53 protein-coding genes and 1 pseudogene (2 of these 54 cut by a window edge) are annotated in these 55,483 nt (G+C 74.4%); 17 read left to right on the top strand and 37 right to left on the bottom strand.

Features of this window, described 5'->3' with window-relative positions; genetic code table 11:
• Positions 1–2,900, bottom strand: the 5' portion of a protein-coding gene (locus tag BAW75_RS04060) for a WD40 domain-containing protein (RefSeq protein WP_104112692.1). Its footprint begins 2,866 nt before the window's first position; only the first 2,900 of its 5,766 coding nucleotides appear in the window; its start codon is at positions 2,898–2,900; its stop codon lies beyond the left edge, outside the window.
• Positions 2,901–3,008: 108 nt separating this feature from the next.
• Between BAW75_RS04060 and BAW75_RS04055 the strand changes: the two genes are divergently transcribed.
• Genes BAW75_RS04055 through BAW75_RS04045 form a run of 3 tightly spaced genes read left to right on the top strand, consistent with a single transcriptional unit; the run spans position 3,009 to position 5,531 of the window.
• Entirely contained in the window at positions 3,009–4,241 is a 1,233-nt protein-coding gene (locus tag BAW75_RS04055; RefSeq protein ID WP_043323767.1) for an ArsB/NhaD family transporter, read from the top strand.
• A 10-nt stretch (positions 4,242–4,251) separates the two neighbouring features.
• Positions 4,252–4,575, top strand: a complete 324-nt coding sequence (locus tag BAW75_RS04050) for a nuclear transport factor 2 family protein (RefSeq protein WP_104112684.1) — start codon at positions 4,252–4,254, stop codon at positions 4,573–4,575.
• A gap of 56 nt (positions 4,576–4,631) precedes the next feature.
• On the top strand, positions 4,632–5,531 hold the full coding sequence (locus BAW75_RS04045) for a GNAT family N-acetyltransferase (RefSeq protein WP_104112683.1): 900 nt from the start codon (positions 4,632–4,634) through the stop codon (positions 5,529–5,531).
• Positions 5,532–5,590: 59 nt separating this feature from the next.
• On the opposite strand, the pseudogene sigJ reads toward BAW75_RS04045, so the two are convergent.
• Positions 5,591–6,456, bottom strand: a pseudogene (gene sigJ / locus BAW75_RS04040) (RNA polymerase sigma factor SigJ).
• Positions 6,457–6,594: 138 nt separating this feature from the next.
• Here sigJ and BAW75_RS04035 point away from each other — a divergent pair.
• Entirely contained in the window at positions 6,595–7,371 is a 777-nt protein-coding gene (locus BAW75_RS04035) for an SDR family oxidoreductase (protein ID WP_104112682.1), read from the top strand.
• Between the two features lie 14 nt (positions 7,372–7,385).
• Here BAW75_RS04035 and BAW75_RS04030 read toward each other — a convergent pair whose 3' ends face one another.
• The 6 genes from BAW75_RS04030 to BAW75_RS04005 all read right to left on the bottom strand — a co-directional run bounded on the left by BAW75_RS04030 (position 7,386) and on the right by BAW75_RS04005 (position 12,275).
• On the bottom strand, positions 7,386–7,796 hold the full coding sequence (locus BAW75_RS04030; protein WP_104112681.1) for a VOC family protein: 411 nt from the start codon (positions 7,794–7,796) through the stop codon (positions 7,386–7,388).
• Positions 7,797–7,821: 25 nt separating this feature from the next.
• Complete coding sequence (locus tag BAW75_RS04025; RefSeq protein WP_104112680.1) at positions 7,822–8,724, bottom strand: inositol monophosphatase family protein; 903 nt, start codon at positions 8,722–8,724, stop codon at positions 7,822–7,824.
• A gap of 15 nt (positions 8,725–8,739) precedes the next feature.
• A complete protein-coding gene (locus BAW75_RS04020; RefSeq protein ID WP_104112679.1) occupies positions 8,740–9,393 on the bottom strand; it encodes a sulfurtransferase TusA family protein in 654 nt (217 codons plus the stop codon).
• Complete coding sequence (locus tag BAW75_RS04015; RefSeq protein ID WP_104112678.1) at positions 9,390–10,394, bottom strand: hypothetical protein; 1,005 nt, start codon at positions 10,392–10,394, stop codon at positions 9,390–9,392. The genes BAW75_RS04020 and BAW75_RS04015 overlap by 4 nt, the downstream gene beginning before the upstream one ends.
• 55 nt (positions 10,395–10,449) lie before the next feature.
• Positions 10,450–11,220 (bottom strand): class I SAM-dependent methyltransferase, encoded by a 771-nt coding sequence (locus tag BAW75_RS04010; protein ID WP_104112677.1) that lies wholly within the window; start codon positions 11,218–11,220, stop codon positions 10,450–10,452.
• Positions 11,221–11,327: 107 nt separating this feature from the next.
• The gene (locus tag BAW75_RS04005; protein ID WP_104112676.1) at positions 11,328–12,275 is read right to left on the bottom strand and encodes a TolB family protein; all 948 of its coding nucleotides are present in this window, start codon (positions 12,273–12,275) and stop codon (positions 11,328–11,330) included.
• 139 nt (positions 12,276–12,414) lie between these two features.
• Between BAW75_RS04005 and BAW75_RS04000 the strand changes: the two genes are divergently transcribed.
• From BAW75_RS04000 to BAW75_RS32220, 5 genes are all read left to right on the top strand, one after another.
• The gene (locus BAW75_RS04000) at positions 12,415–13,008 is read left to right on the top strand and encodes an HD domain-containing protein (RefSeq protein ID WP_104112675.1); all 594 of its coding nucleotides are present in this window, start codon (positions 12,415–12,417) and stop codon (positions 13,006–13,008) included.
• 83 nt (positions 13,009–13,091) lie between these two features.
• Entirely contained in the window at positions 13,092–13,733 is a 642-nt protein-coding gene (locus BAW75_RS03995; protein WP_104112674.1) for a dihydrofolate reductase family protein, read from the top strand.
• A 31-nt stretch (positions 13,734–13,764) separates the two neighbouring features.
• A complete protein-coding gene (locus tag BAW75_RS03990; RefSeq protein ID WP_043323747.1) occupies positions 13,765–14,244 on the top strand; it encodes a DUF2975 domain-containing protein in 480 nt (159 codons plus the stop codon).
• The gene (locus tag BAW75_RS03985) at positions 14,244–14,462 is read left to right on the top strand and encodes a helix-turn-helix domain-containing protein (RefSeq protein ID WP_104112673.1); all 219 of its coding nucleotides are present in this window, start codon (positions 14,244–14,246) and stop codon (positions 14,460–14,462) included. The genes BAW75_RS03990 and BAW75_RS03985 overlap by 1 nt, the downstream gene beginning before the upstream one ends.
• Positions 14,459–14,623, top strand: coding sequence for a hypothetical protein (locus tag BAW75_RS32220; protein WP_167435517.1), 165 nt, complete (start codon positions 14,459–14,461; stop codon positions 14,621–14,623). Before BAW75_RS03985 ends, BAW75_RS32220 begins: the two co-directional genes overlap by 4 nt.
• Positions 14,624–14,655: 32 nt before the next feature.
• Here the strand turns inward: BAW75_RS32220 and BAW75_RS03980 are convergent, their stop codons facing one another.
• The 3 genes from BAW75_RS03980 to BAW75_RS03970 form a co-directional block, all read right to left on the bottom strand.
• Positions 14,656–15,855 carry an RtcB family protein gene (locus BAW75_RS03980; RefSeq protein WP_104112672.1) on the bottom strand — a complete coding sequence of 400 codons (1,200 nt, stop codon included), beginning with the start codon at positions 15,853–15,855 and terminating at the stop codon, positions 14,656–14,658.
• Positions 15,856–16,181: 326 nt separating this feature from the next.
• Positions 16,182–16,856 (bottom strand): HAD family hydrolase, encoded by a 675-nt coding sequence (locus tag BAW75_RS03975; RefSeq protein WP_104112671.1) that lies wholly within the window; start codon positions 16,854–16,856, stop codon positions 16,182–16,184.
• 76 nt (positions 16,857–16,932) lie between these two features.
• The gene (locus BAW75_RS03970; protein WP_104112670.1) at positions 16,933–17,325 is read right to left on the bottom strand and encodes a hypothetical protein; all 393 of its coding nucleotides are present in this window, start codon (positions 17,323–17,325) and stop codon (positions 16,933–16,935) included.
• A gap of 147 nt (positions 17,326–17,472) precedes the next feature.
• Here BAW75_RS03970 and BAW75_RS03965 point away from each other — a divergent pair, with 147 nt between their 5' ends.
• Positions 17,473–18,246 (top strand): alpha/beta hydrolase, encoded by a 774-nt coding sequence (locus BAW75_RS03965; protein WP_104112669.1) that lies wholly within the window; start codon positions 17,473–17,475, stop codon positions 18,244–18,246.
• 10 nt (positions 18,247–18,256) lie between these two features.
• Here BAW75_RS03965 and BAW75_RS03960 read toward each other — a convergent pair whose 3' ends face one another.
• Genes BAW75_RS03960 through BAW75_RS03950 form a run of 3 tightly spaced genes read right to left on the bottom strand, consistent with a single transcriptional unit; the run spans position 18,257 to position 20,646 of the window.
• Positions 18,257–18,763, bottom strand: a complete 507-nt coding sequence (locus BAW75_RS03960; RefSeq protein WP_064445820.1) for a DinB family protein — start codon at positions 18,761–18,763, stop codon at positions 18,257–18,259.
• Positions 18,764–18,807: 44 nt separating this feature from the next.
• Entirely contained in the window at positions 18,808–19,620 is an 813-nt protein-coding gene (locus BAW75_RS03955) for a M15 family metallopeptidase (RefSeq protein ID WP_104112691.1), read from the bottom strand.
• A 60-nt stretch (positions 19,621–19,680) separates the two neighbouring features.
• Entirely contained in the window at positions 19,681–20,646 is a 966-nt protein-coding gene (locus BAW75_RS03950; protein WP_104112668.1) for an acetylxylan esterase, read from the bottom strand.
• Between the two features lie 198 nt (positions 20,647–20,844).
• On the opposite strand from BAW75_RS03950, the gene BAW75_RS03945 reads away from it, so the two are divergent.
• On the top strand, positions 20,845–21,870 hold the full coding sequence (locus tag BAW75_RS03945; RefSeq protein ID WP_043323734.1) for a LacI family DNA-binding transcriptional regulator: 1,026 nt from the start codon (positions 20,845–20,847) through the stop codon (positions 21,868–21,870).
• A 15-nt stretch (positions 21,871–21,885) separates the two neighbouring features.
• On the opposite strand, the gene BAW75_RS03940 is transcribed toward BAW75_RS03945, so the two are convergent.
• The 8 genes from BAW75_RS03940 to BAW75_RS03905 all read right to left on the bottom strand — a co-directional run bounded on the left by BAW75_RS03940 (position 21,886) and on the right by BAW75_RS03905 (position 30,868).
• Positions 21,886–23,172 (bottom strand): D-alanyl-D-alanine carboxypeptidase family protein, encoded by a 1,287-nt coding sequence (locus tag BAW75_RS03940; RefSeq protein ID WP_104112667.1) that lies wholly within the window; start codon positions 23,170–23,172, stop codon positions 21,886–21,888.
• 100 nt (positions 23,173–23,272) lie between these two features.
• Positions 23,273–23,995, bottom strand: a complete 723-nt coding sequence (locus BAW75_RS03935) for a polysaccharide deacetylase family protein (protein ID WP_069088599.1) — start codon at positions 23,993–23,995, stop codon at positions 23,273–23,275.
• Positions 23,992–25,155: an MGDG synthase family glycosyltransferase gene (locus BAW75_RS03930; RefSeq protein ID WP_104112666.1), complete on the bottom strand. Its 1,164-nt coding sequence runs from the start codon at positions 25,153–25,155 to the stop codon at positions 23,992–23,994. Before BAW75_RS03930 ends, BAW75_RS03935 begins: the two co-directional genes overlap by 4 nt.
• A gap of 54 nt (positions 25,156–25,209) precedes the next feature.
• Complete coding sequence (locus BAW75_RS03925) at positions 25,210–26,493, bottom strand: D-alanyl-D-alanine carboxypeptidase family protein (protein WP_104112665.1); 1,284 nt, start codon at positions 26,491–26,493, stop codon at positions 25,210–25,212.
• A gap of 100 nt (positions 26,494–26,593) precedes the next feature.
• Complete coding sequence (locus BAW75_RS03920; RefSeq protein ID WP_104112664.1) at positions 26,594–27,010, bottom strand: protein-tyrosine phosphatase family protein; 417 nt, start codon at positions 27,008–27,010, stop codon at positions 26,594–26,596.
• A gap of 98 nt (positions 27,011–27,108) precedes the next feature.
• Entirely contained in the window at positions 27,109–27,729 is a 621-nt protein-coding gene (locus tag BAW75_RS03915) for a hypothetical protein (RefSeq protein WP_043323730.1), read from the bottom strand.
• 13 nt (positions 27,730–27,742) lie between these two features.
• Positions 27,743–29,527, bottom strand: a complete 1,785-nt coding sequence (locus BAW75_RS03910; RefSeq protein WP_104112663.1) for a DUF4012 domain-containing protein — start codon at positions 29,525–29,527, stop codon at positions 27,743–27,745.
• Between the two features lie 78 nt (positions 29,528–29,605).
• Positions 29,606–30,868 (bottom strand): glycosyltransferase family 4 protein, encoded by a 1,263-nt coding sequence (locus BAW75_RS03905; protein WP_104112662.1) that lies wholly within the window; start codon positions 30,866–30,868, stop codon positions 29,606–29,608.
• A 144-nt stretch (positions 30,869–31,012) separates the two neighbouring features.
• Between BAW75_RS03905 and BAW75_RS03900 the strand changes: the two genes are divergently transcribed.
• Positions 31,013–31,567 carry an arsenate reductase/protein-tyrosine-phosphatase family protein gene (locus tag BAW75_RS03900; protein WP_104112690.1) on the top strand — a complete coding sequence of 185 codons (555 nt, stop codon included), beginning with the start codon at positions 31,013–31,015 and terminating at the stop codon, positions 31,565–31,567.
• Here the strand turns inward: BAW75_RS03900 and BAW75_RS03895 are convergent.
• On the bottom strand, positions 31,548–32,999 hold the full coding sequence (locus tag BAW75_RS03895) for a tyrosine-protein kinase domain-containing protein (RefSeq protein WP_104112661.1): 1,452 nt from the start codon (positions 32,997–32,999) through the stop codon (positions 31,548–31,550). The two genes, BAW75_RS03900 and BAW75_RS03895, sit on opposite strands and share 20 nt — an antisense overlap.
• A 185-nt stretch (positions 33,000–33,184) precedes the next feature.
• Here BAW75_RS03895 and BAW75_RS03890 point away from each other — a divergent pair, with 185 nt between their 5' ends.
• Both BAW75_RS03890 and nhaA read left to right on the top strand, forming a co-directional pair.
• Entirely contained in the window at positions 33,185–35,032 is a 1,848-nt protein-coding gene (locus BAW75_RS03890) for a polysaccharide biosynthesis protein (RefSeq protein ID WP_104112660.1), read from the top strand.
• 154 nt (positions 35,033–35,186) lie between these two features.
• Positions 35,187–36,485: a Na+/H+ antiporter NhaA gene (nhaA, locus tag BAW75_RS03885; RefSeq protein ID WP_104112659.1), complete on the top strand. Its 1,299-nt coding sequence runs from the start codon at positions 35,187–35,189 to the stop codon at positions 36,483–36,485.
• A 55-nt stretch (positions 36,486–36,540) separates the two neighbouring features.
• Here nhaA and BAW75_RS03880 read toward each other — a convergent pair whose 3' ends face one another.
• The 7 genes from BAW75_RS03880 to BAW75_RS03850 all read right to left on the bottom strand — a co-directional run bounded on the left by BAW75_RS03880 (position 36,541) and on the right by BAW75_RS03850 (position 43,208).
• Positions 36,541–37,128 (bottom strand): TMEM165/GDT1 family protein, encoded by a 588-nt coding sequence (locus BAW75_RS03880; RefSeq protein ID WP_069088592.1) that lies wholly within the window; start codon positions 37,126–37,128, stop codon positions 36,541–36,543.
• 227 nt (positions 37,129–37,355) lie between these two features.
• Positions 37,356–38,321: an L-histidine N(alpha)-methyltransferase gene (egtD, locus tag BAW75_RS03875; protein ID WP_104112658.1), complete on the bottom strand. Its 966-nt coding sequence runs from the start codon at positions 38,319–38,321 to the stop codon at positions 37,356–37,358.
• Between the two features lie 37 nt (positions 38,322–38,358).
• Positions 38,359–39,105 (bottom strand): ergothioneine biosynthesis protein EgtC, encoded by a 747-nt coding sequence (egtC, locus tag BAW75_RS03870; protein ID WP_104112657.1) that lies wholly within the window; start codon positions 39,103–39,105, stop codon positions 38,359–38,361.
• A 9-nt stretch (positions 39,106–39,114) separates the two neighbouring features.
• Positions 39,115–40,443, bottom strand: a complete 1,329-nt coding sequence (egtB, locus tag BAW75_RS03865; protein WP_104112656.1) for an ergothioneine biosynthesis protein EgtB — start codon at positions 40,441–40,443, stop codon at positions 39,115–39,117.
• Positions 40,440–41,675 (bottom strand): ergothioneine biosynthesis glutamate--cysteine ligase EgtA, encoded by a 1,236-nt coding sequence (gene egtA / locus BAW75_RS03860; RefSeq protein ID WP_104112655.1) that lies wholly within the window; start codon positions 41,673–41,675, stop codon positions 40,440–40,442. Before egtA ends, egtB begins: the two co-directional genes overlap by 4 nt.
• 155 nt (positions 41,676–41,830) lie before the next feature.
• A complete protein-coding gene (locus BAW75_RS03855; RefSeq protein WP_104112654.1) occupies positions 41,831–42,556 on the bottom strand; it encodes a hypothetical protein in 726 nt (241 codons plus the stop codon).
• Between the two features lie 16 nt (positions 42,557–42,572).
• Complete coding sequence (locus BAW75_RS03850) at positions 42,573–43,208, bottom strand: RNA polymerase sigma factor (protein WP_104112689.1); 636 nt, start codon at positions 43,206–43,208, stop codon at positions 42,573–42,575.
• Between the two features lie 496 nt (positions 43,209–43,704).
• Between BAW75_RS03850 and BAW75_RS03845 the strand changes: the two genes are divergently transcribed.
• Positions 43,705–45,084 (top strand): serine/threonine-protein kinase, encoded by a 1,380-nt coding sequence (locus BAW75_RS03845; RefSeq protein WP_083297019.1) that lies wholly within the window; start codon positions 43,705–43,707, stop codon positions 45,082–45,084.
• Between the two features lie 63 nt (positions 45,085–45,147).
• Here the strand turns inward: BAW75_RS03845 and BAW75_RS03840 are convergent, their stop codons facing one another.
• From BAW75_RS03840 to BAW75_RS03820, 5 genes are all read right to left on the bottom strand, one after another.
• Positions 45,148–47,628 (bottom strand): ABC transporter permease, encoded by a 2,481-nt coding sequence (locus tag BAW75_RS03840; protein ID WP_104112653.1) that lies wholly within the window; start codon positions 47,626–47,628, stop codon positions 45,148–45,150.
• Between the two features lie 5 nt (positions 47,629–47,633).
• A complete protein-coding gene (locus tag BAW75_RS03835) occupies positions 47,634–48,347 on the bottom strand; it encodes an ABC transporter ATP-binding protein (RefSeq protein ID WP_051611472.1) in 714 nt (237 codons plus the stop codon).
• Between the two features lie 200 nt (positions 48,348–48,547).
• Positions 48,548–49,213 carry a response regulator gene (locus tag BAW75_RS03830; protein ID WP_043323707.1) on the bottom strand — a complete coding sequence of 222 codons (666 nt, stop codon included), beginning with the start codon at positions 49,211–49,213 and terminating at the stop codon, positions 48,548–48,550.
• Complete coding sequence (locus tag BAW75_RS03825) at positions 49,210–50,412, bottom strand: sensor histidine kinase (protein ID WP_208635180.1); 1,203 nt, start codon at positions 50,410–50,412, stop codon at positions 49,210–49,212. Before BAW75_RS03825 ends, BAW75_RS03830 begins: the two co-directional genes overlap by 4 nt.
• A gap of 54 nt (positions 50,413–50,466) precedes the next feature.
• Entirely contained in the window at positions 50,467–51,159 is a 693-nt protein-coding gene (locus tag BAW75_RS03820; RefSeq protein WP_104112652.1) for a DUF305 domain-containing protein, read from the bottom strand.
• A 147-nt stretch (positions 51,160–51,306) separates the two neighbouring features.
• Here BAW75_RS03820 and BAW75_RS03815 point away from each other — a divergent pair, with 147 nt between their 5' ends.
• Positions 51,307–52,749, top strand: coding sequence for an LVIVD repeat-containing protein (locus BAW75_RS03815; RefSeq protein ID WP_375336228.1), 1,443 nt, complete (start codon positions 51,307–51,309; stop codon positions 52,747–52,749).
• 104 nt (positions 52,750–52,853) lie between these two features.
• On the opposite strand, the gene BAW75_RS03810 is transcribed toward BAW75_RS03815, so the two are convergent.
• Entirely contained in the window at positions 52,854–53,846 is a 993-nt protein-coding gene (locus BAW75_RS03810) for a carcinine hydrolase/isopenicillin-N N-acyltransferase family protein (RefSeq protein WP_104112650.1), read from the bottom strand.
• A gap of 173 nt (positions 53,847–54,019) precedes the next feature.
• Here BAW75_RS03810 and BAW75_RS03805 point away from each other — a divergent pair, with 173 nt between their 5' ends.
• Entirely contained in the window at positions 54,020–54,895 is an 876-nt protein-coding gene (locus BAW75_RS03805; RefSeq protein ID WP_104112649.1) for a transglutaminase domain-containing protein, read from the top strand.
• Positions 54,896–54,926: 31 nt separating this feature from the next.
• Here BAW75_RS03805 and BAW75_RS03800 read toward each other — a convergent pair whose 3' ends face one another.
• Positions 54,927–55,483 carry the 3' end of an asparagine synthetase B family protein gene (locus BAW75_RS03800; RefSeq protein ID WP_104112648.1) on the bottom strand. 1,054 nt of this gene lie beyond the right edge of the window, so 557 of the gene's 1,611 nt are visible here — the last part of the coding sequence; its start codon lies off the right edge, out of view; it ends in the stop codon at positions 54,927–54,929.

The following is a 55,483-nucleotide window of genomic DNA, read 5'->3' as shown; positions in this document are numbered from 1 at the left end:
CTTTCCCAGAGCTGGAACGCCAGCCGGCTCACCGCCTGCCACAGCTCGGGGCGGCGCAGGCTCACCGGCGCGCCGGGGATGCCCTGGGTGCGGCGCTCCTCGAAGTCCAGCCAGGACTCCAGGATCTCCCGGTACAGCGCGGCGGCGCTGAACGTGCCACCCGCGCCGGCGACCGCGGCGAGGCGCCCCTCGTCGAGGTTGGCGATGAAGCCGAGCATGCGCGGGTTGCGGGAGAGACCGAGCAGGTCCTTCACGCCGGCCAGCAGGTCCATCCGTTCGCGGGCGGCCCGCTCGTCGCCGCCGTACCGGTTGCGCAGGAACGCCTCGATCTGCCCGGGGGTGAAGTCCTCCACGGCGAGCACGCGCCGGTGCGGCAGCAGGCCGACCCGTTCGCCGAGCGCGGTCAGCACCTGCGAGTTGGTCTTGAAGTGCTGGGTCCGGCTGCTCACCACGATCTTCGCGTTGCCCTCGGCGGCCTGCAGCAGCGTCTCCAGGTGGTCGGCCGCCCGGTCGTACGTGACCCGGGCGACCAGCTCGTCGAACCCGTCGAAGAGCAGCACGATGCGGCCCTGGCGCAGCATGTAGCGGAACGCCTTGAGGTCGATCACCTGCTCGCCGTGGTTGGCCAGGTGCGCGGCGACCAGGCCGTCGACGGAGTGTGCCTTGTCCAGCGCGCGCAGCTCCACCAGGATCGGGATCAGGTCGGGCGCGGCGGTGGGCAGCCGCCGGGCCACCTCGCGCAGCGCGAACGTCTTGCCGCGGCCGAAGTCGCCGAGCACCAGCACGAACCGGCCGTCCGGGGCGGAGACGGTCTCCAGCAGCTCGTCCACCACGTCGTCGCGCACGCGCTGGTCGGCGCCGACGAGATGGCGGTAGCGCTGCGGCACGTACTGCCCGGGCGGGTAGAGGCGGTCGGCCTGCAGCCGGGCGGTCTGCGCCGCGACGTAGTCACGCAGGTCGAGCAGGCCCTGGAACTCGGTCAGGTGCAGCACGCGCACGCCCCGGCGTTGCGCCTCCTCGGCCAGCCCGCGCGGCACCCGGTCACCGTCGTAGACCAGTTCGGAGGCGATGTCCGGATCGGTGGCGTGCACCCGGCGGGCGAAGACGTCCACGTCGGCGGCGGTGGGGGTGCCCACGTGCGCGCCGACGCGCTGCTGGCGGACCACGCCGTCGGAGCGGTAGCTGATGTAGAGGTGCGGCGGGTCGGTGTCGACGCGGCGTACCACCACCCGGTCGTAGCGGGCCTCGCAGACCTCGGCGAGCCGGTCCAGCAGGCGCTGCACCGGGGCGGCGGTGACCGCCACGCCCTGGGTGGCCCCCTCGACGGCGACCGGGCGGCGCGGGTCGGGCACCTGGGCCGGGCCGGCCGCGCCGAACGTCGCCTCGGCGTGCGGCCAGTTCACCGCCGTCAGCGCCCCGGAGTCGAGGCGGTCGTCGCGGCCGAGCACCCAGCGGGTCATCCCGTCGCCGCCGAGCCGCAGCACCTGCGCCCGGCCGTCGCGGGGCGCGGCGGCCAGCGGCACCACCGGGTCGACCCGGGCCGACGGCGCGGCGTCGGAGAGCAGCAGGTTGAGCATCGGGCCGACCAGCCGGTTGACCGCGCCGCGGTCGCGCAGCGACACCGGATCCGGCGGCACCTCGTCGGCGTACGGGCTGCGCGCCCCCGGCGCGTGCGCCATCGCGCCCAGCCGCAGCCAGCCGGACTGCTGGTAGTGGCGCAGCCGCTGGGCGAACCAGCTGGACTGCGCCTCGCCGAGGAAGCCGTACCGGTCCTCCTCGCGGTGGGTGATGGCGATGGTGGAGTTCAGCCCGGCCACCACCACCCGCAGGTCCGGGACGGGGAACAGCGTCCAGGGCTGCTCGCTGTCGAAGATCCGGTCCTCGAGGCCCTGGTAGAGGTCGTCGAACAGGCGCGCGTAGTGCCGCCACTTCGGCCAGAACGGCGGCTGCGGGTCGACGTCGTCGGCCTCGCAGGTCGCGAAGTACGCGCGGCACGCGGCCATCGTCACGTCGCGCGGGCCGGGCACCACGATCAGGCGGTGCGGCTCCAGCCCGAGCAGCACCCGCAGGCCGGTGAGGAAGCTCAGCGCGTCGGAGAACTCGCGCGGGCTGCCCGACTCGGTCAGGTTGCCGGCGACGACGAGCAGGTCCGGCCGGGGCACGCCGTCGTTCATCAGCAGCGTGAGGTCACCCATCAGGTGTTCCTGCACCTCGCCGGGGGTGACCGGCGCGCCGGGGGTGATCACGCCCCGGCCGAAGCGCGGCCCGGCGACCTGGAGCACGGTGACGGTGTCCCGGGCGGTCGGCGGCGCCACCGCGGCCGGCGGGAACGGCGGCGGGTTGATCGGGGTACGCCGGGCGCGGCGCGGCGCGGGCGCTCCGGCGGCGGGCGCGGCGAGCACCCCGTGCGGGTCTGCCGGGTGGTGCGGGAACGCCGGCTGCCGCATCGGTTTGGCCCGGCCGTCGAGCGCCTCCCGGATGCGGTCGAGCACCCGGTTGCGGGCCTGCGCCGGGTCGTCCACACCGACCAGGTCCACATAGGTGATGGTGGCGAGCAGCCCGTCGATCGGGCAGTCCTCGACGCGTACCGTGACGAGCTTGTTTCCGGTGCCGTCGGGGTCGGCGCGCAGCGCGGCCTGCCACTCCAGCTTGCCGTACGTGGAGTGCAGGTAGCGTTCGGACAGCACCGCCACCACGACCTCGGCCTCGCGGACGCCGCGGTCCATGAAGTCGATGAAGTTGGTGCCGGCCACGAAGTCCCACGCCTGCAGCAGTGTGCGATAGCCGGCCGCCTCGAACTCCCACGCCAGCCACGTCGCCCAGCGTTCGTCGGCCGGTGAGTAACTGATGAAGAAGTCGATGGGGCGGTCGGACCGGGTGGGGTGCGCGCCTACAGCCACGTGGTCATTATGGCCACCGACGGTCAACAGATCGACACCCTCGGCAGCCCGGATCGGGCCCGCGTCGGGCTCCTGCCGCCACGCCCGCATGTGCGAGGATCATCACTCGTGGAGACCCCCGGCGATCCGCCGAACGCCGTGCCCGACCGTTCCCGCTGGGGCCGCCTGCACGTGCTGGACTGGATCGCGATCGGCCTGGCCGCGGTCGGGCTGGTGTGCGTGCTCACCGGGCTGCTGCCGCGCGCCGACGCCGAGGGCACGATGCGGCGGATCATCCCGATCCTGATCTTCCTCGGCACGGTGGTGGTGCTGGCCGAGCTGACCGCTGTGGCCGGGGTGTTCGACGCGCTCGCGACCCGGGTGGCGGTGACCGCGCGGGGCAGTTTCCGGGCCCTGTTCTGGCTCTGCGTCGGCTTCGCCTCGGTGACCACCATCGCGCTCAACCTGGACACCACGGCGGTGCTGCTCACGCCGGTGATGATCGCGCTGGCCCGGGCGCTGAACGTGCCGCCGACGCCGCTGGCCATGACCACCGTGTGGCTGGCGAACACGGCGAGCCTGCTGCTGCCGGTGTCCAACCTGACGAACATCCTGGCCAGCGACCGGGTCGACCTGGACCCGGTGCCGTGGGCGGCCCGGATGTGGTGGCCGCAGCTGGTCGCCGTGGCGGTCACCGCGCTGCTGCTGTGGTGGTGGTACTGGCGTCCGGCGCGCGCCGGGGCCGACCCGTTCGACCCGCCGCCGCCGTACGTGCCGCCGGACCGGGTGCTCTACCGCACCGCGCTCGCCGCCTGCCTGCTGTTCGTCGCCGGGATCCTCGCCGGGGTGGAGATCGGCGTCGCCTCCGGGGTGGCCGCCGCGATCCTGGTCGCCGGCTTCGCGGTACGGGCCCGGCACCGGTTGCGGCTCGCGCTGGTGCCGTGGCGGCTGCTGGTGTTCGTGACCGGGCTGTTCCTGGTGGTGCAGACCATCGGCCGGTACGGCCTGGACTCCGTGATGGGCACGCTCATCGGCACCGACCCGGGCGCTGAGGGCGCGCTGCGGGCGGGCGCGGTCGGCGCGCTGTTCAGCAACGCGGTGAACAACCTGCCCGCGTACCTGGCCGGCGAGGCGGTGATCGCGGCCGACCGGCACACCCAGTTGCTGGCGCTGCTGATCGGCACGAACGTGGGCCCGCTGGCCACGCCGTGGGCGTCGCTGGCGACACTGATCTGGTACGAGCGCTGCCGGGCCGCCGGGGTGGCCGTGCCGCTGGGCCGGTTCGTGGCGACCAGCGCCGCGCTGGCCGTGCTCGCCACCACCGCCACCGTCACGGCGCTTCTCGTCGGTCCCGGCGCCTAACATCGCGTCCATGAGCAACCCGCCCGAGATCGTCCGCCGCTACTTCGCGCTCGCCGGCCAGGCCGACAAGGAGCCCTGGCTCGCGTTGTTCGCCGACGACGCGGTGGTCGAGGACGAGGGCCGCACCCACCGCGGGATCGGGGAGATCCGCGCCTGGCGCGACGGCACGCCGCTGGTGTCGTACGAGATCACCGACGTCGAGCAGACACCCGCCGGGACGGTCGTGACCGCCACGATCAGCGGCGACTTCCCCGGCAGCCCCTTCGCCGGGCTGCGGTTCCGGTTCGAGGAGTACGACCACACCCACATCCGCCGGCTGCGCATCGCCCCCTGACCCGGGGGCGGGAAAACCGCTACGGCCCGGCCGCGGACGGTGGCTACCGTGCCCGCATGACCGCCGATCCCACCCTGCGCTTCTGCACCGACCCGGACGAGTTCCTCGCCGCCGCCGAGTCGTACCTGGCCGCCGACCCGGTGGTGAGCACCGTCGTCGCCAGCGTCACGCGCCGGATGGCGGCCCGTCGCGCCGAGGGCGTGGCGCTGCCCGAGGACGACTGGTGGCTGGTGGTGCGGGACGCCTCCGGGGCGGTGGTCGGCGCCGCGATGCGTACCGCGCCGTTCCCGCCGCGACCGGCGTTCCTGCTGCCGATGCCGCCGGAGGCCGCCGTGGCGCTGGCCCGCGCGTGGCACCGGCGCGGCGAGCGGGTCCGGGCGGTGAACGGCGCGCTGCCCGCCGCGCGCGCCTGCGCCGAGGAGGTGGCACGGCTCGACGGCGGCCGGGTCGAGGTCGCCCAGCACACCCGGCTGCACGTGCTCGACCGCCTCACGCCGCCCGCGCCGGCGCCGGGCGCGTTGCGGGCCGCCGGGCCGGACGAGGTCGACCTGGTCGCCGCGTGGTTCGCCGCGTTCACGGCCGACGCCGACGAGCAGGCGGGCCGCCCGCACGGCACGAGCGCGCACGAGACGCCCGACCGCGCCGAGCTGCTGCGCCGCATCCGGGACGGCCGGGTCTGGTTCTGGACCGACGGGTCGGGCCGCCCGGTGCACCTGACCGCCGCCAACCCGCCGTCGTTCGGCGTGGCCCGCGTCGGGCCGGTCTACACGCCGCCGGAGCAGCGCGGACGCGGCTGGGCCGGCAACGCGGTCGCCGAGGTCAGCCGGCTGCTCACCGCCGAGGGCGCGCGGGTGTGCCTGTTCACCGACCAGGCCAACCCGGTGTCGAACCGGCTCTACGCCGGGCTGGGTTTCCGGCCGGTGGTCGACATGGCCAACCTGGTCCTGACCGACTGAGCCCACCTGGCGCTGGTCGACCGACGCGGTTCCGGGTCAGCCGGCGTGACCGAGCACGGTCAGCCGGTGAGGCCGAGCGCGGCCAGCCGGCGCGGGTCCGCGATCACGTCCACGGCGGCGATCCGTCCGCCGGTGACGGTGAACGCCATCACCGACAGCGGGCGGTCCCCGGCGCTCACCAGCACCCCGGCGGCGCCGTTGACCAGCACCGGCCGGGCGTGCGGGAACAGCCGCCCGAACGTGGTGGCCTGCGCCGCCGCCGTCTTCGCGCCGGTGAGCACGACCGTGTGCCGGGCGCGGGCGGTCCCGGCGTCGGAGCGCAGCACCACGTCCGGGTGCAGCACCGCGATCAGCGCGTCGAGGTCACCGTCGCGGGCGGCGGCGAGGAAGGCGTCCACCACGCCCGCTGCCGGGTCAGGTCGGGATCGGGGGTGGGCGCCTGTCCGCGTACCCGGCGGCGGGCCCGGCTGGCGAGCTGCCGGGCCGCCGCCGGTGAGCGGTCGACGAGCGGTCCGATCTCGTCGAACGGCACCCCGAACATGTCGTGCAGCACGAACGCGAGCCGCTCGGCCGGGCTCAGCGTGTCCAGCACCACGAGCAACGCCAGCCCCACCGAGTCGGCGAGCACCGCGGCGTGCGCCGGGTCGTCGGCGCCCGTGTCCACCACCGGGTCGGGCAGGCGTACGTCGAGCGGGTCCTCCCGGCGGGCGGCTCGGGACCGCAGCGTGTTCAGGCTGACCCGGGCGACCACTGTGGTGAGCCAGGCGTCCAGGTTGTCCACGGTGGCCGGGTCGGTACGGGACAACCGCAGCCAGGTCTCCTGCACGGCGTCCTCGGCGTCGGTGAGCGACCCGAGCAGCCGGTACGCCACCGCCCGCAGCCGCGGCCGCTCCAGCTCGAACCGCTCCGCCAGCCCGGTGTCCATCACCTGAGCCTCCCCTCCCGCACACCGTCTCGACCCGCCGGGGACCGCCGACGTGACCGGACGTGACGGCGCTCACACCTGTCACACCTGCGGGCCGGCGCGGGTCGACGTGGCAGCACCGACAACGGGAGGACGACGATGAACGCACCCATTCTGGTCACCGGCGGCACCGGCACGATCGGCCGGCACGTCGTGCCGCTGCTGCGCGCCGCCGGGCACCCCGTGCGGGTGCTCAGCCGGCGCGGCGGACGGTCCGGCGACGGCGTCACCCACGTGACCGCCGACCTGCTCACCGGCGCCGACCTCGGCCCCGCTCTGCGCGGGGTGTCCACGGTGCTGCATCTGGCCGGCGGCGCGAAGGGCGACGACCGCGCCACCGCCCACCTGGCCCGCGCCGCGCACCGGGCCGGTGTGGCGCACCTGGTGCACATCTCCGTGACCGGCGCCGACCGGGTGCCGCTGGCCTGGATCCGGTCCAAGCTCGACGCCGAACGCGCGGTGACCGGCTCCGGCATCCCGTGGACGGTGCTGCGCGCCGCGCAGGTGCACGACCTGGTGCTGACCATGCTGACGGCGATGACCCGGCTGCCGGTGGCGCCGGTGCCGGGCGGGCTGCGGCTGGAGCCGGTCGACGCCGCCGAGGTGGCGGCGCGGCTCGCCGAGCTGACGCTTGGTGCGCCCGCGGGGCTGGTGCCGGACCTGGCCGGGCCGCACACGTACGGCATCGGGGAACTGCTGACCGGCTACCTGGCGGCCACCGGGAAGCGCCGGGCGCGGCTGCCGGTCCGCATCCCCGGGCGGGCGGGCCGGGCGTACCGGGACGGCGCGAACCTCGCCCGGCCCGGCGCGACGCGAGGCGTGCGGACCTGGCCCGACTTCCTGGCCGCACGGGCGCCGTCGCGTCCGGTCGCCTGACCCGCCGCGGCACGTCAGGAGCCGGCGGCGCGCGCCGGCGGGTGGAACTGCTCGAACATGACCTCGTAGCCGTCCGGGTCGAGCCCGTAGAAGATCCGGGCCCAGCCCACGTCCTCGGGCTCCAGCGTGACCGGCAGCCCCTCGCCGCGCCACAGCGCGTACGTGGCGTCCAGATCCTCGGTGGGCACCGTGAGCACGACGCCGAGCCCCGGCGGCCCGGCCTTGACCGCACGTTCCCGCTGCGCGTTGTGGTGGCCGTGGCGGTGCAGGTCGGACAGGATCAGCCAGGTGTGGCCGAAGGTCAGGTAGCGCAGGTTCGTCTGCCCGGCGTTCGGGATCTCCTTGAAGCCGAGTCGCCGGTAGAGCCGGTACGAGCGCTCCAGGTCGCGGACCCGGAGCCCGAGTTTGAGCTGTCTGGCGGCCATCCGGCCGAGGCTAGCGGATCACGCCTCACCAGCCGACCGAGCCGAGACTGACCGGAGTGAGGCGGCGCACCTGCGGCTCGATCCACTGTGCCGCGGTGACGAGCTTGACCAGCCGGTCGATGGTCTCCGGCGGCCCGGCCACGAAACTGCGCCGGTCCGCCGGGCAGCCGTACCTGTCGTCGAACGTGCCGCCGTCGAGCGCGCGTACCGCCATGCCGGCTTCGACGGCCAGCAGCATCCCGGCGGGCAGGTCGACCGCCTCGGGCCGGTAGCCGACGATGCCGTCGATGTCGCCGCGGGCCAGCATCACCCAGGACAGCAGCGGCGCCCACAGTTGCAGCACCCGGCGGGCGGTCGTGTCGAGCACCACCTTCAGCGCCCGGGCGGTGCTGTCGTCGCGGCGTACCTCGTGCCCCTGGGTCCAGGCCAGCACCGGCGCGGCCGGCACCGGGCGGTGCGCGGGGCGCAGCGGACGGGCGGCCGGGCCGGAGGCGTGCACGAACGCGCCCCGGCCGCGCACCGCCGACCACGTACGGCCGGCGACCGGGTCGTGGACCACGCCGAGCACCGGCGAGCCGTTGTCGCACAGGGCGATCCCGACCACGTACGCGGGCAGCCCGATCGCCACGTTGTTGGTGCCGTCGAGCGGGTCGACCAGCCAGGCGAAGGCGGTGTCCGGGGCGTACTCGCCGCCCTCCTCGGCGATCACGCCGTGCTCCGGCCAGCGGGCCCGGATCCGGTCGACGATCAGCCGCTCGGCGGCCAGGTCGAGGTCGGTGACCAGGTCACCGGTGTCGTTCTTGGCCCGGGCGTGCACCTCCCCCCGGGTGCCCCGGCGCAGCAGCCGGCCCGCCGCCTGGGCGGCCTCGACCGCGAACCGGTGCGCCTCGCGCAGGTCGGGCCCGCCTCTGCTCGGCTCCACGTCCATGGCTCCTCCAGCCAGTCAGCCCCGTGCCACCAGTCGCGCGATCTGCCGCGCCATCCGCGCGGTCTCCGCCGCGTCGCATCGGTCCCGGCGTACCCGGTGGCTGCGCCCGTCCACCGCGCCGAGGCTCAGGTCGCACGCGCCGGGAGTGGTCCGGCCGAGCGCCACTGTCACCGCCGGTTCGCCGGCGTCGACCTCCGAGGTGTGGAAGCCGCCGGCGCGCAGCGCGTACGAGTCGCCGGCCGAGTGCGTCTCGACGGTGGCGGTCATCGCGGTGACCAGCCGGTCGGTGGCGGCCATCTCGTCCACCTCGCCGAGGCTGCGCACCTCGTAGACCCGCCAGGACGGGTCGGCCGGCGCGTCGTCGACCTCGATCAGCTCGTTGCGAACGGTGCCGTGCAGCACGTGGCTGAGCAGGTCCCAGCTGTGCGAGTGCATGGTGGAGGTGGTCGGGCGCACCGGCGGCGGGTCGGCGGGCCAGGCGTGCACGCAGACGCCGTCCGGGCCGTCGCGTTCCACCGGCAGGCAGGTGAAGCCGAGCGGGTGCCGGACCGCGCGCAGCGACCGCCGCCCCTCGGCGACGTCGTCGAGCACGTCCAGCACCCAGCCGCGGAGGAGCTCCGGCCGGGTGCCCCGGTCGATCTCCCGTTCGAGGTCGGCGTAACTGGTCATGAGTAGGGGTTCCTCGCCTGGACGGCCTTGCCGATGATGTCGGCGACCTCGCGGTCGCCGAAGGACCGGGGCAGCGTCAGGCCGAGGGCGGTGAACAACCGCCGTACCTGCTCGACCGACGGCTCGTCGTCGAGCTTGACCTGGGCCGCCGCCTCGATCGGCACGCGCCGGCTCTGCCGGCGGCTGTAGTCCAGCTCGATGTTGTAACGGTTGTAGTAGACCTCGCCGCGGTCGATGCGCAGCGCGGGCGTCTGCGGGTTCTCCTGGGTGACGACGACGCAGGAGGAGGAGAGGTCGTAGCGGAACGTGGTCATCTGCGCGGAGAGCCGCACGTCGACCGTGAGCAGGCCGGAGCGTTGCAGGTGCCAGCAGGCGGCCAGCACGGTCGCGTACGACTCCTTGCGGGTGCGGTCGACGGTCCACGGCTCGCCCGGCGCGTCCGGGTCGAGGCTGCGCCGGAACCGCGCGTACCGCTCGCAGACCTCCTCGTCGGTCGGGTCGATGATCTCGATCGCGACGGTGAGCGTGGCGTTGCGCCGCCGGGCGTGTTCCAGGCAGTCCGGCAGCGTGACCGCGCGCAGGAAGGTGCCGGTGCCGCCCTTGAAGCTCCACTGGTCGGTGTGCCGCCGGGCCTCGGCGAGCGCCTGCCCGACCTCGCTGCCGTGCAGCACCCGCACCATGGAGACGCTGTCGATGGCCTCGCGGGCCCGGTTCAGCGCGCCCTCGGGGCCGGTGATCTCCCGCATCTGCGGCACCAGTTCGGTGAGCCGGTCGCGGGTGTCCACGATGACCTGGCGGATCTCCCGCTCGGTGGTGCGCCGGCGCAGCCGGTCGCGCAGCACCGCCTGCGCGAGCAGGCCCAGCACCAGCAGGATCGCGCTGTTGACGACCTCCTGGCTGACCGCGTCGTTGGTCAGGCCGAGCACGGCGACCGTGAGGGCCAGGACGAGACCGATGAACGCGTCGAGATTGGTCACGACCCAGGCGAGCAGGCGCGTCATGACATCCCCCGGTCGACGACGGAACCTCCATAATAGCCCGCTGTCAATATCACAATCACGCCCTGTTTGCGGCCGGTGGCGCCTGACGGCGGGCGGCGCAGATCAGCGAGCCGCCGAGCCCGGGCGCGGCGCGGGCCAGCCGCCGCGAGGCCACCCACCGCCCTCCGGGCAGCCGCCAGCCGACCTCGTTGGAGCGCAGGGCCACCGGCGTGAACCCGGCACGGCGCAGCGTCCGGCGCAGCAGCGAGGCGGTGAACGGGCGGATGTGCAGCCACAGATAGGGGTGCAGCGGATCGACCTGGCGTGGCGCCCGGCCGGCGAGGAACGCCAGCCGGTCCTGCACCGGCGCGAGGTTCGGGGTGGTGAGCACCAGCAAACCGTCCGGCGCCAGCACCCGGTGGCACTCCCGCAGCAGTGCGAGGGGGTCGTACACGTGCTCGATCAGCGCCCCGGCGAGCAGCCCGGCGAAGCTGCCGGCGCGGAACGGCAGCCCGCGGGTGGCGTCCAGGCAGACCGGCAGCGCCCGGCCGCCGGTCACCGCGCGCGCCGTGCCCAGCGCCGCCTCGGCCATGTCGGCGAGCACGAGCGGGCCGGGCACCGCGGCCGGGTCGAGCATGCCGCGCGGTCCGCAGCCCAGTTCCAGCACCGGCCCGCCGCCGCTCACCCCCTCGGTCACCAGCCGGGCCGCGACCGCGCGGCGCACCCGGTGGTACGGGTCGTCGACGTACCCGTCGACCTCCGCGCCGTCGTGGTAGCGGCGGTGGTTGGCGTGCCGGCCGTGCGCCTGCGCGCGGTGCGACGACATCCCGGTCGGCGGCTCGGCCATCACCCCTCCACAGCGGACGCCGGCCCCGTCGGCGGCGTCCGCTCCAAGCCTCGCACCGGTCGCGCCCGGTGGCGCGCATCCGGTCCGCGGCGCGCGCGCCCGGTACGTCAGACCGCCCGCGCCCAGTCCAGCCGGGTGCTGTCGTCGTACTCGTCGCCGGGTATCCACCACTGCTCGCCGAAACCGCTGGTGGACACGATGATGTTGCCGCCGTCGGGGTACTCGTTCTCCGGCGGGATCGACAGCGCGGCGCAGTAGCGGCCGTCCGGGGAGAACACCGGCGACAGGTAGAACCGGGGTTCGTCGGTGAGCTTCTTCAGCCCGGTCCCGTTGATCCGCACCGAGGCGAGCGACTGGTTGAGCGACTCCAGGTCCGGATACCAGCGGTCGGTGCAGAACACCACGCGCCCGGAGTCGGGCATGAAGACCGGCGAGAGGAACATCTCGCCCGGCGCCGGCGTGTAGATCGGCCGTACCGCGCCGGTGGCGAGTTCGAGCACGCGCAGTTGCCAGCCCTGCGATCGGCTGCGCCACCTCATGACGATCATCGAGCCGTCCCGGGACCAGTCCGGGTCGATCATGGCGTGCCCCTCGACCAGCACGCGGGTGCCGCCGGTCGCCACGTCCACAGCGATCAGCCGGTCGTTGTCCGGCCCGGTGACCAGCGCGATCTCGGTGCCGTCCGGCGACCAGGTCGGCGCGCCGTAGCGGACGCCGAACGGGTCGGCGAGCAGCGTGCGTTTCTGGCCGGTGGTCCGGTCGTACACCGCGACGAACGGCTCCAGCGTGCCGTCGCCCGAGCGGGCCGTGTTGACCCAGGCCACGTACCGGCCGTCCGGCGAGGTCTTGGCGTGGTCCCCGTTCGGCAGCAGCTCGCGCGGCGTGGTGCGGCCCGGGTCGACCTGGAGCACACCCCAGCCGACGCTGACCAGCCACGGCCCGTTGACCGGCTCGGCGGCGGCCGCGCCCTGGGACGTGGCGGCCAGCCCGGTCGCGGCGGCCAGCCCGGTCAACGCGGCGGTACGCAGCAGGGTACGACGATTCAACGCTGTCATTCGACAACCCCCGTGAGAGACGTGGCCCTCACCCTCGCGAGTGGATCGATCGACGGGAATCGGGCGAGCGGCCGCTTCACGCTCGGCTGCTCGTCCATCACCGCTGGTGAGAGCGGCGGGGACCGGTACGCTCGCTCCGATGACCTCCGACGCCCTGCGCCGCGCCCTCACCGAGCCGGGTGACCCGCCGCTGCTCCCGCTGCCCGGCGTCGCGGTCGAGCTGCTGGCCGCGCTCGCCGCCCCGCCGCGCCTCGGCGCGCACCTGCGGCTGGTGCACGATGTCGCCTGGCACCTGACCGCCGCGTTCGCCGACCCCTTCGCCGCGGTGCCGTTCGACAGGCAGGCGGTGCTGTTCGGCGCCGCGGTGCACGACCTCGGCAAGGTCGAGCATCCGGCCGAGCTGACCGGCCCGGGGTCCGCGCACGAGGAGGCGGGCTACCAGTTGCTGCTGCGCTTCGGCGTACCGGAGGAGCGGGCCCGCTTCGCCGTCACCCACGCCGCCTGGCACTCCCCCGGCGTACAGCTGGAGGACCTGATGGTCAGCCTGGCCGACAAGGTGTGGAAGGGCCGCCGGGTCGCCGACCTGGAGCAACTCGTGGTCGACCGGCTCGCCGGCATCACCGGCCAGGAGCGCTGGCAGACGTTCCTGGCCCTCGACGACGTGCTCGCCGAGCTGGCCGCCGGCGCGGACCGCCGGCTGGCGTTCCAGGCCGAACATCCGGTGTACGGCTGACGCCGGACCGAGGACGGCGATGAGTCCGGTGCCGGTGCGCGGTCTTCGGTGAGTCGGTGTTCTCCGAGTCTCCGGGAGGAAGCATGAGCACCAGCGAAGCGCGGGGCCGGGTGCGGGCGTTCGTCACCGTGTCCCTGGACGGCTACGTCACCGGTCCGGACGACCACGCGGGCCAGGGGCTCGGTGCCGGCGGCGAGCGGCTGCACTACTGGGTGATGGGCGGGCCGTGGACGTACGACACGCCACGCGAACCCGGTGCCGGCATGACCGCCGAGGACCGCGCGTACTTCGACGAGCTGCTGGAGGGTGCCGGCGCGGCGCTGTGCGGCCGGGGCATGTACGACGCCGCGGGCGCCTGGGGCGGCCGGAACCCGTTCGAGGCGCCCCTGGTCGTGCTCACCCACCGCACCGCCGACCAGCCCGATCCGGACGCCGGTTTCCTCATGGTCGACGGGTTCGACGCGGCGCTGGCGGCAGCCCGGCGTACAGCCGGGGACGGTGCGGTGATCATCGGCGGGGGCGCCGCCGTCATCCGGCAGGCGCTCGCCGCCGGCGTGGTCGACGAGCTGGGCCTGTCCACGGCTCCGGTGGTGCTCGGCGGCGGGAAGCGGCTCTTCGAGGGCTTCGACCGGGACGTCGACCTGGAGATCCGCGCCGTGCACCACTCGCGGTACGCGGTGCACGTCCGCTACGCCGTCACCCGCCGCGCGAGCGATACCGATTGACTTTCGATAGGTTCCGCGCGATAGTCGATGCATGCTTACGGCGCAACGCGCGGTGACACCACTCCGCGCCTTCCTGGTCCTGCTATTCGCGATCCTGGTGCTGTTCCAGACCATGTCGCTGCCCGGCCAGTTCGCCCACATGGCCCGGGAAGACCCGGACATGGCGTACCTGCGATGGCCCGCCACCGCGGTCACGGTCTTCTGGGTGCTCTGCGTCCAGGTGGTGATCGTCTGCACCTGGCACCTGCTCACCCTGGTCAAGCGCGACCGCATCTTCACCGAGGCGTCCCTGCGCTGGGTCGACGGGATCGTCTGGGCGGTCGCCGCCGCCTGGGTGGTGCTCGTCGGGGTGTTCCTCTATGTGGGCTTCAACGCCGACGACCCCGGGCTGCCGCTGCTGCTGTTCCTGCTGGTCACCGGCGTCAGCGTGCTGGGGCTGCTGATGGTCGTCCTGCGCGCGCTGCTGCGCCAGGCCACCACGCTGCGCACCGACATGGAAGCGGTGATCTGATGCCGATCGTCGTGCGCATCGACGTGGAGCTGGCCAGGCGCAAGATGAGCGTCGGAGAGTTCGCCGAACGCGTCGGGCTCACCCCGGCCAACGTCGCCGTGCTCAAGAACGGCCGCGCCAAGGCCGTCCGGTTCAGCACCCTGGAGGCCATGTGCCGGGTGCTCGACTGCCAGCCCGGCGACCTGCTCGAATGGGTCCCCGACGAGGAGGAGCGATGAGGCACCTGGCCGCCGCCGTGGCGGTGCTCGCCGTCACGCTCGGCGTCGCCGGCTTCGTGTACGGCGAGGCCGACGACTCCCCCGGCCTCCAGCTCCTGTCCGCGCTGCTCGTCATCGGCGCGGTAGCCATCGGCGTACGTGTCGCCCGGCGTACCCGGTAGGGCCGGCGCCCCCTCGACGCCGGCCCTGCCGCTCAGCCCTTCACGCAGACGACCTGCTTGAGGTGGGCGACCACCTCGACCAGGTCCTCCTGCTGGGCCATCACCTCGGTGATGTCCTTGTACGCGCCGGGAATCTCGTCCACCACACCGGCATCCTTACGGCACTCCACACCGGCGGTCTGCGCGGCCAGATCCGCCGTGCTGTACGTGCGCTTCGCCTGCCCCCGCGACATCCGCCGCCCGGCCCCGTGCGACGCCGAGCAGTACGCGTCGACGTTGCCCTTGCCGCGCACGATGTACGACCCGGTGCCCATCGAGCCGGGGATGATGCCCAGGTCCCCCTTACCGGCCCGGATCGCGCCCTTGCGGGTCACCAGCACGTCCACCCCGTCGTAGCTCTCCTCCGCCACGTAGTTGTGGTGGCAGGAGATCGGCTCGTCGTAGCGCACGTGCGGGAACGCCTCCCGGACCACCTGGCTCAGCAGCGCGAGCATGACCGCCCGGTTACGCCGGGCGTACTCCTGCGCCCACCACAGGTCCCGCCGGTACGCCTCCATCTCCGGCGTGCCGGCGAGGAACACCGCGAGGTCCCGGTCCGGCAGGTCGATGTTGTGCGGCAGCCCGCGCGCCACCGACATGTGCCGCTCGGCCAGTTCCTTGCCGATGTTGCGGGAACCGGAGTGCAGCATCAGCCAGACCCGGCCGTCGTCCGGGCCACCCTGCTCCAGGCAGACCTCGATGAAGTGGTTGCCGCCGCCGAGCGTGCCGAGCTGCCGCTGCGCCCGCGTCTCGAGCTGGGCGACCTTCCGGTCCAGCGTGCCGAACCGCCGCCAGAACTCGTCCCAGCCCGCCTGCTCCAGGCCCCGGATTCGCCGCGGATCGACAGCGTCGTCGCGCATCGCGAAGCCGACCGGGATCGCCGCCTCGATCGCCGAACGCAGCGGCGCGAGGTCGTCGGGCAGGTCGGCGGCGGTCAGCGAGGTCCGCACCGCGGACATGCCGCAGCCGATGTCCACGCCGACCGCGGCCGGCGACACGGCCTGCCGCATCGCGATCACCGAGCCGACAGTGGCGCCCTTGCCGAAGTGCACGTCCGGCATCACCGCGACGCCCTGCACCCACGGCAGCGCGCCGATGTTGCGCAGCTGCCGGGCCGCCTGCGCCTCGATCGTGTACGGGTCGGTCCAGACGCGGACCGGCGCCCGGGTACCGGCCAGCGGGGTGAAACCCATCGTCGTCTCCTTGCTCGTGTCCGTCGGAGATAGACCCCGGAAACGGAGAACCGCCCTGCTCCGGTGTCGGGGCGGGCGGTTCGCGCGGATCGTCGCGCCGGCGCTAGACGCGCCACCACCCTGGTTGCCACTGCCGTTCCCGGCCCGTGCCCGGCTCGGGCAGCAGGGCACCGGCGCGCGGCGCTTGCCGCTCGGCGCGGGTGCGGTTCTGCTGCGACACGGTGGACTCCCCTGGTGGATCAGATCGACGTTGCCCGCTCACGGTACGGCCGCCGCGCACCGGCGGCAACGCGAATTCGCGAGTGAAGCCCTCGTATGAAGACCCGTCAGGACGGAACCTGGGCAAGCCTGAGCACGTATTCGAATCCGCGTTTCTGCGCGGGCGAATCCACCATTGGCAGGATCAGCGCCGGTATGCCGGCGGCAACCGATCCGCCGTCGCCGGCGGGATGATCACCGACCATCAGGGTCTGGCCCGGTGCGGCATGGAGGGCTTCGAGGGCGGCGACCCAGATCAGAGGGTCCGGTTTGACGAAGCCGACCTCGTAGGACAGTACGAACGCATCGACATGGCCGTCGAGTCCGTGCCGCGCAAAGCATGTGCGGATGTCCCAGCCGACGTTGCTGACGACGCCGATGCGAACACCGCTGTCACGCAATGCGGACAGGGTGGCGACGGTGTCGGCGTACGGCTCGACTGCTTCGGCGTGTGTTTCGTGCATGGCCGATGCCAGCGCCTGGTCCACCCCAGGAATCTGTTCCAGCACAGCGAGGATCGCCCGATCCCAGACTCGCGGGTCCAGATCTCGGGCGATGTGGGCCGGATCCGTGGCCGTCTCCCGCAACAGTTCCGCGAAGTCGCCGGCAATACGGTGCGCCTCGCCGACAGCCAATGTCCGGTCGATCGATGCCGCCGCGTTGCCCACCCAGCGCTCCGAGTCTCTGGCGAACAGAGTCCAGGCGAAGTCGAACAGTACTGTCGTCACGCGCCTGGCGGTCATCGCATCACCCTAGATCGACACGGCGCGTCCGGGAGCGGCGGTCGACCTGGATCGGGCCGGGCCAGGGTGCCCGGCCTCAGCCGGCGTGCGCGACCGGGTGACGCCGCATCTCCTCCATGAACGGGTAGCGCGCGGTCAGCTCGGCGAGCGTGATCCCCGCCCGCCAGGCGGCCGCCACCTGCGCGACCTGGAGCAGGTCGGTGGCGTCGCCGCGGGCCTGGACGTCGCCGTCCACCCTCAGGTCGATCATGAAGTAGCGGGCCTGGGAGCCGAGGCTGACGCAGACCACGCCCCGGGGGGAGGTCATCTCGGCGCAGGTGAAGCGGCTGCGCCCCTGCTCGGGCGCGGAGACCGCGCCGACGTCGAGCTGGTGCGCGGCGGCGGTCGCCACGAGCGCGGGGGCGAGACCACCCGGCTCGACCAGGTCCGGGTAGAGGCGCACACCCAGTGCGGCCGACACGTCGCTCATGCCTGACTCCCACTTCCTTGTGACAGAGACCAGCAGCGCGCAGGTTACGGGTGTGTTACCGGCACGCACGGCCATCCTGTCCCGTACGACCGTCGGGGGGCAATAGGAACGCCCTCATCGAACCCCTGCGAGGTACGCTGCCGCCTCATGGCGCACATCCGGTGTGACTTCTTCTCCGAGGCGCTCGGCGTGGGCACCTCGATGACGGTGCTGCTGCCCGACCCGGGTGCCGCCGGGATCGGCATGGCGGCGCCCGGCGCCGACGGTGACCCCCCGGTGCTCTACCTGCTGCACGGGCTGACCGACGACGACACGGTGTGGACGCGCCGCACGTCTATCGAGCGGTACGTGGCGCCGCTGGGGCTGGCCGTGGTGATGCCGCAGGTGCAGCGCAGCTTCTACTGCGACGAGGCGCACGGCAACCGGTACTGGACGTTCCTCAGCGAGGAGCTGCCCGAGGTGTGCCGGTCGTTGTTCCGGCTGTCCGACCGCCGGGAGGACACGTTCGTCGCGGGCCTGTCGATGGGCGGCTACGGCGCGGTGAAGTGGGCGCTGCGCCGGCCGGAGCGGTTCGCGGCGGCGGCGAGCCTGTCCGGCGCGCTGGACGTGACCCGCCGCCGCCACCATCCGACCCACCCGGTCGACCCGGTGGTGTGGCACACGGTCTGGGGCGACGACCCGGTGCCCGCCGACGACGACACGGTGGGGCTGCTGGAGCGCTCCGGCGACGACCGGCCGGCGCTCTACGTCGCCTGCGGCACCGAGGACTTCCTGTACGAGGACAACCTGCGGTTCCTCGACGCGGCCCGCGAGCGCGACGTGCCGGTCACGGTCGACTTCGGTCCGGGTGACCACGACTGGGCGTACTGGGACGCGCGCATTCAGGATGTGCTGGCCTGGCTGCCGCTGCGCGGGCGCTGACCGGCGGGGCTCAGACGCCCACGGTGCCGTCGATCGCCTCCCGGATCAGGTCGGCGTGCCCGTTGTGCCGGGCGTACTCGTGCAGCATGTGCAGCATGACCAGGCGCAGCGACACGTCCTCGCCCCAGCGGGCCTGGTGACCTGTCACGTCGAGGGACTCGGCCTCCCGCTCGATGCGCCGGGCGTGCTCGATCTCGCGCTGCCACGCCTCGAACGCCTCCGCCACGTCGGCGTCGCGGGCGTCGTACGCCTGCTGGAAGTCACCGGTGTCCGACCACACCAGCGGCACGTCCTCGGCGGCGATGACCCGGCGGAACCAGGTGCGCTCCACCTCCGCCATGTGCCGGACCAGCCCGAGCAGGGACAGCGTGGACGGCGGCGACGCCTGCCGGCGCAACTGCTCGTCGGTCAGCCCCTCGCACTTGAGGGCGAGCGTGGCCCGGTGGAAGTCGAGAAACGCGCGCAGCGACTCCCGCTCCCCGCCGAGCAGCGGCGGGCCGATCCGTTCGGTCTCCATGAACGCCCAGCCTAGCCGCAATCGATCATGGTGGAACGGCCGCGTCACCGCAGCGACGAACCGGCCACCGGGAAGTCGAACCAGGTGTCCGGGTACGGCTCGTCGACGTACCGGTAGTGCCACCACTCCAGCGGATAGTTCTCGAAGCCCTGCGCGGACATCAGCCGGCGCAGCAGGTCCCTGTTGTTCCGGGCGGTGTCGCTGATCCGCGCGTCGGCGGTGTGGGCACGCGGGTCGAAGCAGTCGAAGCCGGTGCCCATGTCGATCGAGTCGTCGGCGAAGCGGCGCCCGGCCGGGTCGGTGCAGGGCACCAGCGGCTGACCGGGCGTGTACCCGGCCTGCGGGGGCCCGGAGACCAGCACCAGGGTCAGGTCGACGGTGCTGCCCCGGCTGTGCGCGGTGGGCGCGCCGATGTAACCGTCGGCGAAGAGCCGGTCCTTCGGCACGGCGGGGTAGAACTCGCCCTTCATCAGCTGGTCGCCGGGGAGTTTCGCCCAGGCGACGAAGTCGTCGGCGGCGCGCTGCGGGCGGTAGCAGTCGTACACCTTGAGGCTGTGCCCGCCGGCCTGCGCGGCGGTCTGCACCCGGTGCAGCGCCTGCGCCGCCGGGCGGGTGAGCAGGCAGCGTGGTTCGGCGTACCCGTCGATCGGGCGGCCGACGAAGTTGTGCGGGCCCGCGTACCGGATGTCGGTGCGGACGGTGGGGTCGACGGTGCTGAGGTCCACGAAGTCCGCCGGGGCCCGCGGGCCGGTCGGGGTGGCTGACGGCGGCGCGGACGGCGACGGCGACGGCGCGGGCCGCTGGCAGGCGGCGGCGAGCAGCGCGGTCGCCACGGCCAGGCCCGCCGTCGCGCGCATGCCGGTGCCCATCCGCCGTGTCTACCAGCCCGGGCGGGCCGGCATCGGCGGAACCGGTGGTCAGCCGCCCAGGACGGTACGCAGGAAGTCCACAGCGGCGGCGTCGTCGTCGATGCCGCCCGCCTCGTGGCCGTTGAACCGCCACACCGTCAGGTCCTTGTCGCCCCGGTAGTCGTGGTAGGCGGCGTAGACCGTGGACGGCGGGACGATCTCGTCCATCAGCGCGACGGAGAACCGGGCCGGCGCGGTGGCGCGGCGGGCGAACGCGACGCCGTCGACGTAGCCGAGCGTGCGCAGCGTCTGCTCCTCGCGGTCGCGGTGCACGGCGAGGTAGTCCCGGATCTCCCGGAACGGCGCCGAGTCGGTGATCATGATCGCGCGCGGGATGTCGCAGAGGAACGGCACGTACGCCACCGCCGCGCGTACCGACGGCGCCAGCGCGGCGGCCGCGAGCGCTGCGGCCCCGCCCTGGCTGTGACCGAGAACGGCGATCCGGTCCGGGTCGACTGCCGGCAGCTCACGCGCGGCGTCCACGGCGCGGACCGCGTCGGTGAGGAAACGACGGTAGTAGTACTTGTTCGGGTCCTCGATGCCCCGGGTGGCCATGCCCGGCGCCTGCGGCCCGGCGGCGGCCACGTCCGGGGTGTCGCCCCGGCTCCACCCCGAGCCCTGGCCACGGGTGTCCATCTGGAGGTGGGCGAAGCCGGCTGCGGACCAGAGCAGGTTCTCCAGCGCGTGGCCGCGCCCGCCGCCGTACCCGACGTACTGCACGATCGTGGGCAGCGGGCCGGACGCGCCGCGCGGCGCCCGCAGCCACGCGCGGATCGGCTGTCCGGCGAAGCCGGGGAAGGTCACGTCGAAGACGTCGACACCGGTCAGCGGCGTCGGCAGCGGGGTCGCCGTCACGGGGTCGCCGCACGAGCGCGCCTGTGCGAGAGTGTCAGCCCAGAAGGCGTCGAAGTCGGCAGGCTCGTGCAGGTCGCTGCGGTAGGTACGGAGTTCGGCCTCGGTCAGGTCGGTGAGCACGCCTCGGTCTTCCTCGTCGTTCGTCGGGGTGGACGGCGAGCCGCCGGAAGATGGCTGGCGCATTTCCGGAACGTTTCCGCAACTCGTGCGAACGCTAGGGCCGGTCCGGCCTGTCGTCAAGCCCTCTGCGTACGGCAAGATGTGCGTGGGGCGGGACGGTCTACCGGTCGGTTCCGGCAGCCGGCGAAGGGAACACGGGTGAGCGCGGACGACGAACGCAGGGTGACCATCACCGCGATCGCACGGGAGGCCGGCGTCTCGGTCCCGACCGTGTCGCGCGTGCTCAACGGGCGGTCCGACGTCGCGCCGGACACGCGGGAACGGGTCGAGGAGCTGCTGCGCCACCACGGCTACCGGCGCCGGGGCAGCCGTACGGTGCGCCGGGCGGACCTGGTCGACCTGGTCTTCAACGACCTGGACAGCCCTTGGGCCGTGGAGATCATCCGCGGCGTGGAGGACGTCAGTCACGCCGCCGGGGTGGGCACCGTCGTCTCGGCGATCCACCGCGAGTCCAGCTCCACCCGGCAGTGGCTGCACAACCTGCGCGCCCGCGCGTCCGACGGCGTGATCGTGGTGACCTCGCACCTGAGCCCGGCCGTGCAGGCCCAGTTGCGCCGCCTCAACGTGCCGGTGGTGGTGGTCGACCCGGCTGCCGGCGTGGCCGCCACCGACGTGCCGGCGATCGGCGCCACCAACTGGACCGGCGGCCTGGCCGCCACCGAGCACCTGCTCAAGCTCGGCCACCGGCGGATCGGTTTCGTGGCCGGCCCGCCGCACCTGCTGTGCAGCCGAGCCCGGCTGGACGGCTACCGGGCCGCGCTGGCCGCTGCCGGTGTGGCCGCCGACGACCGGCTGGTGCAGCCCGGCGACTTCTACCACGCCTCCGGGTTCACCGCCGGTGGCGCGCTGCTCGACCTCGACGAGCCGCCGACGGCCATCTTCGCGGCGAGCGACCAGATGGCGTTCGGGGTGTACGAGGCGGTGCGCCGGCGCGGCCTGCGGGTCTGCGACGACGTGAGCGTGGTGGGCTTCGACGACCTGCCCGAGGCACGGTGGGCCTCCCCGCCGCTGACCACCGTCCGCCAGCCCCTCGTCGAGATGGGGCGGCTCGCCGCGCGTACCGTGCTGCGGCTGGCCCAGGGTGAGGAGATCGACTCGCCCCGGGTCGAACTGGCCACCGAACTGGTGGTGCGCGACAGCACCGCGGCGCCCGCCTGCCGCTGACCCGGACCGCCGCTTTCAGTCCTGTTCCGGAATTTCCGGCTCGCGCAGAACCGGCCCGGTCGACATGGTGGCGGCGGCCGCCGCGGCGTGCCGGCGCCGCCGCGCCAGCAGCACCGCTCCCCCGGCCGTCAGCACCGCGCCCACCGCCACCGTCACACCGGCGCTGGGCGCGGCGCCGGGGCCCGGCGCGCCGCCACGCAGGTCGGCGTGCCCGGCCAGGGCCGACGCCCCGCCGCCCGCCGGTGGCGCGGTCCGGTCCAGCTCACCCGGCTCGACCAGCCGCCCGACCGAGGCGTCCCGAGGCTGCGCGAATCCCCAGTCCAGCAGCGCGGCGCCCTGCTGCCAGCCCCGCTGGCTGGTCACCTCGGCGCCGAGCAGCGTGACCACGAGCCGCCGCCCGCCGCGCTCGGCGGCGCCGACGTAGGTGTGCCGGGCCAGGTCGGTGAAGCCGGTCTTGCCGCCGATCGCGCCCGGGTACTGGTCCAGCAGCATGTTGTCGTTGGAGATCGCGAACGCCTTCTTGCGCAGCGCCGGCTGGGCCGGGATCTGCGCCGAACGGGTGGCGGCGTACCGGCGGAAGGCCGGGTTCGCGAAGCACGCCCGCGCGATGAGCGCCAGGTCGTACGCGCTGGTGAACTGGCCCGGACCGTCCAGCCCGGACGGGGTGACCGCGTGGGTCTGCCGCGCGCCGAGCCGGTGCGCCTCCTCGTTCATCGCCCGCACCCCGCCGGCCAGTCCGTCCGGGCCGCCGCCGAGGCGGGCCAGCGCGTTCGCCGCCTCGTTGCCGGAACGCAGCAGCAGTCCCAGCCAGATCGTCTCGATCCGGTACCGCCCGCCCTCGACCAGCCCGACCGCCGAGCTGCCCGGTTCCACGGCCAGATCCCCGGCGGTCACGGTGACCTCCCGGTTCGGGTCCAGCCGGGGCAGCATCGTGGCCGCCAGCAGCAGCTTCTGCACGCTCGCGGGCACCGCGTACTCGTGCGGCCCGCAGCCGCCGAGCACCGCGCCACTGTCCAGGTCGGCGACCACCCAGGAGGTGGCGGTGACCGGCGGCGGCGCGGTCGACGCGGGCGGGACGACCAGCCCGGCGGTGTCCAGCGCCGCGCCGCCGACGGCCCGCGCGGCCGGATCGGGCGCGGGCGGCGGCTGCGGCGGCCGGGTCGACGGGGGCGGCACGTTCGGGCAGGGCGGCGCGGCCGGCATCCGGCGTACGGGCGCGCGGACGCCCGCCACCGCGGGCGTCGCCGACACCGGCACCAGCAGGGCGGCGGCCAGCGCCACGAAGGATCCCCAGGTCCTCATGACCCGGACGCTAGCCACGCCGACCCGAACGGGTCACCGGCTCCGGGATTCGGGCCCCGGCGCCGGGGCCACGCGGTAGGCTCCCCCGCCCGTGCCCGGATCAGCGCGCGGGCAGCCCGTGACCGCTGAGCGGGCCGACGTGCCATCCGCGGCGACGGCACTCGGCCAGCACGCGCGGAAGCGCGGCGACACCGGCACGCCAGGCGCCCGGCGCGGCGGTACGGGAGGAGTCGTGCAGCAGGATCGTGCCGCCTCCCTCCAGCCCGGACAGGACGGTTCGCGCGACCGTGTCGGCGGTGGCCGTGGCGGTCCAGTCCCGCCCCCAGCAGCTCCACAGCACCGGCCGCAGACGCAGCCGCCGGGCGGCCGTGAGAGCCGCGGCGGTGAGCACGCCGTACGGCGGTCGCAGGAACCGGGGCGCACGGCCGGTCACGTCCGTGACCAGGTCGTACGCGCGGGTCAGGTCCCGGACGGTGCGGGCCGGGCCGCGCAGCAGCAGGTTGTCGTGCGTCCAGCCGTGCACGGCCACCTCGTGGCCGTCGTCGACCAGCCGGCGGCCCAGCGCCGGGTTGCGCCGCAGCATCGCGCCGAGCACGAAGAACGTGGCACGGACCCGGTGCGCCGCCAGCACGTCCAGGACGTGGCCGGTGGACTCCGGGTCCGGGCCGTCGTCGAAGGTCAGCGCGACCCGGTCGGGCGCCCCGATTCCGTGCAGGCCGGGCAGCCACCGCCGCCGCACGGCGGGCAGCGCCGTGACCGACGGCGCCACCTGCAGCACCGGCAGCGCGAGCGCGGCGGCCCGGGCCAGGGTCGCCGCTCTCATCGCAGACCGCCGGTGGACTGCAGCATCGCGGCGAGTACGGCGACCGCGTCGCCGACCGGGTCCAGCAGCGGGCGGCGCGTGCCGGCCGAACCCGCGGGCGGCGCCCGGCGAGCCGCCTCGGCGACCAGGCCGGCCGGGTCCTGGGACACGTCGTCGTGGGACGGGACCACCGGTGAAGTCCCGATCACCGCCGCGAGCACCGGCCCGAGCTGCTGCGGTGTGCCCGCCCACCGGCTCAGGCCGGCGCGGGCCAGGATCGCGGCGTTCGCACGCCCGTGACCGGCGATGGGCCGGTACGTGACCACCGGCAGCCCGGCCGCCAGCGCCTCCTGGCAGGTCAGCCCGCCGGCGTTCTCCACCATCACGTCGACGGCGCGCATCAGTGCCGGCATGTCGTCGACCCAGCCCAGCACGTACCGGCCGGCGCCGTGCAGCCGGCGGCGCAGCGCCGCGTTGTGCCCGCACACCACCACCGGGCGGCCAGCCCCCGCGGCGACCTCGGCCACCGTCGCCGGCACCTCGCCGGCGCCCCAGGAGCCCGCGACGACAAGCGCGAGCACACCGTCGGCCGGCAGGCCGAACCGCTGACGGGCCCGCTGACGGTCCTCCGGGCCGGGCCGGGCGAAGGCGCGGGACACCAGCGGCTGCACCACCGTGACGTCGGCGGCGTCGGCCTGGCGCGTCTCGGCGTGGCGGACCGCGCAGTACACGTCCACGCCCGGCGCGAGCCAGGTCGGGTGCACCACGAAATCGGTCACGTAGGTGATCACCGGGACACGGAGCCGCCCGTGCCGCCGCAACGGGCCGAGGAGCTGGTTGGCGAACGGATAGGTGGTGACCACGGCCCGGGTGTCGGACGGGATGCGGCGGCGCAGGCGACGGCGCAACGGCCTCAGCAGCGCGCGGATCGCGCGTACGGCCGTCGGTGAGCTGCCGGTCAGCCGGAACAGCGCGTGGTAGCCCCACGGGAGCCGGTGCAGCACCCCCCGGTACGTCTCGCGCACCGCCCGGTGCAGCGGGCGGGGCAGCAGGTGCAGAAGGTTCAGCCGGTCCACCGCGAAGCCCCGCGCACGCAGCCGTTGCGCCAGCTCGTCAGCGGCCCGGTCGTGTCCGGCGCCGATGTCCGCCGAGACCACCACGATCCGGCCCGGGTGCTCCATGCCGGGCGCATACCCACGGAATCGGTGTCCACGCGACCCGCCGGGACGCCGGGTTCAGGCGCGGCGGCGTCCGCGGCGGCGGGACCGGCCCCGGCGGGCGGCGAGCACCGCCGCCACCCCACCGACGGTGAGGGCGAGCAGACCGGCGAGCGGCACGATCATCCGCCAGTCCCCCTCGCCGACGCGGCGCAGCGCGGTGCCGGCCGGCCCCCGCCACGGCGGCGAGACGGTACGGGCCGGCGCGGCGGCGGGAGCGTTACGGGGTTCCGCCGCCTCGGCGTCCCCCTCACCCGGCTCCACCAGCCGGCCGACCGAGGCGTCCCGAGGCAGCCCGAAGCCCCAGTCGAGCAGCTGGGCGCCCTGCTGCCAGCCGCGTACCGGCCTGGCCTCGGCGCCGAGCAGCGTCACCACGAGACGGCGTCCGCCGCGTTGCGCGGCGCCGACGTAACTGTGCCGGGCCAGCTCGGTGAAACCGGTCTTGCCGCCGAGCGCGCCCGGATAGCGGTAGATCAGCTGGTTCTCGTTCTGGATCTGGAACCCGCCCTTCTTCAGGGCGGGCTGGGCCGGGATCTGTGTGCGTTCGGTGAGCGCGTACCGGCGGAACGCGGCGTCGGCGAAGCAGGCCCGCGCGATCAGCGCCAGGTCGTACGCGGTGGTGAACTGCCCGGGGCCGTCCAGTCCGGACGGGGTGACCGCGTGGGTCTGCCCGGCGCCGAGCCGGCGGGCCTGCGCGTTCATCTCGGCGACGCCGGCCTGCGTGCTGCCGGCGCCGAGACGGGCCAGCATGTTCGCCGCGTCGTTGCCGGACTGCAGGAGCAGGCCCAGCCAGAGCGTCTCCACGCTGTAGCGTCCACCGACGAGCAGCCCGACGGCCGAGCTGCCCGGTTCGATGTCGAGGTCGGCGCGGGTCGCGACGGCCACCTGCTTCGGGTCGAGCCGGCTCAGCATGGTGGCGGCCAGCAGCAGTTTCTGGGTGCTGGCCGGCGTGCCGGGGACGTGCGCCCCGCACGCGCCCAGAACGGCGCCGGTGTCCAGGTCCGCCACGAGCCAGGTGCTGGCGGTGACCGCCGGGGGCGCGGGGCTGCCCGGCGGCGCGACCAGTCCGGCGCCGGCCAGCGCCTCCCCGCCCACCGCCGCCTGTTCGGGCGTCGTGGCCGGCGGCGTGGGGCGGGGCGGCCGGCTCACCTTCGGCGCGGGCTGCCGGGGGCAGGGCACGGTGGCGCCGGGCGCGGTGGCGCCGGGCGCGGTGGCCGTCCCGGGGGCGGCCGGCGCCGGTGCGGGTGTCCCGGCGGCGAGCAGGGTGACGGCGGTGACGGCGGCCAGGACCCGGGCTCTCATGAGAAGGCACCATACCGAGCCCGTTGATCAGGGCCGGGTGGCTCACCGGGACCGTGACGCCGCGCCGATCACGCCGCCCCGCTCGGTGACCGGCCGGGGGTCAGCGCACGCCGCGCAACCACCATCGTTGCCACGGCGTCTCCACCGCCTTCCGGTGGTAGCGGGACCGGACCCAGGCGACCGCCCGATCGGGCGGCAGCCCGTCCAGTACGGCGAAGGCGGCGAGCGCGGTTCCGGTACGCCCCACACCGCCGTGGCAGGCCACCTCGACCCGCTCGCCCGCGTACGCGCGCCGCCACGCCTCCCGCAGCGCGTCGAGCGCGTCGGCCCGGTCGGCCGGGAGCCAGAAGTCGGGCCAGCGGATGCGCCGGGCGGGCCACTCCGGTTCGGGGCCGGGCGCCAGCAGCAGCGCGAAGTCGGCGGGCGAGGCGGGCTCGGCGACTCGCCGCCCGCGGACGGTGGCGCCCCCGGGCAGCGTGAGCAGGCCGGCCTGATCGGTCCACGGTGTCGCGTCCATGGCCCATTGTGTCGTGTGGCACGGACACGTGAGTGCCCGCCGGACTCCGTCCGGCGGGCACTCACGATCGAGCCGGGTCTTTCCCGGCGCGCCCCGGATCAGCCGAGGCGACGGCGACGCCAGGCCATGGAGGCCAGCAGCAGCACCGCGCCGGCGGCGGCGAGGCCCCCACCGAGCTTCAGCGGCGTGCCGATGCTGTCACCGGTGACCGGCAGCCCGCCGTGGTGCGGGGACTTGGTCGGCCGCGGCGGCAGGACGGTGCCGGTGGCGCTGGCGATCCGACCGGACGTCAGACCGGTGGCGGTGAACGTGTACCGCCCGGGCCGGGTCGGCCGGTAGGTCACGGTGAAGTTGCCGCTGGCGTCGGTCGTCACGGTGAACGTGGTCGGCGCGGGCTGCGGCTGGGCACGGTTGGGCGTGTAGGCGACCGGCGCCATCGCCACCGTGCTGCCGTCGCTGCGTCGCGCGGAACCGTCGGCCGGGGCGGCCGCGGGCAGGCCCGAGATCGCCACGTCGATTCGGACCGTCTCGTTCGGCCCGAAGTTCGATCCCCGCAGGGTGAACGTCTCGCCGAGCCGGATGGTCGTCGGTGAGACGGTCAGCGACGCGACCTCGGGCGGGTAGACCGGGGGTTGCGGCTGCGCCGCCCCGGCCGCGGTCGGCACGGCCGCTACGGCCAGGCCCACCGTGAGCGCCATGATGATGCGGGATAGCCGCATGATGGTTTCCCTCCTACTGTTCACAGCTTGGTGCGTTGACTACTTGGGTGGTCCATGGGGTGACGGTGGGCGTGTGCACCAGCTCGGCCGTCCCGGCGCCGGTCTGGCCGGTGAGCACCGTGACGTCGAGCGTCCGGGTCTGCCCCGGGCGGGTCTCCACGTTGGCCACCGCCACCTGGCGGCGGCCGTCGGTGCCGCTGCCCATCGCGGTGTCCCTCCCGTCGAGCCGCCCGGTGAGGACGGCGCCCCCGGTGGGCGTGTGGACGGAGACGAAGGTGCGTGCGGTGTACTTGTCGCCGGACAGGGCCAGCCCGGTCACCGACTTGGTCAGGCCCGACTTCGGGGCGGTGGAGTGCACCGTCACCTTCAGCCGCAGCTCGCGGCGCCCGTCCGGATGGCATTCGCCGACCGTCACGGTGGCCGAGAACCTGAGGTAGTAACCGAGCTTCGCGCCGCTGCCGTCGTTGAGGAACACGCCGACAGTCGGCACGGTGTCCTTTTCCGGGAGCTGACCCGCCAGCCGGGTGTCGGCCAGCGCGCGCTGCTCATCGGATCGGACACTCCAGAACAATATCCGACGTTCGTTAATGGAACGACTAAAAACGGTCAAAAGCGACCGAGGGTCGACCGTCTTGGTGAATAACGTGTCGAACACGCCGGACGCGGCCCGGGCGAAGAACACGTCCTGGTCCTTCGTGTCCAGGTCCCGGTACGAGTCACTCAGCAGCGTCCGCACGGCGGTGGCGGCGGCCAGCGAAGGCCCGTCCGGCACGGTCACCGGGCCGACCACGCCGAGCAGGTACGACAGGACCACGGGGTCCACCGCCAGCACGCCGTCCACGGTGGTGCCGGTGCGGCGGCGCACCATGTCCCGGTAGAGCGCGGCGGCGGCCGGGAAGTCCGGGCTGAGGTTCACATCCGCCGGATAGATGCCCGGCAGGTCGCCCCAGAGCCGCTTCGCCTCCGCGGCGATCTTGAGTGGTGGGTCGAAGAACCGCAGGTCCGACGAGCTGCCCTGCTTGACCAACCGGACCCGGCCGCCCTCGGCCCGCAGCACCGCGTACGCGCCGAACATGCCGCCGGTGGCGCGCAGCTCGGCCGGATTCTGCGAGACGAGCAGATAACTGCGTGGCCCGTCCGCACCGAGCAGCGGCGGCAGCAGCCGCGCGCCCCGATCCGCCGCCGAGGTCAGCTCGCCCAGTTTGTCCAGCTCCGCGCGCAGCGCGGTGACCGCGTCGCGCACCTGCGCCACGAGGCTGTCCACCGGCACCTGCCGCAACCGCTCGGCGGTGGCCCGGACCGCCTGGTCGGCCGCCGCGACCTCGGCCGAGACCCCGCGCAGGCGGGCCAGGTCCAGCCGGCCCTGCTTCGGCACCAGCGAGGCGAGGTCGACCCGCAGCAGCGTGGGGAACGCGAGCCGGGCCAGGTCGTCCACCGCCACCGAGATCTGCCGCACCGCGGCCAGGTTGTCCCCCGCGTAGGGGGCCTGCTGGCCGGCCCACCAGACCGGATCCCCGGTCGCGCCGCGCGCGGCGGCCGCCTGCTCCTGCAACGCGGCGAGCGTGCGCTGCGCCCGGGCCACGTCGCCGTCGAGCACCTGGGCGCTGAGCTCCTTTGCCAGCCCGGCGGCGTTGACCAGGTGGGCGCGGGCCTGCCAGCCCCGGAACGCCACCCAGCCACCGGTGCTGAGCAGCACCGAGACGACGACCAGCCCGGTCAGCAGGATCCGGCGGACCCGGGCGCGCCGGCGCCGCCGCGAGCGCCGTCGGCGGCCGGGCGAAGGACCGGGTCCGGACACAAAATCCTCCTACGAGACGAATAAGACACTTTTCGCAATCGAGTTGCTTTCTAGCATGGAAAAGGGAGCTTTAGTTGGCTATTCCGCCGCTCTGTCGGCTTGCATGGCTTCTGCGAGTTTTGCTCGCTTCGGCGCCACACCCGCCGCCTCCTGCAGCAGGGCCTCGATCCGGTCCACGCCGGCCCGCATCGACATCTCCCGCAGGTACGCGCCCCGGCCCCGCCTACCCATGTCGATCCGGGCGGCCGCCGGGATGGCGGCGGCCAGCCAGAAGCGGTCGGCGAGCGCCGCCCAGTCCTCCGGCGGGCAGGACAGCCCCGCGCGGGCCCGCTCGACCAGCTCCGCCGTCTCCCCACCGGCGGAGGCGACCACCGGCACGGCACAGGAGAGCGCGGCCTGGAGCTTGGCGGGCACGGTCCCCCGCAGCTCGGGCAGGTCGCGCTGCGCCACGAGCTGATAGTCGGCGGCCGCGTAGAGCTGCGGCATGTCCACGGCGGACCGTCGCTCGACGAACCGGACGTTGTCGGCGCCGAGCTCGGCGGCGAGCCCCCGCACCCGCCGCTCCTGCGGACCGGAGCCGACCAGCACCAGGTCCATCCGGTCGCCGAGCGCCGCCGCCGCGCGGACCGCCGTCTCCAGCCCCTGGCGCACACCGATCGTCCCGGCGTGCATCACCACGCAACGGTCGTCCCGCCGGATGAGCCGGCGGACGGCCGGACCGGCCTGGGTCGGACGGAAGATGCGTTCGTCGGTCCAGTTGAGCACCGTACGCACCCGCGCCGGATCGGCCCCGCGGGCGCGCACCAGATCCCCCATGGACGGCGAGCTGACCGCCACCACTGCCGCCTCCCGGTAGAGGCGGCGCATGGCGGCCTCCAGCCGGGCCGGCGCCCGGTCGCTCTGCGCCGGGCCCGGCTCGTGCTCCGTCCAGACGTCCTGCACGTGCAGGACGGTGGGCGTACGGCCGAGCAGCCGCAGCAGCCCGGACGCCGCGAACGTGACCGCCGGGTGACCGAAGACGTAGAGCGCGTCGACGCCCCGCAGCAGGCCCCGCCCGGCGAGCGCGGCGCTGCCGGCGAAGGAGAGCCAGCTCGCGGTACGGGCCCGGGGCGTGCCGTCGCCGCCGGCGTACCGGGGCACCCGGCGTACGGTCAGCCGCTCGCTGTGCGTCTGGTGCCGCCAGCGCTGCCGCCAGCCCGGATAGACGTGGCCACCCGGGTAGTCCGGGAACCCGGTGAGCACCCGTACCTCGTGGCCCCGGGCGACCAGCTCCTCGGCCAGGCTGCCCGGGACGAACGCCGGCTCCGGCGGGAAGTGGTACGACAGGATGCCGATCCTCATGTCCACGCTCCCGGCGCGGCTTGCCGGACGGGCGGGCGGCGCGGCGCGTACGATTCCGGCAACCCCTCTGCGTCCGGCCGCGACCGCCGGAAGAACGCCGTCGCGGCACTCTGCGCCGCGACCGTGCCGACGAGAGGGGTGCAGATGGTCGACGAGGTCCTCTTCGTCTGCCACGCGAACATGTGCCGGTCACCGATGGCGGAGTTCATCGCCCGCCGGATGCTGGCCGGTCTGCCGCTGGCGGTCGCCAGCGCGGGCACCGACGCGATCGACGGCGCCGCCATGCACCCGTACGCGGTCGAGGTGGCCGCCCGGACCGGCGCGGACCCGGAGGCCTTCCGCACCCGGCGGCTGCGCCCCGAGCACCTGACCGGAGCGGCGCTGGTGCTGACCGCGACCCGCCGCCAGCGCTCGGCCTGCACCGCGATGGCCCCGGCCACGCTGGCGCGGACGTTCACGCTCCGGCAGTTCGCCCGGCTGGCCACCGAGGCCCGGGCGGACGAGGCGGAGGCGGGCACGCCGTTGCGGGCGGCGGTGTCGGCCGCCGTGCGCGCCCGGGGGCGGCTGCAACCCGCCGCCCCCGACGTGGACGACCTGCGCGACCCGATCGGCGGCTCGCCGGCCGACTTCCGGCGGTGCGCGGAGGAGATCGAGCGGTCGATCCGCCCCGTGCTCGCGCTCATCGCGACAGCCGGGTGAGTTCCTGCGTCCGGTCGCCCCCGACGGCCTTGGCGCCCCGGCGGCTGCCGGCCCGGTCGGCCGGCACCGAGGGCGCGGCCGGCGGCACGACCACCTTGTACGCCTCGTACTGGTAGGCGTCCGACTTGGCCACCTTGGCCATGTTGAGCACGCAGCCGAGCAGGCGCACCGAGACCGAGCTGAGCGCGTTCGCCGCCGCCGCCACCTGGCTGCGCGAGGTCCGGCCCTGCTGGGTGACCAGGAGCGCGCCGTCGGCCTGCACGGCCACCACCACGCCGTCGGTGACGGCCAGCAGCGGCGCGGTGTCGATCACCACGATGTCCGCCGAGTCCCGCAGCGCCACCAGCAGGTCCGCCATGGACTTCGAGCCGAGCAGCTCGCTCGGGTTGGGCGGGGTGGCGCCGCTGGGCAGCACGAGAAGGGACTTCTCCCCCCAGCGCTGCACCACGTCACCGACCTGGACGTCGCCGACCAGCACGTCGGTGAGGCCGACGCCGCCGTCGAGGCCCAGGTAGTCGGCCACCTTCGGGCGGCGCAGGTCGGCGTCGATGAGAAGCACCCGCCAGCCCGCCTCGGCCAGCGCGATGGCGGTGTTGCAGGCCATCGTGGTCTTCCCCTCGCCCTGCAACGCGCTCGTGACCGCGATGACCCGGGCCGGCTCGTGCACGTCCACGAAGCGCAGGTTCGTGCGCAGTTTGCGGACCGCCTCGGCCCGGGCGGAGGTGGCCGCCGCGCCGACGATCAGCGGCGCCGCCTTCGCGCCGTTCTCGTACGGGATCTCGCCGAGCAGCGGGCTGCCGGTCACCCGTTGCAGCGCGGCGCCGTCGCGCATCCGGACGTCGGCCAGCCCGCGCAGCACGGCCAGCGCGGCGCCGAGCAGCAGGCCCAGCACACCGCCCATGACCAGGTTGCGCGTGGGCTGCGGCGAGACCGGGCTGGACGTCACCCGGGGACCGCTGACGACCTCGATCTTGATCGGCGGGGCATTGCCGTCCGGCGGCGTCTCGACCTTGCGCACCAGCTCGGTGAACTTCGTCGCGAGCGTCTCGGTGGTCTTCAGCGCCCGGGTCTGATCGGTGTCGGTGATCGTGGCCTTGAGCAGGACCGTGCCGCTCGTGCTGGCCGTCCGGATCCGGCTGCGCACCTGGTCGGCGGTGAGACCCAGCGGCGCGTCGGCCACCACGCTCTGCGCCAGCCGGTCGCTGGTGAGCAGGTCACCGTAGGACTTCACCCGCTGCTGGAGGAAGAGGCTGCCCTGGTAGGCGTCGGTGACGCCCTGGCTGGGCGTGGTGACGAAGAACGTCACCGAGGCCTCGTACCGAGGCGCCGTCCGGACCGTCACGAGCGCGGCGGTGCCCAGGGCGAGCATCACCGTCACCAACACGATCCACCAGTGGCGTCGGACCAGGCGCAGGTAGCCGAGAACGTCCATCACGCCCTCCCTAACGACACGCCGGTCTGCCGATGAAACTGCACGAAAGCCCCCTAAAAGCACCCGTACCCGTGACAGGATCGAATCGCCTATTCACGACGTTACGTGACTTGACGAATGTAAACGACCGAACAGGCACAGAAGGTCTAATCCTTTCAATCCGGATAGGACACAGAGGGCAGCCCATGGATCGTGAAGCCAGCACAGCAGTGCGACCGCACCGCCGGATCACCCACCGCGCCGCCACCCTTTCCCTGTTAACGCTGGACACGGCCGCGTGGTGCGGAGGATTTCTCGGCGCCGCCTGGACGAGGTACGAGTTCGACCTGACCGCCGCCGCCACCGCCCGTACGCTCGGCCTGGCGCTGGCCTGCGCCGCGCTGTACGCCGCGCTCACGCTGCTGCGCTCCCGGATCTACGGGCGGTACCCGATCGGCAGCTCCGGTGACGCGCAAGGGCTGGCCGTCACCGTCGCGCTCGTCGCGGCCGTCGGCGCCGTCGCCGTGATGCCGTGGACGCGGCATCCGGTCCCGGCCAGCACGCCGCTCGTCGGCGGCGCGGTGGCGCTGGTGGTGATGGCGGCCGCCCGCGGGCTCTGGCGGGCCCACGCCGACCGCCGGCCACCCGCCGCACGACACGCCGAGCGCTGCCTGGTCTACGGGGTGGACGCGGCCAGCGAGCGGCTCGTCCGGGTGCTGCTGCACGACCCCGGCAGCGGATACCGGCCGATCGGCCTGCTCGACGACGCGCCCGACAGCCGCGGCCTGCGGCTGGAGGGGCTGCGCGTACTGGGCGGCCGCGAGCAGGTCGGCGACGCCGTCCGGGCGACCGGGGCGACCACCGTCATCTTCTCGATGAGCGGCTCGGACCCGCAGCTGCTGCGCGACGTGCGTACCCGGACCCTGGAGGCCGGGGCGGCGTTCAAGGTGCTGCCGCCGGTGCGCGAGCTGCTCGACCGGCCGGTCGCCGCCACCGACGTGCGCGACGTCCAGCTCACCGATCTGCTGGGCCGGGCGCACCGGGTGGCGGAGCTGAGCGTGGAGCGGGGTGGGCTGGCCGGCCGGCGGGTGCTGGTGACCGGCGCCGGCGGCTCGATCGGCTCGGAGCTGTGCCGGCAGATCGCCCGCTGCGAGCCGGACGAGCTGATGATGCTCGACCGGGACGAGTCGGCGCTGCACGCGCTGCAGATGTCCCTGCACGGGCGCGCGCTGCTGGACGGGCCGGAGCTGATCCTGGCCGACATCCGCGACGCCGAGGGCATCGCCCGGGTGATCGCCGACCGGCAGCCCGACGTGGTGTTCCACGCCGCCGCGCTCAAGCACCTCACGCTGCTCCAGCGCCATCCCGGTGAGGCGATCAAGACCAACATCCTGGGTACGCTGAACGTGCTGGAGGCGTGCCGGGACGTCGCCGAGTTCGTGAACATCTCCACCGACAAGGCGGCCAACCCGGCGAGCGTGCTCGGCTACTCCAAGCGGATCACCGAGCGGCTCACCGCGTACCACGCGCAGCGGCTCAACGGCACCTACCTCAGCGTCCGGTTCGGCAACGTGCTCAGCAGCCGCGGGTCGGTGCTCACCGCGTTCCAGGCGCAGATCCGCGCCGGCGTGCCGGTCACCGTCACCCACCCCGACGTCACCCGCTACTTCATGACCGTCCAGGAGGCGGTGCACCTGGTGCTCCAGGCCGCGACCATCGGCCGGGGCGGCGAGGCGCTGGTGCTCGACATGGGCGAGCCGGTCCGGATCGCGGACGTGGCGCGCCGGCTCGCCGCCGAGGCGGACCGGCCCGTGGAGATCGTCTTCACCGGGCTGCGGCCCGGTGAGAAGCTGCACGAGCACCTGTTCGGCGCGGACGAGGTGGACACCCGCCCGCTGCACCCGCTGATCTCCCACGTCCCGGTGCCGGAACTGGACCCGGACGAGGTGCGGACGCTGGACCCGTACGCGGAACCGGACGAGCTGATCAAGCGACTGGCGGCGTTCTGCGAACCGGCCGGCGCCGCCCTGCCGGCGCTGCCCGGCCAGCGCTGACCGGAGCCGGTGGGACGCCCGCCCACGAGATGGGACGAGCGTCCCACCGGCCCAGCTCGCCGCCGGTCCCGGCGGCCGTTAGGCTTGGAACCGGTGTGCCGGGAAGCCTGGTCGGCGATGGATTCGCCGACCCCAGCTCCCGAACGGACGCCGCATGACCCACACCCCACCTCCGTCGCGCCTGCTCTCCCGCCGCTCCTGGCCGGAGGCCCGGTTCCTGGCCGACGTGCTGCGCACCGAGACGGTCGGCGGCGCTCTGCTGCTTCTCGGCGCCGTGATCGCGCTGATCTGGGCCAACTCGCCGTGGCGCGCCGGGTACGCGGAACTGAGCCACTGGGTGCCCTGGCCCGGCGGACCGGCGCTGCACCTCGACCTCAGCCTGCGCACCTGGGCCGCCGACGGGTTGCTGGCGATCTTCTTCTTCGTGGTGGGCCTGGAACTCAAACGCGAGTTCGTCGCCGGTGACCTGCGTGACCCCCGCCGGGCCGCGCTGCCGGTGATCGCGGCCGTCGGCGGCATGGTCGCGCCCGCGCTGATCTACCTGGCGGTGACGCTCAGCGCCGGCGGCGCCGGACTGCGCGGATGGGCCATCCCCACCGCCACCGACATCGCGTTCGCCCTCGCCGTGCTCGCCGTGGTCAGCTCCCACCTGCCGCAGGGGCTGCGCGCGTTCCTGCTCACCCTCGCGGTGGTGGACGACCTCTTCGCGATCACCATCATCGCGGTGTTCTACACCGCCGACTTCCACCCGCTGCCGCTGCTCGGCGCGCTGCTGCCGATCGCCGTGTTCGGGTTGCTCGTGCAGCAGCGCCGCACCTGGTGGTGGGCGCTGATCCCGCTGGCCGTGACCGCCTGGACGCTCGTGCACGCCTCCGGCGTGCACGCCACGGTGGCGGGCGTGCTGCTCGGCTTCACCGTGCCCGTGCTGCGCGGACGCGACGGCTCGCCCGGCCTGGCCGAGCGGCTGGAGCACCGCTGGCGGCCGGTCTCCGCCGGCCTGGCCGTACCGGTCTTCGCCTTCTTCGCCGCCGGGGTGACGCTGGTCGGCGTGGACGTGGGCGGCGTGCTCCGCAACCCGGTGGTGCTCGCGGTCGCCGCCGGACTCGTGCTGGGCAAGGTCGTCGGCGTGTTCGGCTCGACGTACCTGCTCGCCCGGTTCACCCGGGCCGAACTGGACGAGGAGATCACCTGGGCCGACCTGCTCGGACTCGCGCTGCTGGCCGGCATCGGCTTCACCGTGTCGCTGCTCATCGGCGAGCTCGCGTTCGGCACGGGCAGCCCGGAGGAGGACGGCGTCAAGGTGGCGGTGCTGCTCGGCTCGCTGACCTCCGCCCTGCTCGCCTCGGTGGTGCTGGTCCGCCGCAACCGGGTCTACCGCCGGATCAGCGAACGGGAGAACCGGGACGCCGACGGTGACGGCATCCCGGACGTCTACCAGGGCGGAACCGCCTGACCCGCGTCGCGCCGGCCGTCCCCGGAGCGGGAACGGCCGGCGCGACACGGGCCGATCAGTTCAGCTCGGTGACCGCCTCGAAGATCAGCCACAGGCCGCAGATGGCGAACAGCACTGCCGCGCCGTAACGGATCGCCCGCTCCGGCAGGTGCCGGCCGAGCATCCGGCCCACCAGGATCGCCAGCGCGTCCGCGGCGACCATGCCGAGCGTCGACCCGAGCCAGGTGCCGAACCAGCCGTACTTGGTGGCCAGCGTGATGGTGGCGAGCATGGTCTTGTCGCCCAGCTCGGCCAGGAAGAACGCCACACCCACCGCGAGGATCGCCGACTTGCCGCTGCGCTCGGCCTTGCGCTTCTCCTCCTCGGTCAGCTTGTCGCCGCGCAGCGTCCACGCGCCGAATCCGAGGAACGCCAGGCCGGCGATGAGCGAGATCCAGCCGGTGGGCAGCGCGGCGTTCAGGCCGTACCCGATGGCCACCGAGGCCAGGTGCACGATCGCGGTGGCGATCGTGATGCCGATGAGCACCGGCACCGTCTTGAACCGAGTGGCGAATGTCAGCGCCATGAGCTGGGATTTGTCGCCCAGCTCCGCAACGAAGATCACGCCGAAGCTGACCACCAGCGCGACGAGGAAACCCTCCATGTGAACCTTCCCGATCAAGCCGGGAGGAGGAACGGGGGCGCCCTCGACCCGGCTGCGACAGCCTGAGTCGAAGGTCTCGCCCGCCCCGGAGACCGGGGCCGCGTGGCCGGATGCGGAACGCACCAGTGTGTCGACCACGACATTGGGGGCTACTCCCCTTCGCGCAGCCAGCCTAGCCGATCACCCGCCGGGCCCGTCAGCGGGTGTGGCCCGGACCACCCAGGCCCTCAGTCGGCCCGGGCCAGGGTCACCCCGAACAGCCCGCCCGGGTCGGTCCAGAACGCCTGCCGGGTGAACCCGGCGGCGGTCAGCTCGGCCGCGATCCCCTCCGGCCGGAACTTGGCCGACACCTCGGTGCGCAGCTCCTCGCCGGCGGCGAACACGACGTCGGTGTCCAGCACCCGCACCGTTGTCGGGCGCTCGGCGCGCAGCCGCATCTCGATCCACTCCCGCTCCGGGTCCCAGACCGCCACGTGCCGGAACGCCTCGACGTCGAAGTCCGCGCCCAGCTCCCGGTTGATCACCCGGAGCACGTTGCGGTTGAACTCGGCGGTCACGCCGGCCGCGTCGTCGTACGCGGGCACGATCACCGCCGGGTCCTTCACCAGGTCGGTGCCGATCAGCAGCCAGTCGCCGGTCTCCAGCGCCGCGCGCATCGCCGTGAGGAACCCGGACCGCTCCGCCGGCAGCAGGTTGCCGATCGTGCCGCCGAGGAACGCGACCAGGCGCCGGCCGCCGGTGGGCAGCCGGTCCAGGTGGCGGGTGAAGTCACCGACGATCCCCCGCACCCGCAGCCCCGGGTACGCGGCGGCGATCTGCTCGGTGGAGGAGCGCAACGCGCTCACCGACACGTCCAGCGGAACGAACGTGCCCAGGTCGCCGTGCCGGGTGAAGGCGTCCAGCAGCAGGCGGGTCTTCTCCGACGAGCCCGACCCCAGCTCGATCAGCGTCTTCGCGCCGGTCAGGGTGGCCACGTCGTCGGCGTGCGCGGCGAGCACGGCCCGCTCGGCCCGGGTCGGGTAGTACTCCGGCAGGCGGGTGATCTCCTCGAACAGCTCGCTGCCCCGGGCGTCGTAGAACCACTTCGGCGGCAGCCACTTCGGCGTCGCGGCCAGCCCCACCCGTACGTCCTCCCGCAACCCACGGTCGAGGTCCCGCTCCTCCAGGTGGATCTCCAGCGGCTCCGCGCTCATCAGGTGTCCTCTCTGTCCTGCCGGTGATGGGAAAAGGTCAGGCGGCGGTCAGCTCCCGCACGTCGAACCGGCCCGTGGACGCCACCACGAGCCGGCCGTCCGGCACCGCCTGCCAGGCCGGGTCGTCGTCGAACGGTTCGGAGGCCAGCAGCACCGAGTCCGGCCCGCGACGCGCCGACAGCGCGTGGCCGCCAGTGCTCGCCACCACCGTCGTAGCGTCGGTGAGCAGCAGGTTCAGCCGTGAGCCGGGAGCGGCGGCGGCGACCGCCGCGACCGTGTCCGCGACCGCCTCGTCCGGCGGCGCCCCGGCGCGCAGCCGGTGCCGGACCAGCGCCCACAGCAGCGCCGAGTCGGTCGGCACGTCGAGCGTGACCAGGTCGCGCACGGGCAGGCCCGCGGCGAGCGGGACCAGGCTGTCCGGCCAGCCCCGCACCACGCCGTTGTGGCTGAACAACCAGCGGCCCTCGGCGAACGGCGCCGCCGCCGTCTCGTGCAGCGGCATGCCGACGGTGGCGGACCGGACCGCCGCCAGCACCGCCCGCGCCCGCGTCACGGCGGCCAGCTCCGGCAGCGTGGTGTCGCTCCACATCGGCTGGGCCCGCCGGTACCGGACCGGGTCGCCGTCGTCCGGGTACCAGGCGACGCCGAAGCCGTCGGCGTTTATGGTGCCGCCGCCGCGCATGTCACGCGGCGCCCACGACTGGCGCAACAGGCCGTACGGCGGGTCGAACAGCAGGCTGCCCAGGAGCACGGGTGGACCGAGGTACGCGAGGTGACGGCACATCGGGCCGGCTCACTCCTCCGGTCCGGCGTCACGGGCGCAGCGGAAACCGCTGAAGATCTGCCGCCGGATCGGGTAGTCCCAGTTGCGGAACGTGCCCCGGCAGGCGGACCGGTCGGTGCCGAACGAGCCGCCCCGCAGCACCCTGTGGTCGTCGCCGAAGAAGACCTCCGAGTACTCCCGGTACGGGAACGCGGTGAAGCCCGGGTGCCCGCGGAACGGCGACGAGGTCCACTCCCACACATCGCCGACGAGCTGGTGCACGCCCAGCGGCGACGCGCCCGCCGGGTACGCGCCCACCGGCGCCGGCCACAGGTGCCGCTGGCCCAGGTTGGCGTGCTCGGCGCCCGGATCCTCGTCGCCCCACGGGTAGCGGCGGGACCGGCCGGACGCCGGGTCCCAGCGGGCCGCCTTCTCCCACTCCGCCTCGGTGGGCAGCCGCTTGCCGGCCCACGCCGCGTACGCCTGCGCCTCGTACCAGCAGACGTGCACCACCGGCTCGTCGTCGCGGACCGCCGACCAGCGGCCGAACCGGCGGTACGCCCAGCCGTCGCCGTCGCGCCGCCAGTGCATCGGCGCGCTCAGCTCCGCCTCGATCCGGTGCCGCCAGCCGGCCTCGCTCCACCAGCGCGGCTCGTCGTATCCGCCGTCGGCGATGAACGCGCGGTACTGCCCGTTCGTGACCGGCGCGGCGTCGATGAGGTACGCGGGCAGGTCGACGGTGTGCGCCGGACGCTCGTTGTCCAGTGCCCACGGGTCGGTGGAGGTGCCCATCGTGAACGGCCCGGCCGGCACCCGTACCTCCCCGCCGACCCGGGCCCGGGGCTCCGGCGGTGGCGGCGCGTCCAGCACCGGGGCGCCGGCGCGCAGCTGGTGGGTGGCGAGCATGGTCTCGTCGTGCTGCTGCTCGTGCTGCACGATCATGCCGAACGCGAACCCGTCGGCGACCAGGGGACGCTCGGTGAAGCGGATGCCGTCGAGCAGGTCGAACACCTTGTCGCGGACCGTACGCAGGTAGGCGCGCGCCTCGGCCGGCGGCAGCAGCGGCAGCGCCGGGCGGTCCTTGCGGGGCTGCTTGAACGCGTCGTAGAGGTCGTCGATGTCGTGGCGCACCGGTTCGCGGCCGCCGACGTCGCGGACCAGCCACAGCTCCTCCTGGTTGCCGACGTGCGCCAGGTCCCAGACCAGCGGCGACATCAGCGTGGAGTGCTGCCGGACCAGGTCGTCGTCGTCCACCGCGTCGGTGAGCGCCGCGGTGCGGGCGCGGGTCCGCTCCAGCTCCGCGGCGATCCGGTCGCGCAGTCGTTCGGCGTCAGTGCCCGGTCGCTCGGTCGTGGTCACCGGTGTCCCCTCTCCGCGGCGGCACGTCGCCGCCGGATCTCTCGGTGGGTCTCCTCGTGGATGGCGGGCGGCAGATCGAGGCGGGGCAGGGCCGTCAGGGCCAGGTCGAACAGCGCCGCCGCGGCGGTCGCCAGCGGGCGCTCGGCCAGTCCGCACCGGGCCGCCGCGCGCCACCGGTCGGCGACCGGCGCGGCCGCCGCCAGCGCGTCCCGGGTGGTCGCCGGGTCGGCGAAGAGCGCGGCCAGGACCGTCAGCGGCACGGTCCACGCCGCCCCGGGCTGTGCGTCCAGGTAGCGCAGCTCCAGGTAGCCGCGCGGGCGCACCGGCGGGAACAGCGTGCTGACGTGGTACTCCAGGTCGTCGGTGGTGGGCGGCCGGGGCAGCGCGCCGGCAAGCCAGTCGGCGAACGTGACGCCCGGCGGCGCGGTCCAGTCCGGGCCGTCGCCGCGTACGCAGAGCAGCGGCGCGGCGAGCGCGTACCCGGTCCAGGCGGCCACCGGATCCTCGTCGGCGCGTTCGGGCGACCACACCGGGCGGGTCCGGGCCGGGTCGATGGCCAGCCAGGTGGCCATCCGGGCGGAGGCCCAGCCGGTGGCCCGGCCCGCGTGCCGGTCGGCGGCGGGGAAGGCGGCCAGCAGCGGCGGGCCGACGGCGTGCGCGGCGGCCCACCGCTGCGCGAGGTGCTCCGGCTCGCCCGCGTCGAGGCAGACCTGCAGGCCCGCCGTGCTGTACATCATCGCCCGCCCCGCCGGGCCGCGCCGGTCGAAGGCGCACCGCATGGCCCGGTAGCGGGGGGTTTCCACGACGGGTCGCGGCAGCCGCCAGGGGTCGATCCCGCTACGGCCGAGCACCAGCCCGGCGGCGTCCAACCGGGCCCGTAGCTCGGCGACGTCGGCCTCGGTGGCCAGGACGAGCGCGCCGACAGTCGGTCGCGGCGCGGCGGAGATCTCCACCTGCCCGCCGGGCTCCACGGTCACGGCGCTCGCGCGCCGGAGCTCGTCGGCCGGGCTGGTGGGGTCGAGCGTCACGGGGCTGTGCCGCCCCAGCGCCCTGCGTAGTCGCTCGCGGTCGACCGGCCGGGCCGGGTCCGCGGCGTCGTGCACGGTCCATTCCAGTTCGACGCCGACGAGCGTGGGTGGTCCGGTCTTGAAGCAGATCCGGGCGAGATGGCCCCGGGCCGCCTGCTCGTCGCCCAGGACGACGGCGCGGTCCAGGTCCGGCGACATCACCATGGGGCGGCTCCTCCTCGGCGACGGACGACCACGGTGTCGCGACGCGCCCGGCCCGTTCGGCGCGGGACGCCGTCACACCATCCTCTGTCTAGCAGACGTGATCCGCTTGCCCGGAGAGATGAATTTTTGTCCGGAATCTGATTGCGCCCCCGCGCTCAGTCGTCCTCGTCCTGGTCGTCGTCTTCGGCTGGCGGGGTCCCCGAAGGCTTTCCCACCAGATGCCGGCAGTAGCTCTCCACGTGCTCGGGGCCGCCGGCGGCGGCCACCAGGTCGGCGAAGCCGGGCCTGGTCAGCGCCTTCTCCCGCTGCCGCTCCGACTTGACCAGGTAGGCGCGGCAGTGGGCGACGATCCGGTTGTTCCCCGGCGGGGGCGCGGGCGGCGCGGCCGGGACGCTCGGCGTCGACGTCGGCGTCACGTCGCGGGCCGGCCGGGACGCCGCGCCCGACGCCTCGCCGGCCGGTGTGCTCGGCGCCGGCCGCGACGGCCCGGTGGCGGTGGGGCCGGTGACGCCCGGGCCACTGGTGGCCGGCGCCGGCGGGATCACCGGGTCCGGGTGGCGGTCCAGGCGTACGGCGGCGAAGGCCACCCCGGCGACCGCGGTGGCGGCCAGCCCGGACAGCGCGGCGGCGATCCGCAGGCGCCGGCGCGGCCGGACCGCGGGCACGGGCCCCGGCGCGGGCGCGGCGCGGGCGGCCCGGAAGGCGGCGACCGCCCGGTCCTCGCCGGCGATCTCACCGGCGGTGGCCGGGCCGGCCGCGGCCGACAGCAGCCGGGTCAGCGGGTCGGTCTGCGGCCCCGGTGGCGACCCGGCGCGCGCGGCGTCGAGCAGACGATCGGATTCCGCCCGGTCGGCGGGCCCGCCGGACCGGCGAGGGTGCATGCCGTCTCTCCTCACGTCAGCCCTCCGCCGGCTCGGCCTCGGGCGCGTGCGGCACCTGGCGGTCGGTACGGGGACGCGGCGCGAGGGCGCCCCGGGAGTCGTCCGGGGCAGTGTCCGCCGCCGAGCGCTCCAGCATGGCAGCCAGCCGGCGAAGGCCCCGGTGCGCCGCGGTGCGCACGGCTCCGGCCCGCCGTCCCAGCACCCGCCCGGCGGTCTCCGCGTCGAGGCCGATGACGGCCCGCAGCATCACCGCCTCCGCCTCGGCCGGTGGCAGCGTACGGATCAGGGCCAGCGCGCTCTCGGTGGCGATGGCCTCGCCGGCCCGGTCGGCGGTGTCCGCGTCGGCGGCCAGGTCGTTGAGCGCCTGCACCGGCACCGGTACCGACGGACGCCGCCGCCGCCGGCGCAGATGGTCCATGGCCCGGTTGCGGGCGATCGTGACCGCCCAGGCGCGGAACTCGCCACCGGTGAAGGAGGGCAGGTCGCGGGAGATCTGGAGCCATGCCTCGGAGGCCACGTCCTCGGCGTCGGCGCCGACGAGAGCGGTCAGGTAGCGCAGCAGGGCGGGCTGCAGGCTGCGGTAGAGGAACCGGAACGCCTCCTCGTCGCCGGCCTGCGCCGCGGCGACCGCCTCGTTCAACTCGGCCGTCACGGTCGCCGTCCGGACCGGGTCGCGGCCGGGCGCCGGACACGCCGGGGAGCCAGTGGCCACACCGCCATCCGCACCCCGCCCCCCGGTGAGTTGATCTGACACTCGCACACGGGTGCGATGAGCCATGGACACTGCCGCGCGGCACGGGCGTCGGCGGACATACGGTACCGACGGCTCGGGGCGGCCGGGAGCCGGGCCGACGCCTGGGAACGCGGGGCGCTCCGGCAAGACGTCAGGGCCGGAGGAAGAGAGAGAAATGTCTACGCCCGTCACCGGCGTGTCGAGGTAACGCAACGTACGGAATCGACGCTCCCCGGCGCAACCGATCGTGCCGGGCCCCGCGGGCGGACAGCGACGTGCTGTCACATTCTGGCCGATCGTGCCGGTCCCGTCACGGTGCGCCGATCAGCGTCCCGGCTGCTGGAACGCCCCGCTGAAGGCTTTCGATCCCGTGCCGAGATCGCGGGAAATACTTCGCGCCCGCTGTGGGTACGGTATGGGGGTGCTGTCCTCAGACGTCGTACTCAGCGGTCGGTACCGCCTGGAAGACCGTGTCGCCACCGGCGGCATGGGCGACGTCTGGCGTGCCACCGACCTGGTCCTCGGTCGTCCGGTCGCGGTGAAGGTGCTTCTTCCCGCCCTGGTGTCCGACCCCGACTTCATCGCCCGTTTCCGTTCCGAGGCGCGGATCATGGCCTCGCTGCGCCACCCCGGCGTGGTCCAGGTCTTCGACTGCGGCGAGGACGAGCTGCCCAGCGGCGGCCGGGCCGACTACCTGGTGATGGAGTTCGTCGCCGGTGAGCCGCTGTCGCGGCGGATCGAGGACGCGGGGTGCCTCGAGGTCGCCGAGACCATGTCGATCGTGACCCAGGTGGCGCAGGCGCTGCACGCGGCGCACGGGCGCGGCATCGTGCACCGCGACGTGAAGCCGAGCAATCTGCTGGTGCAGGACGACGGCACCGTGGTGCTCGTCGACTTCGGGGTGGCCCGCTCGACCAACGTCACGAGCATCACCAGCACCAACGCGGTGCCCGGCACCGCCCTCTACATGGCGCCGGAGCAGGCCGCCGGCCGGCCGGTCTCGGGCGCCACCGACGTGTACGCGCTCGGCGCGGTCGCGTACTGCTGCCTCACCGGCAGCCCGCCGTTCACCGGTGACAACCCGCTGCAGGTGGCCGTACGCCATCTCGACGACGAGCCGCCGGAGCTGCCGGCGGAGATCCCGGCGTCGGTGCGCGAGCTGGTGTCCCGGGCGCTGGCCAAGGACCCGGCCGACCGCTACCCGAGCGCCGCGGCGATGGCCGACGCGGCGCGAGCCGCCCGTACCGACTCGCCGACCGCGACGATGGCGCTGCGCGGCGCGGCGGGCCCGGCGCGGTCCCGCGACGACCAGCCGGCGGTCCGGCCGGGCGCCGCGGTGGCGACGTCGCGGCGGCGGGGCCGGCGCGGCACGCTCGTCGGGGCGCTGGGCGCGGTGCTGGTGGCGATGGGCGCGCTGGGCGCGCTGGTGGCCGCCGCGAACGACACCGCCGAACCCGCCACGAAGATCGACAAGACGGCGCCCGCGGTGGCGCCGAGCGACCCGGCCGCGGAGCCGGTAGTCGACGAGCCGACGGCCGGCGACGACTACACCTACCGGCCGGTCGGCCCGGGCGGCCGGCCGTCGGCCACGCCGTCGGTGACGCCGAGCGCCTCGACGGTCCCGTCGGCGCAGCCGAGCGTCAGCGAGGAGCCGGCGCCCACCGGCGCGCCGACCACCACGCCGCCCAGCACGCCGGCGACGACGGCGCCCACCACTACGCCGGCACCCGAACCGACCACCGCCGACCCCGGCACCGGCGGTGACACCGGCGGGCAGCCGGCCACCCAACCCTGACCCACGACGAGCCGGCCCCGCCCGCGGCGGAGCCGGCTCCTCGTCGTGTCCGGGCGGTGGTGCTCAGTCCGCGCCGAGCGACGCCACCACCGGCCGGGACAGCGCCCGGCGGGCCGGCAGGACCGAGGCGAGCAGCGCGGCCACCACCGCCACCGCGACGATCAGCCCGATCCGCGCCCAGGGCAGGACGAGCGTGAAGTCCCCGCCGATGCGGGCCACCACTGCCATCGCCCCGGCGGCCGCCCCGGCGCCGAGCGCGATGCCGAGCAGCGTGCCGACGAGCGCGGTGAGCACCGCCTCGACCGCCAGCACACCCCGCATCCCGGCCCGGCTCAGTCCGACCGCGCGCAGCACCGCCGTCTCCCGGGTGCGTTCCACCACGGACAGGCTGAGCGTGTTGGCGACCCCCACGAGCGAGATCACCACGGCGAGGCCGAGCAGCGCGGTGACGAACCCCAGCACCAGGTCGACGGTGCCGGTGAGCATCTTCTTGTACGCGGCCTGGTCCATCACGTTCACCGTCGGGTAGCGCGCCAGCACCGACTCGACAGCGGTCCGGGCCTCGTCGACGCTCACCCCGGCGGCCGGATCCACCTCGGCCAGGTAACCGCGCACGGTCGGGAACATGGCGGTGAAGTCGGCGTCCAGCACGTCCACCAGGTGACCGGGGGGCACCGGGCTCCCGGCCAGGATTGGCTCCTCGTCGGCCACCACCGCGGCGACCCGGAACGGCCGCCCGGCGAGCGTGATCGTGGAACCGGCCGTCCAGCCCCTGGTCGCGGCCAGCTCGCGGTGCACCAGCACCGCTCCCGGCCCCAGGCCGGCCGGGTCACCGGCGTCCACCGCGGACAGCGTGCGCCGGACCAGCGCCGGGTGCGCGGCCCGCAGCTGCACGTCGCCGACCACCCGGCTGCGCTGCTCGTGCACCACACCCAGCTCCGGGCGGGCGGCCAGTTCGCCGGCAACGGTGGCCGGCAGGTCCCCGCCGATGCCGGTGACCAGGAAGTCCACGCCGATCCGGGCGTCCACCGCGCGTTCGATGCCGGACTTGACGCTCGCCGCGCCGACCACGAAGGCGGAGACCAGCCCGATGCCGATGACCATGGCCGTCGCGGTGGCGGCGACCCGGCGCGGGTTGCGCACCGCGTTCGACACGGCCAGCCCGCCGGTGGCGCCGAACGCCGCGCGGAACGGCCCGCCGAGCACCCGTACCAGCGCCGGCACCAGCACCGGGCCGAACGCCACGATGCCGCCGAAGGCCAGCAACCCGCCGGCCGCGACCAGCACCACCTGGCCGGTGGCGCCGGCGCCGGCCAGCGCCGCCACACCGGCGGCGAGCGCCAGCGCGCCGACCGCCAGCCGGATCCGCCCGGCCGGACGGACCGGGTTGACCGCCGCGTCGGTGAGCGCGGCCACCGGGGCGACCCGGGTGCCCTGCCAGGCCGGCAGCGCCGCCGACGCCACGGTGAGCAGCGTCCCCAGCCCCAGCGACAGCAGCAGCGTACGCGGGGTCAGGGTGAGCCCGCCGCCCAGCGGCGCGCCGGTGCCGGCGAGCAGCACGCCGAGGCCGCCGGCCACCGCCGCGCCGGCCAGCACCCCCACGACGGAGGCGAGCAGGCCGGTCACCGCCGCCTCGGACAGCGTGGCCCGGTAGATCTGCCCCCGGGTGGCGCCGACCAGCCGCAGCAGCGCGGTACGCCGGGAGCGCTGGGCGAGCACGATGGCGAAGGTGTTGGCGATCACGAAGCCGGCCACCACCACCGCGACGGCGGCGAACGTGCCCAGCAGCATGCCGAACTGCCGCAGGTCGCGTACCGCGTCGTCGACGGCCGCGTCGAGGATGGCGTCGCGGTCCCGGACCGTCACGTCCGGTCCCACCACGGCGCGGATCCGGTCGGCCAGCGCCGCCGTGTCCACCCCGGGACGGGCCGCCACCATGATCCGGCCGTAGCCCTTCTCGCCGCTGACGGCCAGCGCGTCCGGGCCGGTCAGCCCGATGTAGGGGCCGCCGACGTCGCGGGAGCTGCCGTCCACGTCGACGGCGCCGACAAGCGTGTACGGCCGGGCCGCGCCGTCGCGTCCGCCGATCGACACCGGGCCGCCGACGGTGAAGCGCTGCTCGGCGACGGTCTCGTCGTCGAGCACCACCTCGCCGGGGCGCTGCGGCAGCCGCCCGGCCACCACGTCGTAGGACTGCAGGGCCGCCTCGGTGGGGATCGCGGCGAGCACCGCGTAGCCGAGCACGGGACGGCCGTCGGCGCCCACCACCCCGGCGGAGCCGGTCAGCTCCCCCGCGGCGGCGGCCACCCCGTCGAGGGCGCGTACCCGGTCCACGAGCTCCGGGGGCAGCGGGTCGCTCTCCGCGTACGCGGCCAGGTCGGTGTGTCTGTCGAACTCACCGGCGCGCTCGTACGCCCCGGCGCGCATCCCGTCGGTGAACATCAGCGTGCCGGCGACGAACGCGACGCCGAGCACGATCGCCAGCGAGGACAGCAGCAGGCGCAGGCCGTCGGCGCGGACCTGGCGCAGGGTCAGCCGCAGCATCCCGCTCACCGCCCTGCCGGCGCGACGGCCGGGTCGAGCCGGCTGAGCGCGTCCCGGACCGCGCCGACCGTGGGCGCGTGCAGCTCGTCGACCAGCCGGCCGTCGGCGAGGAAGACCACCCGGTCGGCGTACGCGGCGGCGGCCGGGTCGTGGGTGACCATGACGACGGTCTGACCGAGCATGTCCACCGCCTCGCGCAGCAGCCGCAGCACCTCGGCGCCGGAGCGCGAGTCGAGGTTGCCGGTCGGCTCGTCGGCGAAGATCACCCAGGGTCGGGTGATCAGCGCGCGGGCCACCGCGACGCGCTGCTGCTGCCCGCCGGACAGCTCCGCCGGGCGGTGCCCGAGGCGGTCGGTCAGGCCCACCGCCGCCACCACCTGCCCCAGCCACGCCGGGTCCGGGCGACGGCCGGCGATCGCCAGCGGCAGGACGATGTTCTCCTGCGCGGTGAGCGTGGGCAGCAGGTTGAACTTCTGGAAGACGAAGCCGATCCGGTCCCGGCGCAGCCGGGTGAGCCGCCGGTCGTCCAGGCGCGTCAGGTCGGCGTCACCGATGTGTACCGCCCCGGCGGTCGGCCGGTCGAGGCCGGCGAGGCAGTGCAGCAGAGTGGACTTGCCGGAGCCGGACGGGCCCATGACGGCGGTGAACCGGGCGGCGGCCAGGTCGAGGTCGACGCCGTCGAGCGCGACGACCCGGGACTGCCCGGCGCCGTACTCCATGCGCAGCGCGCGGGCGGCGAGGGTGACGCCGGTGGTCGGTGGTGCGGACACTGAGGTGCTCCTGTCGGACACGGTCTCTCTGACAGTTCCGACGCTAGGGGCGGCACCACCTGGTTGATCTCCACCTGCGCGCTCGACCTCGATGCGACGGAGGTCGTCCCCCACCGGGGAAACCCGTACGACCTGAGGCGTACGCCGGGTCAGCCGCCGGGCGTGATCAGGCCGCTCTCGTACGCCAGGACGACCGCCTGGACCCGGTCGCGCAGTTGGAGCTTGGCCAGGATGCGGCCGACGTGGGTCTTCACCGTCGCCTCCGCGACGTGCACCCGGGCGGCGATCTCGGCGTTGGAGAGCCCCTGCGCCACCAGCAGCAGCACCTCCCGTTCCCGCTCGGTGAGCTGGGCCAGCCGGGGATCGGCGGCCGGCGCGGGGCCGAGCTGCCCGGCGAACCGGTCGAGCAGCCGCCGGGTGATCGACGGGGCCACCACCGAGTCGCCCTGGGCGACCACCCGGATCGCGGCCATGAGCTCCTCCGGCGGCACGTTCTTGAGCAGGAACCCGCTCGCCCCGGCGCGCAGCGCGGCGAACGCGTCGGCCTCCGTGTCGAACGTGGTCAGCGCCAGCACGCGGGGGCGCCCGTCGTCGCGCCGGGCGCAGATCCGCCGGGTCGCCTCCACCCCGTCCATGGTCGGCATGCGCAGGTCCATCACCACCACGTCGACGGCGACCCGGTCCAGCACCCGCAGCGCGTCCGCGCCGTCGATGGCCTCGGCGACCACCGCCAGGTCGGGCTGGGAGTCGAGCACCATCCGGAACCCGGCGCGTACCAGCGCCTGGTCGTCGACGATCATCACCCGTACCGTCACGCCGCCGCGCTCCCTTCCCCGGTGCCGGCCGCCGGGGCCAGCGGCAGCCGCGCCCGCACCCGCCAGCCACCGGCAAGTGTGGGTCCGGCGGCGAGGCTGCCGTCGTACACCCCGACCCGTTCCCGCATGCCGACCAGGCCGTGACCGCCGGACGGCGCCGGGCCGTCGACCGGACGGCCGCGCCCGTCGTCCACGGCGCGGATCACGACGGCGTCGGCGCTCCAGTCCAGCGTCAGCTCCACCGACGCGCCGACGCCCGCGTGCTTGAGCGTGTTGGTCAGGCTCTCCTGCACCACCCGGTAGACGGTCAGCTCCAGGCCGGGGGGCAGCGGCGGCGGCGCGCCGGCGCCGCCGCAGGCGACCCGCAGCCCGGCGGCGCGGAACCGGTCGAGCAACGCGGGCAGCTCCACCAGCGCGGGCCGGCGGTGCGCGGGCCCGTCCGCCGGGTCCGGCTGCGTCGCTGTGGGTTCCCGCAGTACGCCGACCAGCCGCCGCATCTCCTCCAGCGCCGCCCGGCCGGTGTCCGCCACCACCTTGGCCGCCTCGCGGGCGGTGGCCGGATCCCGGTCGAGCGTGAACCGCACCCCGTCCGCCTGCACGATCATCACGGCCATGCTGTGGGCGACCACGTCGTGCAGCTCGCGGGCGATCCGGGTGCGCTCCTCGGCGACCGCGGCCCGCGCCTGCGCCTCCCGTTCCCGTTCCAGCGTCGCGGCCCGGTCCTCCAGGCTGAGCACGTAGAGCCGACGGGTCCGCAGGTTCAGCCCGGCCAGCCAGACCGCGCCGACGATCAGGGCGTAGAAGAACGCGCCCATCCACCAGGGCCCGGCGCCGGGCGTCTGGAGCGCGGCGAGCACCCCGCCGAGCACGGCGACGACCCCGGCCACGATGCCGTCACGGAGCCGGTCGGCGTACTTGACCACGCTGTAGAGGGCGATCAGCACGGCGATGTCGTAGGCGAGCGGACCCCAGCCGGCGATCACCTGGACCAGCGCGAGCGCGGCCACCGCGACGGCGACCGCCGTCGGGTGGGCACGCCGGAAGAACACCGCCACCGCCGCCGCCAGCCCGACCGCGAACGCCGGTACGCCGATCTGGCCGGCGACGTACGCGGAGACGGCGAAGAACACGACCAGCCCGCAGACGGCGGTGTCGAAGGCGATGCCGCGCAGCGGACGGCCGAGGATGAGGCGAGCCACGATTCCCCAGCCTAGGCCCGCTCTCCCCACCTCTCCCCCGCCGGGGCGCGGGGGTCAGGAGGGCAGGAGGGCGCGCATGCGGGTGATCTCGGCGGACTGCTCGACGGCCACGCCGGTGGCGAACTCCTGCATGGCCTGGTCGGCGCCGACCTTCAGCAGGTCGGTGGACATCACGATCGCGCCCTGGTGGTGATCGGTCATCATCCGCACGAACATCCGGTCGAACGCCGCGCCCTTCGCGTCGGCGAGCTGCCGCATCGCCTCGGCGGACTGCATCCCGCGCATGCTGCCGTGGTCGTGCCCCGGCACGTCGGCGGGCAGGTCGCGGGTGCTGAGCCAGGCACGCAGCAGGCCGACCTCCGGCCCCTGGGCGGCGCGGATCCGCTCGGCCACGGCGCGGATGCGGGGGTCGGCGGCCCGGTCGGGGGCGAGCGTCGCCATCTCCAGCGCCTGCTCGTGGTGCGGGATCATCATCCGGACGTACCAGATGTCGAGGCTGTTGAACCGGGGTGTCGACGCTGCCCGCACCTGATCGGGCGCACGGGTGGCGGCCGACTCCCCCGGGCGGCCGGGAACCAGCAGCGGCGGCGCCGAGGTGGTGGCGCTCGGGCTCGGCGCGCCCGTCGCGGCGTTGCCCGCCGCCTCGGGCCGGGTGTCGTCGCGCTCGGCGAGCGCCAGCCCGCCGATCACCACAAGCATGACGAGCGCTGTGACGCCCACCCACACGCGCGCCTGCCGGCTGGTCATACGACGCCTCCTCCGGTCAAGGTGAAGGCGATCCTATACATAGATAAAAGTTCCCCAGTGTGACCCAGGTCACATTGATGACGGTCTCCGATCGGTAAGGTTTGGCGAATCATCATCCCCTTTCGAAGGGTGTTGCCGGTGATCAGCATCCGCACGTCCCGCACCCGCATCATCAGCCTCGCCGCCGCCGGCCTGCTGCTCGCCGGCGTGGTCGCCGCGCCGCCGAGCAGCGCCCAGGAGATCCCCCGCGCCCAGGCCGCGCCGGCCACCGTGGACAGCGCCGTCCCCGGTGTCGACGAGATCTCCAGCAGCCCCAACCTGCGGCAGGTGGCCAACCTGCCGAAGCAGGCGCCGTTCGACACCACCGCAGCCCTCGGCACCGACATCGCCTTCCAGGGGCGGTACGCGTTCGTCGGCAACTACGACGGGTTCGTCATCTACGACATCCTCCGGCCGAGCCGCCCGACGATCGTGTCGCAGGTGCTCTGCCCCGGCTCGCAGAACGACATCTCGGTCCACGGCGACCTGCTCTTCCTGTCCACCGACTCCTCCCGCAGCGACGACTCCTGCGCCAGCACCAGCCAGCCGGCGTCGGTGAAGGAGTCCTGGGAGGGCATCAAGATCTTCGACATCCGCGACAAGCGCAACCCGCGCTACATCAAGTCGGTCGAAACGGCGTGCGGCTCGCACACCCACACGCTCGTGCCCGGCAAGGACAAGCGCAACGTCTACCTGTACGTCTCGTCGTACAGCCCGCGCGCCGACTTCCCGGACTGCCAGCCGCCGCACGACTCCATCTCCATCGTCAAGGTGCCGGTGAAGAGCCCCACCACCGCCTCCGTGGTGGCCACGCCGAACCTGTTCCCGGACGGCGGCTACCCGGGCATCCCCGGCCAGTCGTCGGCCACCACCGGCTGCCACGACATCACCGCGTACCCGGCGAAGGACCTGGCCGCCGGCGCGTGCATGGGTGACGGCATCCTGCTGGACATCAAGGACCGTGAGGCGCCCCGGGTGATCGAGCGGGTGACCGACGCCGAGAACTTCGCGTTCTGGCACTCGGCCACTTTCAACAACTCCGGCACCAAGGTCGTCTTCACCGACGAGCTGGGCGGCGGCGGCGCGGCCACCTGCAACGAGGTGGTCGGCCCGAACCGTGGCGCGGACGCCATCTACGACATCACCGGCCGCGGCAACGCCCGCAAGCTGGAATTCCGCAGCTACTACAAGATCCCGCGCGTCAACGCCGACACCGAGAACTGCGTGGCCCACAACGGCTCACTGATCCCGGTGCCCGGCCGCGACATCATGGTGCAGGCGTGGTACCAGGGCGGCATCTCGGTGTGGGACTTCACCAACTCCCGCAAGCCGACCGAGATCGCCTACTGGGAGCGCGGTCCGCTGGACGCCACGCAGCTGCGTACCGGCGGGTCCTGGTCGGCGTACTGGTACAACGGCCACATCTACTCCAGCGACATCCAGAAGGGACTGGACGTGCTGGAGCTGCGTGACCCGCGTACCTGGCTGGCGCAGTTCCTGCTGGTTCCCGAGCTGAACGTGCAGACCCAGGCGGGCTACCTGAGCTGGTGACCCGCTGACCCGTCCCGGGCCCGGCGCTCCCCTCGCGGGGGCCGCCGGGCCCGGTGCGTTATCAGCGCCGACGACCTCGGCCGGAGCGGTCCACCCGGCCCGGATCAGCTCATCGGCAGGCGGTAGTCGCGGGTGCCGCCACCGGCCGTGACCACCCGCACCTCGCCGCTGCGCAGCCCGTACGTGACCGACCAGCGGGTGTGCGACTGGCGTACCGCGTTCAGCAGCCGCAGTGCCCCGGCCGTGTCGACCACCCCACCGGTGCGGTCCAGTTCCTTCGCCAGCACCCCGTACCTGCGGTCCTGGCGCAGTTCCCGGTCGGGCACACCGACGGCCGGCACGTTCGTCAGCGCCTGCCACGGGCCGCTGCGCCGGTCCACTGTCATCTTCCCGTCGACGAACTCCACCACCGCCGACGTGCCGGTCGCGTCGGCCAGCAGGTAGTGCAGCGGCGGCCCGCCGTCGAAGTCCAGGTTGTAGCGCTTGAACACGGCGACCGCCTCGTCCACGGTCGCGGCCGAGTCGAGCACCAGGCGCAGGATGCGCACCGAGCCCACCTTCGGCAGTCCCGGCACCGGCTCGGCGCGCGCCCCGTCGTCGGCGGCCAGCCCGACCGCGAGACCCCGCTCGTTCATGCCGTCGAACGGCAGCAGCGGCGCGTCCAGCAGCCGCCGGTCCCCCGTCGGGTCGGCGGCCACCCCCAGGTAGGAGATGTCGACCAGCGAGATCGAGGCGTAACCGTCCGGCGGGTCGGTGCGCAGCACCAGCGCGGGGTTCGGCTCCCAGTCGAAGTTGCGGGCGAACACCGGCCGCTCCCGGTCGCCGAGCGCGGCGAACAACGAGCAGCCGAACGGGCTCGGCGGCGTCGACCCGGCCAGCCCGGCGGTCGGGTCGTAGTCGCCGTCGTACGTCATCTCGTACATCGGCAGGTCGTCGATCTTGCGGAGGCTGGCCAGCGTCCGTTCGACCTGGCCCGGGTCCTGCCGCGAGGCGGTGGGCGAGCCGGCCGCGGCCGGCGGGTCGGACCGGCGGCTCTCCCCGCAGGCCGTGCCGAGCAGGAGCAACGCGAGCCCGCCGGCGATGAGGGTCCTCCGCATGACAGCGACGCTAGAAGAGGCGTCCGCCGATGTCCATCCGGGACCCGGTCAACTCCGCACCACAGCGAACATCCGCCACCGCGCCGGCGGTGACCGGACCTGGCATTCGGGTGCCGCGAGATTGCGCGCCGAGCGGGCACCCGCCGGCCGCGTCCCGCGCCGACAATGGCCGGATGGACGTCGACGACTACCGGACCCACTCCCCGTACAGCGATCCCCGCCACCACGCGGCGCTGCTCGACGCCGTGCCGGCTGACCTGCCCACCGTCGCGGCGACCGCCCGCAACGTGATCATCCACTACCGGGCCGGCGGGGTGGAGCTGCCGGACGTCCGCCGGGCCGAGGTGAATCTGCGCTGGCTGGACCGCATCCTCGACGCCGACCAGTCGCGGTTCCCGCTGCCGCTGACCGCCGAGCGCCCGGCCGCCGAGCGGGTCGCCGGGTGCTGCCGGGACCACACGCTGCTCACCGTCGCGGCGCTGCGCCAGCACGGCGTCCCGGCCCGCAGCCGGGTCGGGTTCGCGAGCTACTTCGTGCCCGGCTGGCACCACGACCATGTGCTCGCCGAGTGGTGGGACGGCGAGCGGTGGGTCTGGTCCGACCCCGAGCTGGACCCGGCCGGCGACCGGCCGTTCGACGGCTACGACATCGACCCGGAGGCCGGGCACTTCGAGTCGGCGGCCCGGGTGTGGCTGGCGTACCGGGCGGGCCGGGTCGACCCGGACAGCTACGGCGTGGACCCGTCGCTGCCGATCCGGGGCGACTGGTTCATCCACGACTACGTGCTGCTGGAGCTGGCCCACCGGCACAAGGACGAGGTGCTGCTCTGGGACGGTTTCGGGGCGATGACCGAGGACCTGACCGGCGCCGACCTCACGCTCGTCGACGAGGTCGCCGCGCTGCTGGTGGCCGCCGACCGCGGCGACGCCGCCGCCGGGCGGGAGCTGGCCCGGCGGTACGCCTCGGACGCCCGGCTGCGTCCGGGCCCGACGGTGCACTGCATGGACCCGGTCTCCGGCGTGGCCGCCGACGTGGACCTGCGGCGCTGACCCGGCGGCCTCCTACCGGGGCCACGCGGGCTCACCCGGGCAGGGGCGCCTCGTCGCCTCGGGTGCGGCGCGGGTTGACCAGCCGCCGGACCATCGGCGCGGCGTTCCACCGGGCCGCGCCGACCAGGTCCCGGGCGTGTTCCAGCACGGTGTAGTCGGGCCGGGCCATGCCCTCGGCGATGGCCCGGTCGAGGTCGTTGCCGCAGCGGGTGAGCACGCTGTCGAAGTCCCGGCGGACCGGTTCCAGCAGGTCGTAGCCGAAGGAGCGGTGCAGCCGGGCGAACAGCGGCTTGTAGAGGCGGGCCCGTTCGTGCAGCCCGGACGAGTACGACATCGGGTTCTTCGGCCGCTGCCGGACGTAGGCGGGCAGCAGGTCGGCGAAGGCCTGCCGGACGATCCACTTCTCCTGCCCGTCGCGCAGCTTGAGGTCCAGCGGCAGCCGCATGGCCAGCTCGACGACGCTGAGGTCGAGGAACGGCACCCGGGCCTCCACCCCGTGCGCCATGCTGGCCCGGTCCACCCGTTGCAGCTCGGTCCGGCACAGGTTGCGGATCTTGTGCAGGAACAGCCGGCGGGACCGCTCCGGCC

This window comes from Micromonospora chalcea (assembly GCF_002926165.1).
GTDB classification, from domain to species: domain Bacteria; phylum Actinomycetota; class Actinomycetes; order Mycobacteriales; family Micromonosporaceae; genus Micromonospora; species Micromonospora chalcea.
Note: the sequence above shows the minus strand (reverse complement) of the source record. Positions and strands in the feature narration are given on the sequence as shown.

Coding starts and splice junctions, on each gene's coding strand:
- BAW75_RS04050 (WP_104112684.1), top strand. CDS start 4,252: ATGAGCAACCCGCCCGAGATCGTCCGCCGCTACTTCGCGCTCGCCGGC.
- BAW75_RS04045 (WP_104112683.1), top strand. CDS start 4,632: ATGACCGCCGATCCCACCCTGCGCTTCTGCACCGACCCGGACGAGTTC.
- BAW75_RS04035 (WP_104112682.1), top strand. CDS start 6,595: ATGAACGCACCCATTCTGGTCACCGGCGGCACCGGCACGATCGGCCGG.
- BAW75_RS04030 (WP_104112681.1), bottom strand. CDS start 7,796: ATGGCCGCCAGACAGCTCAAACTCGGGCTCCGGGTCCGCGACCTGGAG.
- BAW75_RS04025 (WP_104112680.1), bottom strand. CDS start 8,724: ATGGACGTGGAGCCGAGCAGAGGCGGGCCCGACCTGCGCGAGGCGCAC.
- BAW75_RS04020 (WP_104112679.1), bottom strand. CDS start 9,393: ATGACCAGTTACGCCGACCTCGAACGGGAGATCGACCGGGGCACCCGG.
- BAW75_RS04015 (WP_104112678.1), bottom strand. CDS start 10,394: ATGACGCGCCTGCTCGCCTGGGTCGTGACCAATCTCGACGCGTTCATC.
- BAW75_RS04010 (WP_104112677.1), bottom strand. CDS start 11,220: ATGGCCGAGCCGCCGACCGGGATGTCGTCGCACCGCGCGCAGGCGCAC.
- BAW75_RS04005 (WP_104112676.1), bottom strand. CDS start 12,275: ATGACAGCGTTGAATCGTCGTACCCTGCTGCGTACCGCCGCGTTGACC.
- BAW75_RS04000 (WP_104112675.1), top strand. CDS start 12,415: ATGACCTCCGACGCCCTGCGCCGCGCCCTCACCGAGCCGGGTGACCCG.
- BAW75_RS03995 (WP_104112674.1), top strand. CDS start 13,092: ATGAGCACCAGCGAAGCGCGGGGCCGGGTGCGGGCGTTCGTCACCGTG.
- BAW75_RS03990 (WP_043323747.1), top strand. CDS start 13,765: ATGCTTACGGCGCAACGCGCGGTGACACCACTCCGCGCCTTCCTGGTC.
- BAW75_RS03985 (WP_104112673.1), top strand. CDS start 14,244: ATGCCGATCGTCGTGCGCATCGACGTGGAGCTGGCCAGGCGCAAGATG.
- BAW75_RS32220 (WP_167435517.1), top strand. CDS start 14,459: ATGAGGCACCTGGCCGCCGCCGTGGCGGTGCTCGCCGTCACGCTCGGC.
- BAW75_RS03980 (WP_104112672.1), bottom strand. CDS start 15,855: ATGGGTTTCACCCCGCTGGCCGGTACCCGGGCGCCGGTCCGCGTCTGG.
- BAW75_RS03975 (WP_104112671.1), bottom strand. CDS start 16,856: ATGACCGCCAGGCGCGTGACGACAGTACTGTTCGACTTCGCCTGGACT.
- BAW75_RS03970 (WP_104112670.1), bottom strand. CDS start 17,325: ATGAGCGACGTGTCGGCCGCACTGGGTGTGCGCCTCTACCCGGACCTG.
- BAW75_RS03965 (WP_104112669.1), top strand. CDS start 17,473: ATGGCGCACATCCGGTGTGACTTCTTCTCCGAGGCGCTCGGCGTGGGC.
- BAW75_RS03960 (WP_064445820.1), bottom strand. CDS start 18,763: ATGGAGACCGAACGGATCGGCCCGCCGCTGCTCGGCGGGGAGCGGGAG.
- BAW75_RS03955 (WP_104112691.1), bottom strand. CDS start 19,620: ATGCGCGCGACGGCGGGCCTGGCCGTGGCGACCGCGCTGCTCGCCGCC.
- BAW75_RS03940 (WP_104112667.1), bottom strand. CDS start 23,172: ATGAGGACCTGGGGATCCTTCGTGGCGCTGGCCGCCGCCCTGCTGGTG.
- BAW75_RS03935 (WP_069088599.1), bottom strand. CDS start 23,995: ATGAGAGCGGCGACCCTGGCCCGGGCCGCCGCGCTCGCGCTGCCGGTG.
- BAW75_RS03930 (WP_104112666.1), bottom strand. CDS start 25,155: ATGGAGCACCCGGGCCGGATCGTGGTGGTCTCGGCGGACATCGGCGCC.
- BAW75_RS03925 (WP_104112665.1), bottom strand. CDS start 26,493: ATGAGAGCCCGGGTCCTGGCCGCCGTCACCGCCGTCACCCTGCTCGCC.
- BAW75_RS03920 (WP_104112664.1), bottom strand. CDS start 27,010: ATGGACGCGACACCGTGGACCGATCAGGCCGGCCTGCTCACGCTGCCC.
- BAW75_RS03915 (WP_043323730.1), bottom strand. CDS start 27,729: ATGCGGCTATCCCGCATCATCATGGCGCTCACGGTGGGCCTGGCCGTA.
- BAW75_RS03905 (WP_104112662.1), bottom strand. CDS start 30,868: ATGAGGATCGGCATCCTGTCGTACCACTTCCCGCCGGAGCCGGCGTTC.
- BAW75_RS03900 (WP_104112690.1), top strand. CDS start 31,013: ATGGTCGACGAGGTCCTCTTCGTCTGCCACGCGAACATGTGCCGGTCA.
- BAW75_RS03895 (WP_104112661.1), bottom strand. CDS start 32,999: ATGGACGTTCTCGGCTACCTGCGCCTGGTCCGACGCCACTGGTGGATC.
- BAW75_RS03890 (WP_104112660.1), top strand. CDS start 33,185: ATGGATCGTGAAGCCAGCACAGCAGTGCGACCGCACCGCCGGATCACC.
- nhaA (WP_104112659.1), top strand. CDS start 35,187: ATGACCCACACCCCACCTCCGTCGCGCCTGCTCTCCCGCCGCTCCTGG.
- BAW75_RS03880 (WP_069088592.1), bottom strand. CDS start 37,128: ATGGAGGGTTTCCTCGTCGCGCTGGTGGTCAGCTTCGGCGTGATCTTC.
- egtD (WP_104112658.1), bottom strand. CDS start 38,321: ATGAGCGCGGAGCCGCTGGAGATCCACCTGGAGGAGCGGGACCTCGAC.
- egtC (WP_104112657.1), bottom strand. CDS start 39,105: ATGTGCCGTCACCTCGCGTACCTCGGTCCACCCGTGCTCCTGGGCAGC.
- egtA (WP_104112655.1), bottom strand. CDS start 41,675: ATGGTGATGTCGCCGGACCTGGACCGCGCCGTCGTCCTGGGCGACGAG.
- BAW75_RS03855 (WP_104112654.1), bottom strand. CDS start 42,556: ATGCACCCTCGCCGGTCCGGCGGGCCCGCCGACCGGGCGGAATCCGAT.
- BAW75_RS03845 (WP_083297019.1), top strand. CDS start 43,705: ATGGGGGTGCTGTCCTCAGACGTCGTACTCAGCGGTCGGTACCGCCTG.
- BAW75_RS03840 (WP_104112653.1), bottom strand. CDS start 47,628: ATGCTGCGGCTGACCCTGCGCCAGGTCCGCGCCGACGGCCTGCGCCTG.
- BAW75_RS03835 (WP_051611472.1), bottom strand. CDS start 48,347: ATGGAGTACGGCGCCGGGCAGTCCCGGGTCGTCGCGCTCGACGGCGTC.
- BAW75_RS03820 (WP_104112652.1), bottom strand. CDS start 51,159: ATGACCAGCCGGCAGGCGCGCGTGTGGGTGGGCGTCACAGCGCTCGTC.
- BAW75_RS03810 (WP_104112650.1), bottom strand. CDS start 53,846: ATGCGGAGGACCCTCATCGCCGGCGGGCTCGCGTTGCTCCTGCTCGGC.
- BAW75_RS03805 (WP_104112649.1), top strand. CDS start 54,020: ATGGACGTCGACGACTACCGGACCCACTCCCCGTACAGCGATCCCCGC.